Consider the following 57,671-nt stretch of genomic DNA (forward strand, 5'->3'; position numbering starts at 1 on the left):
GAAAGCGCCCGCGCCGACGATGATCGCCGGACGCTCGGCGCCCTTGAAGGCCTTGACGAAGTCGGACTTCGACTTGGCCAGACCCGACAGGCTCGAAACGCCCGCGCCCAGGTAGTCGTAGCTGTAGGTCAGGTCGACCTGCTGGCCGATCAGGCCGATGCGGGTCTTGCCGGCCACCCACTGCTTGCGCAGGCGGGTGTTGAACACGGCGGCCTCGGTGCGCGGATTGGCCCCGATGATCAGCACCACGTCGGCGTTTTCCACGCCGGCCAGGGTCGAGTTGAACAGCCAGCTTTCGCGCGGACCGGTCCCGAGCGCCGACCCATCCTGGCGGCAGTCGAGGTTCCTCACCCCCAACGAGGTGAAGAGGTCCAGCGCCGCCTTCATCGATTCGGCGTCCTGCAGATCGCCGGCGATGACCCCGACCTTTTCGGGCGCGGTGGTCGACAGCTTGCCGGCGATGGCCGCGAAGGCTTCGGGCCAGGTCGCGGGAGCCAGCTTGCCGCCGGTCCTTACATACGGCCGGTCGAGGCGCTGACGGCCGAGGCCGTCGACGGCGTAGCGGCTCTTGTCGCTCAGCCACTCCTCGTTGATGTCCTCGTTCACCCGCGGCAGCACGCGCAGCACGGCGGCGCCGCGGCTGTCGACGCGGATGGCGCTGCCCAAGGCGTCCATGACGTCGATGCTCTGGGTCTTCTTCAGTTCCCAGGGCCGGTAGTTGAAGGCCCAGGGCCGGTGCGTCAGGGCGCCGACCGGGCACAGGTCGTTGACGTTGCCCGACAGCTCGCTGGTCACCGCGGCGCCCAGATAGGTCGTGATTTCAACGTCTTCGCCGCGCGAGATCAGGCCGATCTCCGGCACGCCGGCGACTTCGGTGATGAACCGCACGCAGCGGGTGCACTGGATGCAGCGCGTCATCACCGTCTTGATCAGCGGGCCCATCTCTTTTTCTTCGACGGCACGCTTGTTCTCTTCGTAGCGGGTCTCGTCCCGCCCGTAGCCCATCGCCTGGTCCTGCAGGTCGCACTCGCCGCCCTGGTCGCAGATCGGGCAGTCCAGCGGGTGGTTGATGAGCAGGAACTCCATCACCCCTTCGCGGGCCTTCTTGACCATCGGAGTCTTGGTGAAGATCTCCTGGCCCTCGGCGGCCGGCAGGGCGCAGCTCGCCTGCGGCTTGGGCGGCCCCGGCTTCACCTCAACGAGGCACATGCGGCAGTTGCCGGCGATGCTGAGGCGCTCGTGGTAGCAGAACCGGGGGATTTCCTCCCCCGCGATCTCGGCCACCTGGAGCACCGTCATGCCGGGCTCGAATTCGACCTCGACGCCGTTGACCTTGGCTTTGGGCATAGTTCGTCCGGGACTAACAATTGGGCGGCTGAGTGCACCGGTTTCCCCGCAGGTTCAAGGGGTCCGGACGCATTGAGAAACGCTCGCAACTGGCCGCCCCGGAGCACACGCCTCGGAGCGTCTATCGCCGCCTAGAACCAGCTCTTGTCGCCCACGACATAGTCCTCGTGGAACTGCTGGTCCGACTTCACGAGGTAGATGATGAACTCGACGAAGGCGATGATGCTGACGATCAGCGGCGGGATGGCCAGCAGGATCCAGCCGATGGTGCCGCACAGCAGCATGATGATCCCGGCGTTGGTCTTGCCGAGGTAGAACTTGTGGATGCCCAGCCAGCCCAGGAAGAAGGCCAGCAGGGCGGCGACGATCTTGTTCTTGTCGCCCGACAGCCCGCCATAGGCCGGGGTGGTGACATAGATGTTGCGGGCCGCGCCCTCTTCCGGCTCGAAGTCGACCTCGGTGCCGGGCACCACGCTGCGCGTGCCGCCGCCCAGGTCGCCGCGCGTGAACGGATAGCGCTGACCATCGTCGCCGCTGATCAGGCCCGTGCCGTCCAGGTCGCTGTAGGAAAGTACCTTGCCGCGCATGAATTTCGCCCTCTTGCGACCGCCGCAACGGCGTCGCCCCGGAGGGGATATTCGATGCGGCGGCGGCGGGCCGCAACCCTATCTTCGCCCGATGTTCGCCGACGGCGGCAGGATTGGCCCGGCAATGACCAGGGCGATCAGGAATATGGTCGTGGCAAGCCAGGCCGAGATGAGCAGGATCATCAGCAGGTTCACTGTGACATCGTTTCCAGGACCGAAGTCCCCCATGCTGTAGAGCAGCTGTGCGCCCAGCGCCGCCAGGCCCAGAAGCAGCAGCCAGGGCGCGGCCACCCACCACCGCCCCCGACGGTACCTGTGGGCGACCACGCAGGCGGCGAAGAGGGGAATCACCGCCACAAGGGCGAAGATGCTGAAGGCGATGATCTCGTCGTCCGACATGATCAGAACACTTCACTGACATTGAGGGTCGGCCATTTGGGTCCGGCGATGGCCAGGGTCGCCAGGGCCAGACCCAACGCCACCCAACCGCTGAGGAAAATGGTCGCCGCGATCCCGAAGGCCGGGCCATCGGAACTATCCATGCCACCGGTCCCCCAGACCACCAGCCCGATCAGCGGCAGCGCCAGTAGAAACAGGCCGCCGGGCAAGACGGGCCACCAGCGCCGGCGAAAACCGCGCCAGAACAGCGCCGTCGCCGCGATGATCGGAATGAGGCTGATGACCAGGGTGAAGATCAGCCCGAGGGTCTCACCCAACGTGAACGCCAGCCCGAACATTGCCCCATCCCCAAAACCGGCGGCCATCCTCGCGTGCGCCGCGCCGGCTCGCAACCCTCAGGGTCAGTCCTTTGGAAGATGCGGCGGCGGGGCCAGGCCGATGACGGCGAACAGCACCACGCAGATGCCGACCGAGATGCCGGCCCCGCTGGCCCAGCTGGAGATACAGCCGTTGATGAAGCCGTACTGGTAGTAGCCCTGGCCCTGCGCCAGCCAGAACAGCATGGCGTAGACCGGGCCGCACAACATCGCCAGGACCCAGGGAAAGCTCGGCCAGATGCCGCGCCGGCCGGCTCTGTGCAGGATCACCGACATGGCGCCGAGCGGCAGGGAATAGATCAGCGCCTGCGGGGCGAAGGTGAGCAGGTTCGGGAGGAAGACGGGGTCTTCGATCTCCGCAACCAGGCGCCAGGTGCTCAAAACACGTCTGCTTCAGACGCCGGCGCCGCCCGCATGATCACAAGCGCCACCAGCAGGGACAGGCAGGCTACGTAGCCGCCAGCCAGAATTGGGAAGAATGCCACTGCGCCGCCTGTGGAGACCAATGAGCCTGCGCCCGTAGCCAGGCTGAACAAGACACCGACAACCGACGGCCAGACCTTCCAAAGGCCTCGCCGCCCCATTCGGTGGGCAAGAATGGTGGCTGCCACCAGAGGCGCCGCCGCGAGGGCGAGTGCAAACAGGACGATGGCGACTCCCACGCCGCCCTGCCCTACTCGGCCGCGACCAGGGTCGCGCCCTGCACGTGCGGCTTGCCGGCGCGGTAGCTCGAGATGCGGTCCTCGACCTCATGGCGGAAGTGGCGGAACAGGCCCTGGATCGGCCAGGCCGCCGCGTCGCCAAGGGCGCAAATGGTGTGGCCTTCGACCTGCGTGGTGACATCCAGCAGGGTGTCGATTTCCTTCATGTCGGCCTCGCCGGTCGCCATGCGCTCCATCACCCGCCACATCCAGCCGGTGCCTTCGCGGCACGGCGTGCACTGGCCGCAGCTCTCATGCTTGTAGAAGTAGCTCAGCCGGGCGATGGCGCGGACGAGATCGGTGTCCTTGTCCATGACCATGACCGCCGCCGTGCCCAGGCCCGACTTCAGTTCGCGCAGGGCGTCGAAGTCCATGAACAGGTCTTCGCACTGCTCGGCCGGAATCATCGGCACCGAGGCGCCGCCCGGGATGACGGCCTTCAGGTTGCCCCAGCCGCCCCGGATGCCGCCGCAATGGTCCTCGATCAAGGTCCGGAACTTGATGCTCATCGCCTCTTCGACGTTGCACGGCAGGTTCACGTGGCCGGAGATGCAGAACAGCTTGGTGCCGGTGTTGTTCGGCCGCCCGAAACCGGCGAACCACTCGGCGCCCCGGCGCAGGATGGTGCCGACCACGGCGATGGACTCGACGTTGTTCACCGTCGTCGGGCAGCCATAGAGGCCGGCCCCGGCCGGGAACGGGGGCTTCAGACGGGGTTGGCCCTTCTTGCCTTCCAGGCTTTCCAGCAGCGCGGTCTCTTCCCCACAGATGTAGGCCCCGCCGCCGTGGTGCATGTAGAGGTCGAAATCCCAGCCGTGGACGTTGTCCTTGCCGATCAATTTGGCCTCGTAGGCCTGCTTGATGGCGGCTTCCATGATCTCGCGCTCACGCACGTATTCGCCGCGGATGTAGATGTAACAGGCGTGGGCCTGCATCGCGAACGACGCGATCAGGCACCCTTCGATCAGCAGGTGGGGATCATGGCGCATGATCTCCCGGTCCTTGCAGGTGCCCGGCTCGGACTCGTCGGCGTTGACCACCAGGTAGTGGGGACGGCCGTCCTTCACTTCCTTGGGCATGAAGGACCACTTCAGGCCCGTGCCGAAGCCGGCGCCGCCCCGCCCGCGCAGGCCGCTGTTCTTGATGTTGTCGATGATCCAGGGCGCGCCGGCGTCCAGCATGTCCTTGGTGGCGTTCCAGCAGCCGCGCTTCTTCGCCCCTTCCAGACCCCAGTCGTGGAGGCCGTAGAGGTTGGTGAAGATGCGGTCCTTGTCTTCCAGGATGCCGACCATCGGTAGTCTCGTCTCTTTCTCGCGGGAACGCCCCGCCCTATCAGCTATTGGCCTTTCGGGGAAACGCCCCCGTCAGGGATTCCAGGTTTCGAAGGGGTTGGCCCGTCGCCAGGCCGTCCGCTTCCAGATCACGTAGAAGAACACCACCCAACCGGCCGCCAGCAGGGCATAGCCGAACAGCACGGCCAGCTTGGGCAGGGCGGTATAGGTCGAGGCGACCACGATGCCGACCCCGATCAGGATGATGACCAGCCCGACCAGCCGCTCGAAGCGATGGAGGCCGCGCAGGGTGTCGATGTAGGCGATGCGCCGCTTGAGGATCTCGGCTTCCTCGAGGTGTTCGTCGCTCATTCCACGATGCTCCCCGGTCGGGAGGCCGGCTCACCGCGCTTTCGGGCCTGCATGAACATCAGGAACACGACCGTGAAGGGGATGATGCCGGCGAAGACCAGGCCGAAGAAGGCCGGAATGCTGTCGTACACCGCGATCGCCGCGAAAGCGCCCAGCGTGCAGGCGAGCTCCCAGACCCAGGCAATGACCAAGGGCCGGTAGGCGATCATCTCGCGCAGGGTCGGCTTGTCAGCCATGGATCAGGCGGGCGCCTTGGCGGCCTTGGCCTTCTTGGCCTTTTCCGGGGCGTTGGGCAGTTTGATCTTCTTGGCGTAGCTGCCGTCGTACAGCTTGGGATCGGTCAGGGTGTGGATCGCGCCCTTGGGCTCCGAAGCGCCCCGGCCGTCGTAGGAGCCGGGCTTGGGCTTCTTGCCGGCCGCGAAGTCGTCGAGGATCTGCGACAGGCTCTCGGGCGTCAGGTCTTCGTAGTAGTAGTCGTTGATCGCCGCCATCGGGGCGTTGCAGCAGGCGCCGAGGCACTCGACCTCTTCCCAGCTGAACTTGCCGTCGGCTGAGACGTGGTTCTTCGGGCCGATCTTCTTCTTCAAGACATCGATCAGCGAACCGGCCCCACGGATCATGCAGGGGGTGGTGCCGCACAGCTGCACGAAGGCGACCTTACCGACCGGCTCCAGCTGGAACATGGTGTAGAAGGTGGCTACCTCGAGCACGCGGATGACCGGCATCTCCAGCATCTGGGCGATCAGCTCGATGGCCGGCTTGCTGACCCAGCCTTCCTGCTTCTGGGCGATCCACAGCAGCGGGATGGAGCCCGACTGCTTGCGGGCGGCCGGGTATTTGGCCAGCCAGAAATTGACGTCCTTCATCGACTCTTTCGAGAAGGCGAAGCTGTCGGGCTGGTCTTTGGCAAGGCGGCGGACGGACATGAAACGGTCTTCCAGCGAAACGGCCACGGCCCGGAGACTCGCGAAAGACTCCCTGGCCGGGTCAGGCAATTCGCGCCGATGTAGCCTGACCGCCGCAGCGCGACAATGGCCGTCAGGCCACTGGCGGCTTTTCCGCCTGGGGCGCCGGTTCCGCGGGCGGGGGCGGGTCGGCGAACAGGTCGCGCCGCATCAGGGCCGAGACCTGCTGGCGGGCGTCGGCGGGGCTGTCGCGGGCCACATGCACCCGCTGGCGGCGGACCGGCTGGGCCACCGGCCCGTCACTCGCTGCGTCGGCTGCCGAAGGGGCCGGGTCGACGAACATCTGGCCGCGCGCCTTGGCCTGCTTGTAAGCCTCCTGCCTGGCCTTGGCCTCCGCACGGGAGGCGTCGACCGCCGCCCGCGCCCGTTTGTCGATCGGGGCCAGCGGGCTGTATTTCAGCACCCCCTGATAGGCCAGATTCGACAGGGTCAGCACCACCCCCACCCACAGGCCGGAGACGATGACATCGTCGGTCACCCGGTGCACGGCGTTGCCGAGCGCGATGATTGATCCCCACAGGAACAGCCCGTTCAGGACCCGCACGGCCGTCAGGATGTCGATGTCCCGCCCGGTAAGGCCGGCCGCCTTGTGGATCGACCGCAACCACAGGAACAGCAGCACCACATAAAGCGGCCAGACCCACAGGTCGCTGGCCACGAACCGGGGCGTGATCAGGAAAGCCTCTAGCGGCGGAAAGGCAAACTCTTCGTGCGGTACGATAGTCATGGTCAGTCCCCCCAGACCGGTAACACTTACAATACGCCGTGGCCTCGACCGCGAGCCTCGCGCCGCAACAGGGCGCCGACCCACGGCCCGACCCCGTTGTCGGCAAATTGGCCCGAACCGGGGAACCTGTGAAGGGTCAGCGGGGCGCGTTCGCCGCCGCGGCGGCTGCCTGCGCCAGGTCGCCGCCCCACCCCTGAACCGCCCGCAGGCGCATGTAGGTCGCGACCAGCTTGCGGCTGAGCACGGTGGCCAGCACCACGGCGGCGGACAGCAGTCCGGTCGCCGCGATCGCCCAGCCCTCGACCGGCCGCGCTTCGGTCAGCTGCGTCACCATCTTGCCGATCGGCAGCGACAGCGACGCGATCATGAACCACGGCATGGTGGCCATCAGGATGGCCAGGAACAGCCGACCCTCTCCCCCCGGAAACACGGCGCGCATCTGTCTGGAATTGCGCCAGCCCAGCCAGCTGAAGCCCACCCAGGGGAGGATGGCCATAAGGACCGTGAGAAGGGCGTAGGTCATGGCGTCGAGGATGGCCGAAACGGACCGGCCCGGGAAGGCGGCGCGGCCGGATGGCGCTGCTTCCGCGACCTAGTGGCCGAGGTACATGCCCGTTATGCAGCCGCCGGACACCCAGTAGGTCGTCAGTCTTGTGCCTTCCAGGTCCGAACCCGGATAGCTTTGCGTCTGGGCAACCGTTTCGCCGGCGAAAATCCGGTCATGAACCCGGATCCTGACCTCGGGATAGTTGGTGAACACGTTCGCGCCGACGGATTCAACGATGTCCGCCCCGGTTGCGTTTTCCGTCAGGCTGCGGCCTGAAACCACGGCGTCGGTCGCCATGAACTTCGCCATGCCCTTAAGGTCGTGGCGATTGTAGGCTTCGTTGTAGGCATCAACGACGGCCGTGGGCTCGGGAACCGGCCCGGTCGTCAGCGGAACGCAAAAAGCCAGAACGGCGCCGAGCGGCTCCACTAGCGGTCCCGGCGGGCCCGGACGCGAACCGGCTTGGCCTGCTGTTCACGGGCGCGCGCGACGGCGATGGCGGCTGCGAGAGCGGCCAGGGCGGCGGCGGTCAGGCCAATGATCATGCGGCGAAACTCCGGATCGGTGAACTGTCAGGATACATAAGGGGTGGACCCCGGTCTATCCAGTTGGAGGGACCGATTGTCACGGCGAGCCCCCTTCCCCGTTTAACGGACGAAATCCACCCGGGCGATCAGGCCGTTCTCGAAGGTGTAGATGGCCACGACCTCGAAGGGATCGGCGTCCGGCGAACGGAACACCCGCTCGTGGTCCAGGACCCTGCCCGCCACACAGGTGCGCGACAGCAGCTCGGCGCGGTTCTGCGGAAACTGGGCCCACAGGCCCACATGCCGTTCGCGGTAGGCCTCGATGCCCGTCAGGTTCGGCGCCTCGCCGAGGTTCGCCACCACGACGCCGGACGTGAACCAGCGGCACATCGCCTCCAGGTCCTGGGCGTTGTAGGCGTCCAGCTGGGCGCCCACCACCTCTTCGGGTGTCACCGGTCGATCTCGCCGAACACGATGTCCAGGCTGCCGAGGATGGCCGACACATCGGCCAGCATATGGCCCCGGTTCATCCAGTCCATGGCCGCCAGATGCGGGAAGCCCGGCGCGCGGATCTTGCAGCGGTAGGGCTTGTTGGTGCCGTCGCTGACCAGATAGACGCCGAACTCGCCCTTGGGCGCTTCCACCTGGGCGTAGACCTCGCCCGGCGGCGTGCGGAAGCCTTCGGTGTAGAGCTTGAAGTGGTGGATGAGGGCTTCCATCGACCGCTTCATCTCGGCGCGGCGCGGCGGGGTGATCTTGTTGTCCTCGGTCATCACCGGGCCGCGCACGGTGCGCAGCTTTTCACAGGCCTGGCGGATGATCTTGGTCGACTCGCGCATCTCCTGCATGCGGCAGAGGTAACGGTCGTAGCAGTCGCCGTTCTTGCCCAGCGGGATCTGGAAATCGAAGTCGTTGTAGCACTCGTAGGGCTGGTTGCGGCGCAGGTCCCAGGCGATGCCCGAACCGCGCACCATCACGCCCGAGAAGCCCCAGGCCAGGGCCTCTTCCTTGGTCACCACGCCGATGTCGACGTTGCGCTGCTTGAAGATGCGGTTCTCGGTGATCAGGCCCTCGATGTCGTCGCAGACCTTCGGGAAGGCCTTGGCCCAGGCGTCGATGTCCTCGACCAACTGGTCGGGCAGGTCCTGGTGGACGCCGCCGGGACGGAAGTAGTTGCTGTGCAGACGAGCGCCGCAGGCGCGCTCGTAGAAGATCATCAGCTTTTCGCGCTCTTCGAATCCCCACAGCGGCGGGGTCAGGGCGCCGACGTCCATCGCCTGGGTGGTGACGTTGAGCAGGTGGTTCAGGATGCGGCCGATTTCCGAATACAGCACCCGGATGAGGCTGCCGCGGATCGGCACCTCGACGCCCAGCAGCTTCTCGATGGCCAGGCAGAAGGCGTGCTCCTGGTTCATCGGCGCCACGTAATCGAGGCGGTCGAAATAGGGCACGTTCTGCAGATAGGTCCGCGCTTCCATCAGCTTTTCGGTGCCGCGATGCAGCAGGCCGATGTGCGGGTCGACGCGTTCGACGACTTCGCCGTCCAGCTCCAGCACCAGGCGCAGCACGCCGTGAGCCGCCGGGTGCTGCGGGCCGAAGTTGAGGTTGAACTTGCGGACGGGGGTTTCCGGGACCGCCGGAATGATCGAAGCGTCGTCGGCCATCACTTGGTCTCCGCCTTCTCGTCGCCGGGCAGCGCGTATTGCGCGCCTTCCCAGGGGCTGAGGAAATCGAAGTTGCGGAATTCGGCGATCTTCACCGGCTCGTAGACCACCCGCTTCAGTTCGTCGTCATAGCGAACCTCGACATAGCCGGTCATCGGGAAGTCCTTGCGCAGCGGATGCCCATGGAACCCGTAGTCGGTCAGGATGCGGCGCAGGTCGGGGTGGTTGTCGAAGAAGATGCCGTACATGTCGAACGCCTCGCGCTCGAACCAGTCGGCGACCGGGTAGACGGCCGTGATCGACGGCACCGCGGTGTCCTCGTCGGTGGCGACCTTCACCCGGATGCGGTGGTTCTTCACCATCGACAGCAGGTGGTAGACGACGTCGAACCGCTGGGCCCGCTCGGGATAGTCGACGCCGGCGAGATCGATCAACTGGTGGAACCGGTAGTCCGGATGATCCCGCAGCTGGGTCAGGGCCTCGACGATGCGGGTCGTCTGGGCGCTGACGGTCAACTCCCCGAACTCGACCTTGTAGGCGACGATCGAACCGGCGCTGTTGGCAACGATGGACTGGCCGAGCGCTTCGAGGCTGGCGTCCAGTTCGGCATGGGTCAGGCTCATCGCTCGATGGTCCCCGTCCGGCGGATCTTCTTCTGCAGCTGCAGCACGCCGTAGACCAGCGCCTCGGCGGTCGGCGGGCAGCCCGGGACATAGATGTCCACCGGCACCACGCGGTCGCAACCGCGCACGACGCTGTAGCTGTAATAGTAGTAGCCGCCGCCGTTGGCGCAGCTGCCCATGGAGATGACGTAGCGGGGCTCCGGCATCTGGTCGTAGACCTTGCGCAGGGCGGGGGCCATCTTGTTGGTCAGGGTGCCGGCGACGATCATCACGTCCGACTGGCGCGGGCTGGCGCGCGGGGCGAAGCCGTAGCGCTCAAGGTCATAGCGCGGCATGGCCGAGTGCATCATCTCGACGGCGCAGCAGGCCAGGCCGAAGGTCATCCACATCAGTGAACCGGTGCGGGCCCAGGTGATCAGGTCGTCGGCCGCCGCGACCACGAAGCCCTTGTCGGCCAGGCGGTCGGAAATGGCGTCGAAATAGGGGTCGTGGACCTTGGGGTCGTAGGCCGGAACGGTGGAGCGGGCTGCCCCAAGAGCGGGGACTTGCGCCGGAACCGCAGCCGTGCTGCCCGGAACGATTACTCCCATTCCAGGGCTCCCTTCTTCCATTCGTAGATAAAGCCGACGGTGAGCACGCCCAGGAAAAGCATCATCGACCAGAAGGCGAAGATCGAGGCGTCCTTGGGCAGGTTCATCAGGCTGACCGCCCAGGGGAACAGGAAGGCCACTTCCAGGTCGAAGATGATGAACAGGATCGACACGAGGTAGAACCGCACGTCGAATTTCATCCGCGCGTCGTCGAAGGCGTTGAACCCGCACTCATAGGCGCTGACCTTTTCCGGGTCCGGCGCGGACGGCGCCAGGATGGCGGCGCCGAAGATGAAGACAAGGCCGATGACCAGCGCGATCCCGAGAAAGATCAGGATGGGCAGGTAGTTGAGCAGGAAGGCGTCCATGGTTTCCCCGGGGAGGAGTCGCGCGCGTTGTAGACCAAGGACTGCGGGGGTTCAAAGGGTTCTGCAAGCTTGCTGAATCTTCGGCGCCATGCCGATATCGCCGTTATGACTAAGCGCCCGCTGGCCCTCCGATTCCTCGACGGCGTTGAGCGCCTCGGCGACAAGCTCCCCGACCCGGTCTTTATCTTCGTCTGGCTGATCGGCGCGCTGGTTCTGGCCAGCGCGATCTGCGCCCAGATCGGCCTGTCGGTGGTCAATCCGGCGACCCAGGAGGTGATGACCGCCCAGAGCCTGCTGTCGGCCGAGAACCTGCGCAAACTGTTCGTCGAGATGCCCAGGACCCTGACCAGCTTCCCGCCGCTGGGCATGGTGCTGCTGGTCATGCTGGGCGCCGGGGTCGCCGAACGCGTGGGCCTGCTCAGCGCCGCCATCCGGGGCCTCGTCCGCCACACGCCCAGGCGGCTGCTGGCCCCGGTCATCATCCTGCTGGGACTGCTCAGCAACCAGGCCGTCGACAGCGGCTTTGTCGTGCTCATCCCGCTGGCGGGCGTCGCCTTCGCCGCCGCCGGCAGGCACCCCCTGGCCGGCATGGCCGCCGCCTTCTCCGCCTGCGTCGGGGCCTTCGCCGGCAATCCGACCCCCAGCCAGTTCGACGCCCTGATCCTCGGTTTCACCGAGCCGGCGGTGCATATCCTTGACGCCGGCTGGAAGGTGAACCTGGTCGGCAACTGGTGGTTCACCGCCGCCGCCGCCGCCTTCTTCGTGCCCATCGGCTGGTGGGTCACCGAGGCCATCGTCGAGCCGCGGCTCGGCCCCTGGATCCCGCCGGAGGATCACAAGCCCTCCGACATGCCCCTGGCCCCGGAAGAGCGCAAAGGCCTGATCCTGGCCGGCCTCGCGGTGCTCGGCGTCGTCGGCCTCTGGACGCTGATGGCCCTGCTGCCGACCGGCCCCCTGCTCGACCGCACCGTCGCCGGCATGGGCCAGTGGACGCCCTTCTTCCGATCTCTGGTCGCCGGCTTCTTCGTGCTGTTCCTGATGGCCGGCATCGCCTTCGGGGCCAGCGTCGGGGTCATCAAAAGCCACCGCGACGTCGTACGGCTGGCCGGCGAGTCAATGATCGCCATGGCGCCCTACATCGTCCTGGCCTTCGCCGCCGCCCACTTCATCGCCATGTTCACCTGGTCGAACCTGGGGGCCATCGTCGCCATCAACGGGGCCGAGGCGCTGAAGGCCACCGGCGTGCCGCTGGTCGTCATGCTGCTGGGCGTCGTCGTCCTGACCGCCTTCCTCGACCTCTTCATCGGCTCGGCCTCGGCCAAGTGGGCGGCGCTGGCCCCGGTGTTGGTGCCGATGTTCATGCTGCTGGGCGTCAGCCCGGAGATGACCACCGCCGCCTACCGCATGGGCGATTCGACCGTCAACATGGCCAGCCCCCTGATGCCCTACTTCCCCCTGGTGCTGGCCTTCGCCCAGCGCTGGATTCCCACCCTGGGGGTCGGCGGGTTGATGAGCTCGGTGCTGCCCTTCAGCATGGCCTTCATGGTCGTGGCCCTTGGCGTCACCGGCCTGTGGGGCGTGATGCAGTGGCCCACGGGACCCGCCGCTCCCTTCCATTACACGGCCCCGGCCGCAGCGGCGCCAGGGGCCCCCGTCATCCCCTACAAGCCGCCCGGACACTGAATTTCAGGACCGTCCTCAAAAAGCTTTCGGCCTTCGCTTGACACCGCTGGAGCATCCCCCTATTCCGCCCTCCTCGCGCTGCTGCGAAGCGATGCGGATGTAGCTCAGTTGGTTAGAGCGCCGGCCTGTCACGCCGGAGGTCGCGGGTTCGAGTCCCGTCATTCGCGCCACTCTCCCCCATATTTTAGGCATTCGCACCCAAACGGGCCCGGCTAGTCTGCGCGCTCAGTCTGGAGTCTGCCCATGTCCGCTTTCCTTGCCCTGGCCCTTGCCGCCGCCCTTAACGAGCCGCCCGGTCCCGAGGACTTTGCCGCCACCGGCTACGTGCGCGCGCCGATCGTCGCCGCCGACAAGAAGGCCGAGAACCTTCCCGCCATGGCCGCCACCTGGAACGGCGCGGCCTGGTGGCAGGCGCTGATGTGGTGCGCCGACATGCACGGGATCCAGAAGCTGCGGATCGAACACCAGGGCGCGACACCAGCCCAGATCGCCGAGCAGGAGACGCTCAACAAGACCTATCAGAACCTGGCCATCGCCCGCCTGGTCGCCGACCGGGGCATCACCGCCAAGGCCGCCTGGGACGACATCCTCGAAGCCGAAGACGTCTACTGGTTCTTCTCCTTCGAGGGTCGCGACATCGACTATCGCGTCGACTCCATGACCTGCCGCCTGTTCCAGTCCCGGGTGAGCCGGCTCTAACCCTTCTCCGGCGGGTCCTTCTTCAACCGCCCACGCTTCGCCAACCCTTCACGGATCAGCACCTCGAGCTGCGCATTGACGCTGCGCAGCTCATCGGCCGCGAGGCGCTCGACCGCGTCGAGCACCTCGGGCTTCACCCTCAGCAGGTAGGAGCGTTTGCCGGGGCTGGCCATGGCCCTAGTAGAGCGAGCCGGTGTTGAGCACGGGCTGGGCCTCGCGGTCGGCGCAGAGCACCACCAGCAGGTTGGAGACCATGGCCGCCTTGCGCTCCTCGTCCAGGTCGACGACGCCGCGTTCGGACAGCTGCTGCAGGGCGCTCTCCACCATCGACACGGCGCCGGCCACGATCAGCGCCCGGGCCGCCAGCACCGCATGGGCCTGCTGGCGCTTCAGCATTGCCCCGGCGATTTCCGGCGCATAGGCCAGGTGCATCAGGTGGCATTCGTCGACGACGATGCCGGCCACCGCCACCCGATCCTGCAGATCGGCCTTCAGCCGCTCCCCGACCACCTCGGCGTCGGCCCGCAGGGTCGGCTCGTCGTTCTCGGCGTGGTCATAGGCGTAATGACGGGCAGTCTCGCGCAGCGCCGTCTCGATCTGGATGTTGATGAAGGCCTGGTAGTCGTCGACGTCGAACAGGGCCTGGGCCGAGTCGGCCACCCGCCAGACGACGTTCGCCGCGATCTCGATCGGGTTGCCGCCCTTGTCGTTGACCTTCAGCATCTCGCTGGTGACGTTGCGCACCCGCATGCTGACCTTCTTGCGGCCGTACCAGGGCAGCACCCAGCGCAGGCCGGTGTTGCGGTCCGTGCCCTTGTAGTTGCCGAACAGGGTGATGGCCGAGGCCTCGTTCGGCTGCAGCATGTAGAAGCCGGTCGTCGCCAGGCCGCCCAGAACGATGGCGGCGATGCCCAGCAGGGCCCGCGGCGTGTTCTCATCTATGAAGGGAACCTGCGTGGCCCCGGCCGCGATCAGGATGATGGCCACCAGCAGCACCAGGATCCCGTTGATCCCGCCGCCAGGCCGCTCGTTGGTGCGATTGATCGCCTTGTGCTCGGTCATGTTCAGCCCTCCGAATTTGATATGAAAGTGATATCACTTTTCGCAGCGGCGTAAACTTAAATCGGAGTCATGTGAGGGGCGTAAGAAATAGGGGACACGCTGGAATCCAACGCGTCCCCCAATTCCGCATCCCGTGAGGCGGCGCTGACTAAAGCCCCAGAACCAGCTTCGCCATGATATTCCGCTGGATCTCGTTGGAGCCGGCGTAGATCGAGGCCTTGCGGTAGTTGAAATAGGCCCCCGCCGCCGGCGCCGCATAATCCGGCCCCGGGAAGTAGTCGTTGCCGCCCGCGAAGGCCGGCGCATAGGGCGCGGCGTAGTGGCCGACCGCCTCCAGCACCAGTTCGGTGATCGCCTGCTGCGCCTCCGATCCGGCGCACTTCAGCATCGAGGACGCCGGACCGACCGGCTCACCGCCCTCCATGGCCGAGAAGATGCGCAGTTCGGTGGCGTTCAGCGCCTCGACCTTGATCTCCAGTTCGGCGATCTTGCGGCGGAAATCGTGGTCGAGGATCAGCGGCTCACCATCGTCGCCCAGCTCCGCCGACGCGATCTTCCGCACCTTCTTGAGGCTGTTCATCAGCCCCGGCGCGTAGGCGTTGCCCCGCTCGAACTCGAGCAGATACTTGGCGTAGGTCCAGCCCTTGCCCTCCTCCCCGATGCGGTTCGAAACCGGCACCCGCACGTCGGTGAAGAAGACCTGGTTGATCTCCTGCTGCCCGTCGACCGGCTGGTCCAGCGTCGGCAGAGACTTGATCTCGATCCCCGGCGTATCCATCCGCAGCAGCAGGAAGCTGATCCCGTTCTGCGTCTTGGCCTCCTGGCTGGTCCGCACCAGGCAGAACATCCAGTCGGCCCACTGCGCATGCGTCGTCCAGATCTTCGAGCCGTTGAGGACGTAGTCGTCCCCGTCCCGCTCGGCCTTCATCTGCAGGCTGGCCAGGTCGGACCCCGACCCCGGCTCCGAATAGCCCTGGCACCACCAGATGTCGGAGTTCAGGATCGGCGGCAGATGCTGCGCCTTCTGCTCGTCCGAGCCGAAGGCCATGATCACCGGCGCCACCATCTTCAGCCCCATGGGCGAAGAGGTCGGCACGCCGGCCAGGCTCATCTCCATGTTGAAGATGTAGCGCTGCGAAGCGGTGAACCCCGGCCCGCCCAGCTCGACGGGCCAGTCGGGCGCCGCCCAGCCCCTGGCCGCCAGCTTCTTCTGCCAGGCGACCTGGCCGGCCTTGTCGAGATAGCCGTTCTTCGACTGGGCCAGCTGTGCTTTCAGCCCGTCGTCATAGTTGGCGGCGATCCAGTCGCGGACTTCCTTCTGGAAGGCCCGGTCGGCGTCGGAAAAGGCCAGGTCCATGGCGGACTACTCCACGCCGTCGAGGTATTCGATCTCCGGACGGCCAGCCATGGTCGGACCCATCGCCGCGCCGGCGGCCTTGAAGTAGTCGGTGCCGCCGTGGTGCTTCAGGGCGTCCTCGTTGGCGTAGAGCTCCAGCACCTTGTAGACGCCCGGCTCCGTGCGGCTCTTGGTCAGCTGATAGGCGATGCAGCCCGGCTCATTGGCCTTCACCTTGGCCGCCAGGTCCAGGAACACCTTTTCGAACTCCGCCGCCTTGGCTTCCTGCACGAACAGCTTGGCCACAACACCGATCATCGTCTCTCTCCCAAACAAGTGTTTGACCGACCATGGCGCGGCGCGCGGCCCTGAGCAAGCGTGACGTGGAGGGAAGCGCCGCCTACCCCTCCGCCCCCTTCGCCGCCATCGCCTCGGCGTACCGCCGCAACACCGTGCTGTACTGGTCCCCCGTCTCGACCATGACGATGTCCTCGAACGGATAGTCCAATGGCTCGGCCATCCAGGCCCCCGCCCCGTCCAGCAGTTGCAGCCGCACCCGGTCGTCGAACACGGCCAGCACCTTGCCGACCTCCATCTCGTCGCCGTCGTGCAGGCAGACCGTGGCGTCCACCGCCAGGGCCGAGGCGAACAGCGGCCGGAAGCCCGACAGGTTCAGCCAGTCGAAGGCCTCGGTCGGAACCGCCCCGTTCCAGGCCAGAATCGCCTGCCGGTCGCGGTGAATGGGATCGCGGGCGATGGCCTCGATGTGCTCCAGGGGGATGATCCGCACCCCGTCGCTGGTCCAGGCCTCGAACACCTCCAGCAGCACGAAGCCGCCGGTCAGGCCGACGACGAAGCCCTCATGCTCCTCGCCCCCGACCTCGTCCTTCAAGGTGATCTCGATGTAGTCGCCGGCCACCAGATGGGGCCGCAGCCGTGACGCGGTGGTCAGGGTCAGCGCCGCTCGTTCCAGCCGTAGGCCACCCAGTGGTGACCCCCGACCTTATGGGCCTCGATGACGCCGTCGTCAGCGGCGCGGGCGCGGGCCTTGCGGCCGGCGCGGTTGGCCAGGGCCACGAAGGCCAGGGTGGCGCTGGTCATGACGGCCAGGACAACCACGGTCGTGACGGCGAACACGGTGAGGACGGACCCGATCACAACGGCCGCCACGGTGGCCAACAGGCCGCCGATCCAGGCCAGGGCCTTCATTCCCCCGTTCGCAGTCTGGGTCATCGCTACTCCTCCAGCCGCCAAACCGGCGACCTTGGCCTTATAGTTTGGCCGTCCGGCCTGAACGTCAACCAAATGCGCGGTTCACACGGCAATTTTTAGACCGGCGCCAGAATGCGTGGCGGGCCCTAGGCCGCCCCCGCCATCCTCAGTTCGCGGCGCTCGGCCATGGCGGTGTCGAAGGCCGCGTTGATCGCCGCCGCCTTGGCCTCGGCCACGGCGATGAATTCCTCGGGCAGGCCCCGGCCCCGCGCCCGGTCCGGGTGGGCCGCCGACAGCTGCTTCTTCCACTCGGCCCTCAGTTCCTCGTCGCTGGCGTCGGGCAGGACGCCGAGGATGACATAGGGGTCGTCCTTGCCGGCCCCCAGATGCGTCGCCTTCAGCCGCCGCAGGGTCAAGCGCGACAGCCCGAACAGGTCCGACACCCGTTCCAGATAGTCGAGCTCGTCCTGCGTCACGTACCCGTCCGACCCGGCGATATGGAAAAGCCCGTCGAGCACGTCTTCCAGCAGTTGCGGGCAGCCGCGATACCGTTTGGCCAGCCGCCGGGCATAGCTCTCGAACCCCAGCGACGTCTGCCGCGCCAGCTCGTAGAGCCGCCGCACGTTGCGCTCGGACCCCTCGTCCGGCTGGAAGACGGTGGCGAAGGTCGCATATTCGGAATGGTCGGCCCGCCCGTCGGCCTTGGCCAGCTTGGCCCCAAGCGCCGTCACCGCCGTCGAGAACGCGGGGTCCTCACCGGGCAGCCCCGCCGGGCAGTCGGGACATTCGGCTTCGTCCACGCGGTTCGCGGCAAGCCTTGCAATGTTGCGCCAAAAGGTCATGGGAAGGAGACGACAGGATACGATGATGGCGGCGGCATGACAATGACGGCGGGGAAGCAGTCGGGTGAAGCTTTTGTCAGGAAGACTCGCGGGTCCCTGACCGTTGCCCTGAATCTGCCCGCCATCCTCGCCGTGCTCACCCAAACTCTCCCTTCCCCTCGAGGGGGAAGGGTCGGGGATGGGGTGTACGCGCCGGCTTGGAAGCGAAGGTCAAAGAGGGCGCCGGCGCCTTACGCACTCTTTCGGAACCCTCGAGCGCACACCCCTCCCAACCCTCCCCCTCGAGGGGAGGGCTATCGGAGTACTGACGGATGGAGCCCTGCATGACCCGCTGGTCTTTCTGGATCGACCGCGGCGGCACCTTCACCGACGTCGTTGCCCGCGACCCCGCAGGCGCCGAGCACACGCTCAAGCTCCTCTCCCAATCCCCCGCCTACCCGGACGCCGCCGTCGAGGCCATGCGCCGCCTCCTCCAGGCCGTCCCCGGCCAGCCCTTCCCGGCCGACCGCGTGGAAGCCATCAAGATGGGCACCACCGTCGCCACCAACGCTCTCCTGGAGCGCAAGGGCGCCAACACCCTGCTCGTCACCACGAAGGGATTCGCCGACTCGCTCGTCATCGGCGACCAGTCGCGCCCAGAACTCTTCGCGCTCGACCTCTTCCGCCCGGCTCCGCTCTACGCCGCCGTCCTCGAAGCCGACGAACGCCTGGCTAGCGACGGCGCTGTCGTCCGCCCGCTTGACGAAGCCGCCCTGACCGCCGCCCTCACAAAGGCCCGCGCCGACGGCGCCACATCCGTCGCCATCGCCTTCCTGCACAGCGACCTCAACCCCGCCCACGAGATCGCCGCCGGCAAACTCGCGCAGGCCGCCGGATTCACCTACGTCGCCCTCTCCAGCGAAGTCTCTCCCCTCCCCCGCTTCGTTCCCCGCGCCGAGACCGCCGTCGCCGACGCCTACCTGACCCCGGTCCTGCGCGCCTATGTCGACCAGGTCGCCGACGCCGTGAACGGCGCGCCCCTCTGGTTCATGACCAGCGCCGGCGCCCTGGTCCGCGCCGACGCCTTCCGGGGCAAGGACGCCGTCGTCTCCGGTCCCGCCGGCGGCGTGGTCGGCGTCGCCGAGACCGCCCGCCAGGCGAACGCCCCCGCCGTGCTCGGCTTCGACATGGGCGGCACCTCGACGGACGTCTGCCGCTTCGCCGGCGTCCTCGAACGGCGCGACAAGGCCAATGTCGCCGGCGCCAAGCTCCGCAGCCCCATGCTCGACGTCGAGACCGTCGCCGCCGGCGGCGGCTCGATCCTGGCCTTCGACGGCATGCGCGCCCGGGTCGGCCCCGACAGCGCCGGCGCCAATCCCGGTCCCGCCGCCTACGGTCGCGGCGGCCCGCCCGCCGTCACCGACGCCAACCTGGTCCTCGGCCGCCTCGACCCGGCGTACTTCCCCAGCATCTTCGGCCCCGCCGCCGACGCCCCCCTCGACGTCGCCGCCTCCCGCCGGGCCCTGGGCGACCTCGCCGCCGCCATGAGCCTGCCGTCGCCCGAGGCCGCCGCAGAAGGCTTCATCGCCGTCGCCGTCGAACACACCGCCCAGGCCATCCGCCGCATCTCCACCGAGCGCGGCTTCGACCCCAGGGATCATGCGCTCGTGGCGTTCGGTGGCGCGGCCGGCCAGATCGCCTGCGATGTGGCCGATGCGCTGGGGATGACGACGGTGCTGAGCCCGAGGCCCGCCTCCCTCCTGTCGGCCTGGGGCATCGGCCAGGCCCGCGTCCGCGCCCTGCGCCAGGCCGGCCTTGAAGCCCCCCTCTCCCTCGAAGGCCTCTCATCGGCCGCCGCGCTGGCCGACCGCCTCACCACCGAAGCCACCGAAGCCCTCGCCGCCCAGGGCTCCGCCCCCGGCGACCGCACCGTCCGACTGATGCTCCGCTACGACGGCGCGGACGCGGTCCTGCCTGTCCCGCCCGCCGACGAAGCGGCGGTGAAGACCGCCTTCGAACAGGCCCACCAAAGGCTGTTCGGCTTCATCGAACCGGCCCGCACCATTCTCATCGCCAGCGTCGAAGTCGAGGCGGAGGAGCTGGCGCACGCTCAGTTCCTCCCCCCTTGGGGGAGGGGGACCGCGCGCGAAGCGCGTGGTGGTGGGGGCAGCGCCGGCGGTAGCCCGCAGACCATGAACACCGGCGCCGAACCTGCTCAGAGCGAGCCCACAACAACCGGCGCTGCCCCCACCACCACCGCCTCCGGCGGCGGTCCCCCTCCCCCAGAGGGGGAGGAACTGGGGGCTGTCGTCCAGGCAGCGGACCTCAACCACCCCCTCCCCGGGCCCGCCCTCATCGTCCGCGGCGACACCCAGATCGCCGTCGCCGCCGGCTGGACCGCCGCCCGCGAGGACGACGGCCTCATCCGCCTCACCCGCACGGCCGCCAGATCCGTCGCCGAGTCCGACACCGACCGCCCCGACCCCGTCACCCTCGAACTCTTCAACCGCCGCTTCATGGGCGTCGCCGAAGCCATGGGCGCGGCCCTCGAACGCACCGCCCACTCGGTCAACATCAAGGAGCGGCTCGACTTCTCCTGCGCCCTGTTCGACACCGACGGCGGCCTGGTCGCCAACGCCCCCCACATGCCCGTCCACCTGGGCAGCATGGGCGCCTCCGTCCGCGCCGTTCAGGCCCGCCACGACAGCTTCGCTCCCGGCGACGCCTTCGTTCTCAACAACCCCTATTTCGGCGGCACCCACCTGCCCGACATCACCGTGGTGATGCCGGTCTTCATGGACCCCCCAGAAAAAGTAGGGGCCGACGCCCAGCCCAGCTTCTACGTCGCCGCCCGGGGCCACCACGCCGATGTCGGTGGCGTCCAGCCGGGGTCCATGCCGCCCTTCTCCAGAACCATCGACGAGGAAGGCGTCATGCTCGACGCCCTCCCCATGATGCGGGGTGGCGTGTTCCTGGAGGCCGAGACCCGCGCCGCCCTCGCCACCGGCCAGTGGCCAGCCCGCGCCCCCGACCGCAACATCGCCGACCTCAAGGCCCAGCTTGCCGCCTGCCAGGCCGGCGCCGCCGCCGTCGCCGGGATGATCGAGAGCCACGGCGCCCGCACGGTCGCCCGCTACATGGCCTTCGTCCAACAGAACGCCGAAGCCAGCGTCCGCCGCGCGATCGAGAAGCTCACCGACGGCGAGGCCCGCGTCCCCCTCGACGGGGCCGGCGAGATCGTCGTCAAGGTCACCGTCGACGCCGCCGCCCGCGAAGCGACCCTCGACTTCCGCGACTCCGCCGACCAGCTGGCCACCAATTTCAACGCCCCCAGCGCCATCGTCAGCGCCGCCGCCCTCTACGTCTTCCGCACCCTGGTCGATGACGAGATTCCGCTGAATGCCGGCTGTCTCGCACCCCTCAACATCCTCACCCGTGAAGGCTCAATGCTCGACCCGCATCCGCCGGCCGCCGTGGTCGCCGGCAATGTCGAGACCAGCCAGCATGTCGTCGACGCCCTCTATGCGGCGCTCGGGGTCATGGCCAACGGCCAGGGCACGATGAACAACTTCACCTTCGGCGACGAGGACAGGCAGTACTACGAGACCCTCTGCGGCGGCTCGGGCGCCACCGCCCGCGGCCCCGGCGCCTCGGCCATCCACACCCACATGACCAACAGCCGCCTCACCGACCCGGAGATTCTCGAACGCCGCTTCCCCGTCCGGGTCGAGCATTTCGGCGTCCGCCACGGCTCCGGCGGGGCCGGCCAACACCCCGGCGGCGACGGCGCCATCCGCCGCATGCGCTTCCTCGCCCCCATGGACGCGGCGTTGCTTTCAAGCCGCAGGCTGAATATTCCGCGCGGAATCGCCGGGGGCGGGGATGCTTTGCCGGGCGAGCAACGTTTGATTGCCACAAACGGCGAGGTAAGAGACCTGACCGGCTGCTTCTCCGTACGGGTGGCGGCCGGCGACGTCATCGAGATCAAGACCCCGGGGGGCGGTGGTTATGGTCCGGTGACAGCTTGAGTTCGCTTGTGTTTTGCCCCTGACCAGGACCTTTGAATGGCCCCGATCCTTCCCCTGCTCCTCTCCCTGATGATCGTTCAGGAAGCCGCGCCGGCCGCTGAAGCGCCCGCGCCCGCCGCCGAGACCGCCGAGGTGGAGTACCCGATCCCGCCCGGCGCCCCGGACGACGACTACGGCCTGGTCGCCTGGTGCTACGGCGCCCTCGACGGCCACATGAAGCTCTATGACAAGGTGCTGCCCGAGGTCACCCGCATCGAGACCGAGATCGCCAAGATCCCCGGGGCGCCGCCCGCCGACATGGGCGCCTACAAGGAGCAGCGCGACGCCGGCAGGGATACGCTCAAGCTGTTCCGCGGCTCGATGGAGGCCGCCGAAAAGGCGTCCGCCAAGCCGATCGCGACCTACGGCGCCGAGCAGCTGAAGCGTGGCGGCGGCGTCTGGTCCACCATCCGCGAAACCAAGGACAAGAAGTACCTGGCCCGCGAATGGATGAGCTGGGGTCTCCCGGGCCGCTGCCTGCCTACCGCCGAGAAGCTGGCCACCCGCTCCAAGCTGTTCGGCAGCGCCCTGACCTACAACGTCAAGCCGCCGGCCGCCCCGGCTGCCCCGGAACCGGCCCCGGAGCCGGCCGCGGACCCGATCGCCGACGCCGTCAGCGACGCCCAGGCCGACGCCCCGGCCGCCGCTCCCGAAGAGCCCGCCGCCACCGAAGCGGCCAAGCCGGAAGAAACCCCGGCCCCCGATCTGCGCGGCCCGCAATAGGTCTAGACATATTCATCTTCCGCCCGCCGGAAGCTGAAACGGGGACACATTGAATTGCCGCTGGCGTCATCGCCAGGACGCGCGCCGTCGGCGCCCGGCAATTCAATGGGTCCCCTCTTCTGGCCCCCGGTCGCGACAGGGTGGCTCAAGGGTGGTCCCCCGACGCTCCGCCGGTGGCCGAAACGACCTCTTCAGCAGGCTGATCCGGCCCCACCGGGTGGTCAAAACAGACTGAATTTACTCAACAATTTTTCGACGGTCCGTGCTACAATAGCTTCGCTTCGACAAGCTCAAGACCGAAGCTCCCAGGACCACCCCGCTACGCCGCCGCCTCCCGCGCCCGCGCCAATGGATCATAGGCCAGGATCGGCGCCAGCCAGCGCTCGGCGGTCGCCACGGTCCAACCCTTGCGCGCCGCATAGTCCTCGACCTGATCGCGGTCGATCTTTCCGACCCCGAAATAGTGGGCCTGCGGATGGGCGAAGTAGAGGCCCGACACCGAAGCCGGCGGGCTCATGGCATAGCTCTCGGTCAGGGCCATGCCGGTGTGGTTCTCGGCATCGAGCAGTTTGAACAGCGTCGCCTTCTCGGTGTGGTCCGGCTGAGCCGGGTAGCCCGGCGCCGGGCGGATGCCCTGGTACTTCTCGGCGATCAGCGCGTCGATGTCGAAGGGCTCGTCGGGGGCATAGCCCCACAGCTGGGTGCGCACCTGCCGGTGCAGCGACTCGGCAAAGGCCTCGGCCAGACGGTCGGCAAGGGCCGCCGACAGGATGGCGTTGTAGTCGTCGCCCGCCGCCTTGAACTTCGCGGCGATCTCCAGCTCGCCGTGCCCGGCGGTCACCGCGAAGGCGCCGATCCAGTCCTGGGCCTTGTCGGCCGGGGCGACGAAGTCGGACAGGGCCAGGTTGGCCTTGCCGCCGGTCTTGTCCATCTGCTGGCGCAGGGTGTGGAAGCGGGCCAGTTCCGCATCGCGCGTCTCGTCCGAGAACACCGCGATATCGTCGCCCACCGCCTGGGCCGGCCAGAAGCCGACAACCCCTTTGGCGGTGAACCACTTCTCCTCGACGATCCGCTTCAGCATCGCCTGGGCGTCGCGGAACAGGTCGCTGGCCGCCTCGCCGACGATGTCGTCCTCGAGGATGGCCGGATAACGCCCGACCAGCTCCCAGCTGGCGAAGAAGGGCGTCCAATCGATGTGGCGGGCGAGGTCGGCCAGGTCGCCCTCGACGGCGCGGACGCCGATAAAGCTCGGCTTCACCGTCGGCTGCTCGGTCCAGTTCACCGGGTGGGCGTTGGCCCGTGCCCGGGCGATCGGGGTGCGGTTCTTGGCTTCCTGGCCCCGGGCGAACTGCTCGCGGACCCGGATGTATTCATCGCGCGTCTCGGCCTCCAGCCGGGGCCGCTCTTCGGAAAGGAGGCCCGATACGACGCCGACCGCCCGGCTGGCGTCCAGCACATAGGTGGTCGAGCTGCGGCGGTAGGCCGGCTCGATCTTCACCGCCGTATGGGTTTTGCTGGTCGTAGCCCCGCCGATCAGAAGCGGGATGTCGAAGCCGCGCCGCTCCATCTCGGCGGCGACGAAGACCATCTCGTCCAGCGACGGGGTGATCAGGCCCGACAGCCCGATGATGTCGACCCCATGCGCCTTGGCCTCGTCGAGAATGCGGTCGGCCGGGACCATGACGCCGAGGTCGATGACCTCGTAGTTGTTACACTGCAGGACCACCCCGACGATGTTCTTGCCGATGTCGTGGACGTCACCCTTGACCGTGGCCATCAGGATCTTGCCCGCCGCCTTGCGCGGCTGGCCTTCCTTCTCGGCTTCCATGAAGGGCATCAGCCAGGCCACCGCCTGCTTCATCACCCGCGCCGACTTGACCACCTGCGGCAGGAACATCTTGCCCGAGCCGAACAGGTCCCCGACCACGTTCATGCCGTCCATCAGCGGGCCTTCGATGACGTGCAGCGGCCGCTCGGCCTGCAACCGCGCCTCTTCGGTATCAGCGTCGATGAACTCGGTGATGCCGTTGACCAGGGCGTGGGTCAGCCGCTCCTGCACCGTCCCGGCCCGCCAGGCCTGGTCGGCGACCTTGGCCACGGTCCCGTCGCCCTTGTACTTGGGCGCCAGATCGACCAGCCGCTCGGTCTGGCTGCCGCCTGCCTTGGGCTTGCGGTTGAGGATCACATCCTCGACCGCTTCGCGCAGCTCCGGGTCGATGTCGTCATAGACCGGCAGGTCGCCGGCGTTGACGATCCCCATGTCCATGCCGGCATTGATGGCGTGGTAGAGGAACACCGAGTGGATCGCCCGCCGGACCGGCTCGTTGCCGCGGAAGCTGAACGAGACGTTCGACACCCCGCCCGACACCCGCGCGTAAGGCAGCTGCTGTTTGATCGCCCGCGTCGCCTCGATGAAGTCGACCGCGTAGTTGTCATGCTCCTCGATCCCCGTCGCCACGGCGAAGATGTTGGGGTCGAAGATGATGTCCTCCGGCGGGAAACCCACCTCGTCCACCAGGATGCGGTAGGCGCGCGTACAGATCTCGATCTTCCGGGCGGCGGTGTCGGCCTGGCCCTGTTCGTCGAAGGCCATGACCACCACGGCGGCGCCGTAGCGCAGGCACAGGCGCGCATGGTGTCGGAAGGTATCCTCCCCTTCCTTCATGCTGATCGAGTTGACGATGGCCTTGCCCTGGACGCACTTCAGACCGGCTTCGATCACCTCCCATTTGGAGCTGTCGATCATCACCGGCACCTTGGCGATGTCCGGCTCGGCGGCCAGCAGGTTCAGGTAGGTGACCATGGCCTGCTTCGAATCCAACAGGCCCTCGTCCATGTTGACGTCGATGACCTGGGCGCCGGCCTCGACCTGCTGGCGCGCGACGGCGAGGGCCGCCGTATAGTCGCCATCGACCACCAGCTTGCGGAATTTGGCCGAGCCGGTGACGTTGGTCCGCTCACCGACGTTGACGAAGACAGGTCTCACTACAGCAGTCCGTTATCGAGTGCGGGCTCGCGCCCTCCGAGAGCAAGGCGACGACTGATCACCGCCTGAGGCAGACCGGCGGCGACAGCCTTCATCACCGGACCGGGCCCCTGCCCGTGCAATTGCTTCAGTCCAGCCACCGCCGACCGCAGCTGGGCCTTTGATGCCCCGGCCACCGCCAGCTTGAAGGCGTCAAAGTCTTTGGTTTCCAGCACCGGATCGCCCGGCGCGGGTCCGATATCGACGCGCGGCGCAGTCTGCACCAGCGCATTGACCAGCACCGCAGCGGCCTTGTCGTTGGTCGCACGGCCAAGCCGGCTGCGCAGGTCGCGCAGCAGTTCGGTCTCGGTTGTGGTGAGCGCGTCGGCCTTGTCGAGTTTCATCAGGCCAGCTCGAACGGCTCCAGGCCCGCCAGCCGCATGGCTTTCGGACGCTCGGGGATCGGCCGGGGCTTCTTGCCCTTCACCGCTTCCGCCACATGCCGGATGTGCTCCGGGGTCGTGCCGCAACAGCCGCCCAGGATGTTGACCAGGCCGCTTTGCGCCCACTCTTCCAGGTGACAGGCCGTCTGGTGCGGCTCCTCGTCATACTGGCCCATGGCGTTGGGCAGGCCGGCGTTGGGATAGGCCGCTACCAGGGTGTCGGCCACCCGGCTCATCTCGGCGATGTGCGGCCGCATCAGGTCGGCGCCGAGCGCGCAGTTGAAGCCCACCGCAAACGGCCGCGAATGCTTGACGCTGTTCCAGAAGGCCTCTGCCGTCTGGCCCGACAGGGTCCGACCCGAACGGTCGGTGATCGTCCCGCTGATCCAGATCGGCAGCGGCTCATAGCCCTCGTCCTCGAGGTCCATGATCGCCTTGATGCAGGCCTTGCAGTTGAGGGTATCGGTGATGGTCTCGATCAGGAACAGGTCCACCCCGCCGTCGTGCAGCGCCTGCACCTGCTCGCGATAGGCCTCATAGACCTGATCGAAGGTCACCAGCCGGGCGCCCGGATCGTTCACGTCCGAGCTCATCGACAGCATCTTGTTCAGCGGCCCGATCGACCCGGCCACGAACCTCGGCTTGTCCGGCTCGGCCGCCGTGAACTTGTCGGCCGCCGCCCGGGCCAGCCTGGCGCCCTCGAAGTTGATGTCGCGCACCGCCGACTGGCAGCCGTAGTCCTCCTGGGCGATCCAGGTGGCGCTGAAGGTGTTGGTCTCGCTGATGTCGGCGCCGGCCGCGAAATAGGCCTCGTGCAGCTTCTGCACCAGGTCAGGCCGGGTCAGGCAGAGGATGTCGTTGTTGCCCTTCAGGAGGACGTTGTGGTCCTTGAAGCGCTCGGCCCGGAAGTCCTCTTCCGACAACCCCTCACGCTGGAACATCACCCCCCAGCTGCCGTCGAGGATCAGGATGCGCTCCTTGGCGGCCTGATGGAGAAGGGCGATGCGGTCCTGTCGGGTCATGATCCACCCTGTTGTTTGGCGAGCTGCGCTTCGAAGTCCGCCTTCGATCTGGCGGTGACCTTGGACAGCTCGGTGGGATCGACGAAGGGATTGGGCTTGCCCGGCCCGAGCTTGGCCCGCTTGGCGGCCAGGTTCATCTGATCCGGGTGCGGGGCCAAGAAGACGTCGGCCTGCATGCCGGCCAGTTTGGCGAAGGTCTTCTGATAGTCGGCGACGATCCCCGGGTACTGCGGGTTCGGAGCCAGCCGGTTGGCGGCCACCGAGGTGCTGCACCAGAAGATCACCTTGTAGCTCTTGGCCCCCTCCTTCACCGAGGTGGTCCAGGAGGTGCAGCCCTTGCTGTGGCCGGGCGTGATGTTGGCCTTCAGGGTGTTGGAGCCGACCGACAGCGTCTCGCCGTCGGCGACGGTCTTGTCGACCTTCACCCCCGGGAAGTTCAGGACCGTCTGGTCCTCCGAGCCCGGATACTTGCCGTTCTCCAGGGCCCACTTATCGCCGGCGCTGGCGATGACCACGGCGCCGGTGTCCTTCTTCAACTGGGCCAGGGCGCCGGCGTGGTCGAAGTGGGCGTGGCTGTTGAGGATCAGGTCGACGTCCGACAGCTTGAAACCCAGAGCCTTGATGTTGGCTTCGACCAGGGCGGCGTTCTGCGGCATGCCGCCGTCGATCAGGATGTGGCCCTTGGAGCTGGTGATCAGCCAGGCCGACAGGCCTTCGGTCCCGACGTAGTAGATGTTGCCGATCACCTGGAAGCCGGTGGTCGGCCTGGTCCAGGCTGCGGGGACCTGGGCGGAAGCGCTGACCACGAACAAGCCGAGCGCGGCGGCGGCCGAAAGGACGAGTTTCTTCAAGGTCATGCGGCGGCCTCCTCCGGCGTCTTCGCCGGTTCGCGCACCCCAAGCACCCGGCAGATGGCATACACCAGGTCGGCCCGGTTGAGGGTGTAGAAGTGGAAGTCGGAGAAGCCCTCCTCCTCCAGCTTGGCGCACATCTCGGCGGCCACGCTGCAGGCGATGAGGCGGCGGGTATCGGGATCGACGTCAAGGCCGTCGAACAGGTTGCCCAGCCAGCCGGGAATGGTCGCCCCGCAGGCGCCCGACATCTTCACCAGGCCCTTGAAGTTCGACACCGGCATGATGCCCGGCGAGATCGGGATGGTGATCCCGGCGGCCCGCACCTTCTCCATGAAGCGCAGGAAGGGGTCGATCTCGAAGAAGAACTGGGTGATGCCGCGCGTCGCGCCCGCATCGACCTTGGCCTTGAGCACATCGATGTCGTGGTCGATGCCGGGGCTCTCCGGATGGCCCTCCGGATAGACCCCGACCAGCACCTCGAAGGGCTGGATCGCCCGGGCCGCCCGGGTCAGTTCGGTGGCGTTGGCATAGCCGTCGGCGCGCGGCACATAGGCCCCGCCGATCGAGCCGGGCGGGTCGCCCCGCAGGGCCACCAGATGGCGCACGCCGGCGTCCCAGTAGTCGCGGATCACCTGGTCGACGTCCGCGGCGGACGCCTCGACGCAGGTCAGGTGCGCCGCCGGCTTCAGGCTGGTTTCCTCGACGATCCGCTTGACCGTCCGGTGCGTGCGGTCGCGGGTCGAACCACCGGCGCCGTAGGTCACCGACACGAACTCGGGCTGCAGGGGCTCCAGCCGGCGGATGGCGTTCCACAGGTTCTCTTCGGCCTCGGGCGTCTTGGGCGGCGAGAACTCGAAGCTGATGCCGAGCTTGCGGTTGGGCCGTTCGGCCGAGCGGGCGACCGGTCCGATGACGCGGCGGTGCGGGCTCATGCGGCGCTCCTGTTGGCGTTGGCCGGGCGCGTCCCGGTCCAGATCTTGATGGTCAGGCCTTCGCCATTGGCGGTCGGCAGGGTCTCACTCACCTGGCCCTCGAGCCCGGCGGCCTCCAGCCAGCGCAGGATCTCGGCGTCGGAGAAGCCGAGCCGGCGGTGCTGGTGCTGGCTGCGCAGGAATTCCAGGCTATGGGGGGCGAAATCGATGATCAGCAGCCGCCCGCCCGGCGCCACCAGCCGCGCGGCCTCGGTGATCGCGGCGACGGGGTCGCCCAGGTAGTGGAGCACCTGATGCACCGTCACCAGATCGGCGCTGGCCGCCGGCAGCCCGGTGGCGAAGATGTCCCCGTGGCGCAGCTCGCAGGCGGCAAGACCGGCCTCGCTGACGTTGACCCGGGCGATGTTCAGCATCTGCTGCGACAGGTCCAGACCAATGGCCCGCTCGGCCCGCTCACCCAGCAGGGTCAGCATCCGGCCCGTGCCCGCGCCCAGATCGACCAGCCGGCCGATGGCGCCGTGGCCCGCCGCCTGATTGATCGCCGCCTCCACCTGGGTTTCCGAGGCGTAGAGGGAGCGAATTTCATCCCATCGCGCCGCGTTTCTGGCAAAATAGGCAGCCGCTTCGTTCGTGCGCTCCGCCTTGACCGCCGCCAGCTGGTCGCCATCGCGGCGCAACACCGGATCGGCTTCGTCGGTCAGGTCGAGAATGCCGTCAACCAGTTGCCGGGCGGTGCCGGCGGCGCTGAGACGGTAGAAGACCCAGGCGCCGTCGGGGAATCTCTGCACCAGCCCGGCCTCGGCCAGCAGCTTGAGGTGGCGCGAGACACGCGGCTGGCTCTGGTCCAGAATACGGCAGAGTTCGAGGACGCTGAGTTCCTCGGCAGCCAGCAGGGCGAGGATGCGCAGGCGGGTCGGCTCACCGGCCGCCCGGAGCATCTCGACAGTCTGGGTCGATCCCTGCGTCATCAGGGATATAAAGATATCTTTATGTGTTTAAGTCAAGCCTTGGCGAGCTTGATCACCTGGCCCACAGCGCCCTTGGCCCAACCCTCCAGAGCCTCGCGCGGCTCACCGGCCCGCGACCGCATGGCCAGGCCGTGCACCGCCGCGGACAACAGATAGCCAAGCGAGGCGGCGTCAGCGGTTGCCGGCAGTTCTCCCTCATCAATGGCGCGCTGGAGTCGCGCGGCCAGCAGACCGTCGAGCCCCAGGAAGGTGTCATGCAGCACGGCCTTGATCTCGTCATCCCCAACGGCCTCGGTCAGGGCGGTGCCGATGACGAAACAGCCGCGGGGGTCTCCTTCTCCCGCCATGTAGGCGTCGATGGCGCGGGCGAAATAGAAGTCCAGGCTGGTCTGCAGATCGCCCGGCAAGGCCAGCGCCGCCCTGGTGCCGGCCAGCAGGCCGTCGCGGGTGCGCTTGAGGGTCTCCAGGTAAAGCGCCCGCTTGTCGCCGAAGGCGGCGTAGAGGCTGGGCCGATTCATGCCGGTGGCCGCCGACAGGTCGTCCAGCGAGGTCGCCGAATAGCCCTGGGTCCAGAAGGCCTCGCGCGCCTTCGCCACCGCCTTGTCGGGGTCATAGGCCCGGGGCCTGCCGCGCGGACGCGTCTCTGATTTTTGTACCATTTCGCAAATAACTCTTGACCGGCCAATTATTGTGCAAGACGGTACATAAATAAACCCCTCCCGGAGACGCCGTCATGCAACTCTACTTTGCCCCCCTCGCCTGCTCCCTGGCCACCCGTATGTGGTTGTACGAGACGGGCGCCGAAGCCCAGTTCACCCAGGTCGACACCCGGGCCAAGACAGTCGGCGGCGAAAACTTCCTGGCCATCAACCCCAAGGGCCAGGTGCCGACCATCCGCACCCACGACGGCGAGATCCTGACCGAGAACGCCGCCATCCTGCAGTATGTCGCCGAGCGCTTCCCGGGCGCCCCGGTCAACAGCCACCGCCTGCGCGAATGGCTGAGCTTCATCGGCGCCGAGGTGCACCGCGGCGTCTTCGGCCCCCTGCTGAGCCCCGAGGCGCCGGCCGACGCCAAGGCCTATGCCAAGCATCTGGCCAAGGGCCGCTTCGGCTACCTCAACGACCACCTGGCCGGGCGTGAATTCCTGCTCGATGAGTTCAGCGTCGCCGACACCTACCTGGCCACGGTGCTGAACTGGACCCGCGTCGCCGGGCCGGACCTGGCCGACTATCCCAATCTGGCCGCCTACCACGGCCGCATCCTCAGCCGCCCGGCGGTGCTGAAGGCGGTGATGGAGGAGCAGAAACTCTACGCCAAGGCCGCCTGATCCAGGCCTTCCCTGTCCAGGGGTGACTTCACCCTCCGCTTTCGGGCGGAGGGTTTCTTTTTGTCGATTTCACTTGCTTCAAAGTGATATCACTTTGATAGTGTCCAAGGCTCAGAATCCAACGGGAGAGACGCCATGCTGGGACATATGATCCGCAACCGCCAACATCGCTTGGCGGCGGCCGTCATTTTCGGGGCGCTGCTCCTCGCCGGGCTCGGCGCCCTGCTGATCCGCTAGGCCGCCACCGGGGTCGCCAGCGGCTCGCCGTGGAAGAAGCGGCGCAGGTTCTCGAGCGTCATCCCCACCATCTGCGGAATGCTCTCCAGTGTCCCACCGGCCGTATGCGGCGTCAGGACCGTATGGGGCACATCGGCCCATCGGGCTGGCGGGGTCGGCTCCTCAGCGAAGACGTCCAGGCCCGCCATGCCCAGCCGCCCGTCCTTGAGGGCGGCAATCAGGGCGTCCTCGTCGATCACCCCGCCGCGCGAGATATTGACGATGCAGCCGCGCGGCCCGACCGCCTCGATGATCTCGGCGGTGATCAGGCCGTGGGCGTCGCCGCGGGTGCAGACCATCAGGGCGTCGCTGTCGCGGGCCAGCTGCAGCAGGCTGGCCGAGCGGGTCCAGCGGCTTTCCTTGTCGTTCGGACCCCACCAGAGGATCGGCATCCCGAAGGCCTCCAGCCGCTTGGCGACCGCCTCGCCGATATGGCCCAGGCCGACGATGCCGGCGGTCTTGCCGCGCAGGCCATGGCGCGGCCGCATGCGGTCGGTGTGGCTCCATTTGCCGGCCCGCAGCTTGTGGTCGCCCTCGACGATGCCGCGCCAGACGGCGATCAGCAGCCCGACCGCATGGTCGGCCACATCGTCGGCGTTGAGGCCTGCGGAGTTGGTGACGGCGATCCCCCGCGCCTTGCACCAGGGCACATCGACCCCGTCGTAGCCGACGCTGACACAGGCGATCAGGCCCAGGCGCGGCATTTCGGCGAGGAATTCCTGGTCCAGCTTGAACTCGCCGGCATGGACGATGGCGCGGATCGTCTGGCCCTCGCCGGCCAGGAAGCCTAGCCGGTCGGGGTGCTCCCAGAGCCGGTGAACGCGATAGCCGGCGCCGGTCAGCACCGCCTCCATCGGCCCGAGCATCTCATGGGACAGCAGGACATCGTGCGGAGCGGTCTGGGTCATTCCCAAACCTTCCTCCCCGCGCCAAACGCCGTCAACGGGTCCTAGAGGACGTAGTTCGTCCCCAGGGTTCCGACGACCTTGATCACCATGTCGGCCACGCTGTCGCCGTTGACGTCGAAGCTGAGCGTCGACGTGCCGCTGACCGTCGCGATCGTCATCTGTCCCGCCGCCCCGGAGAAGGCCCCGACAAGGGTGAAGGCCTGGTCGCCCGCCACGCCGGTGTCGGCGTCGACCAGGCTGACATCCAGCATGTCCCCGTCGACGGCATTGAAGTCGCGGATGACATCGACGGCCCCGGTCACGCTGTCGGCGATCTGGAAGTAGACAAACTGGTCAGCGTCGGTCCCGCCGTACAGGTTGTCGGCCCCGAGGCCGCCGTACAGGACATCTGCCCCGGCTTCCCCGAACAGCTTGTCGGAGCCCTCCCCGCCGCCGACCCAGTCGTCGCCGGCGCGGCCATAGAGGGTGTCATTGCCGGCCAGGCCCTGAACCGCGTCCGACCCGGTACCGCCGACCTTGGTTTCGTCGCCCGCCGTGCCGGTGACAGCCGTGTAGCCGACCGGCGGCGTCGGCTCGCCGCCCGGAGGGGGCGGCGGCGGCGGAGGTGGCGGTGGCGGTGGCGGTGGCGGGGGTGGCGGCGGGGGTGGCGGCGGAGACCCCGAGGTGATGAAGTTGGCCGCGCTGAGACTGCCGGCCAAGATCCCGGTCAGGGTCACGGCGCTGCCGTCGGAGAAGGTTACCTTGGCGCCGGCCGCCAGCTGGCTGATGCCGGCGTAGGCCCCGAAGGCGGTGATATCGATCAGGTCCACGCCCAGTTCGAAGTCGGCGATGGTGTTGGTCGTGCCGTCCCCGGTTCCGATCACGAAGGTGTCGGCGCCGGCCCCGCCGGTCAGGGTGTCCTGCCCCGCGGCCCCGATGAGGATGTCATCCCCGTCGCCGCCATTCAGCTTGTCGTTGCCCGTCCCGCCCTCGAGCTTGTCGGAACCGCCCAGCCCGTTGAGCGTGTCGTTGCCGTCCAGGCCCTGGATGATCTCGTTCTGACCGTCGCCGTTGATGGTGTTGGCGCCGGCCGTGCCCGTCAGGGTGCGGTCGTAGGTCCCGCCGGGAGGCGGCGGTGGGGGAGGCGGAGGAGGAGGAGGTGGCGGCGGAGGCGGAGGCGGAGGTGGCGGCGGAGGCGGCGGTGAGCCGCTGCCGACGAAGTTGGCGGCGGTGAGGCTGGCGGCGGTGATGCCGGTCAGGGTTACGGCGCTGCCGTCGGAAAACGTCACCTTGGCGCCGGCGGCCAACTGGGTGATGCCGGTGTAGGCTCCGAAGGCGCTGATATCGATCAGGTCCACGCCAAGCTGGAAGTCGGCGATGGTGTTGGTCGTGCCGTCGCCCGCGCCCATGACGAAGAGGTCGGCGCCGGCCCCGCCGGTCAGGGTGTCCTGGCCCGCGCCGCCGATGAGGACATCATCCCCGTCGCCGCCGTTGAGCTTGTCATTGCCGGTTCCGCCTTCGAGCCGGTCGGCGCCGCCGAGGCCATTGAGGGTGTCGTTGCCGTCGAGGCCCAGGAGGGTGTCGCGCCGGTCATCGCCGTTCAGCGTATTGGCCCCGATCGTGCCCGTCAGGGTGCGCTCGTCCCCGGCCACCGGGGGTGGCGGCGGGGGTGGCGGCGGCGGAGGCGGGGGAGGCGGCGGCAGGCCAAGGAAGCTGGCGTCGGTCACCGTGCCGGCGGTGACTCCCGTCAGGCGGAAGGTTCCGCCGCCGGTCACGGTGATCACCGTGTCGGCGCCGTCCTGGGCCTTTGAATAGGCGCCAAAGCCGGTGACATCGATCTTGTCGCTGCCGACCGCGAAGTCGCTGATGGTGTCGTCGCCGCCGCTGGCGGTGGCGACGAAGGTGTCGGCGCCCGCGCCGCCGGTCAGCAGGTCGGTCCCTGCCCCGCCGTTGATGACGTCGTCGCCGTCGCCGCCTTCGATCCAGTCATCGGCCTCGAGGCCGTTGACCGTGTCAGCGCCGCCGAGGGCCTGGATGTGGTCGCGGGCGATTGTGCCATTCAGAGTCTCGCCAACGCCGGAACCGCTGATCTCATTGAAGATAGGCGGCGGCGGAGGGGGTGGAGGCGGGGGAGGGGGTGGAGGCGGAGGCGGAGACGGGTTCGACAGGAAGCTGGCGCTGGTCACCGTGGCGGCGCTGACGCCGGTCAGGCGGACAGTTACGCCGGCCGTCAGGATGACCAGGGCGTCGGCCCCGTCCTGGACCACGCCGAAGTATTGCCCATAGGCGGTATCGTCGATCAGGTCGGTTCCGACCACGAAGTCGTTGATGAGGTCGTTGCCAGACCCCAGCCCGAAGATGAAAACGTCGGCGCCGGCCCCGCCGGTCAGGATGTCGAAACCACCGCCGCCGGTCAGGTGGTTGGCGGCCGCGTTGCCGTAGATGGTGTCCGAACCAGAGCCGCCGATGGCGTTCTCGATCACCGCTCCCTTGGCCACCGCGACGTTGCCGATCAGGTTCTCGCCGCTGGCGGTTCCGACGCTGGAGAAGTTGCCCTCTCGCAGGTCGATGACCTGGTCGTTGGAATAGCCGGAGAAGTCGAAGGTGTCGTTGCCGCCGGCGTCCCAGACGGCGAAGACCAGGATGCTGGAGGCGCTGGTTGCGCTGAACCAGGGCCGGTCGGCGTTGGAATTGAAGCCGTAGATGGTGTCGCCGGTGCGGGTCGTGGTGTTGACGCCGTAGGTGCGCTGGGCGGCGGCGATGTCGTCCAGCATCAGGGTGCCGGGATAGACCGGCCCGAAGTCGCCTCCCGTGTTGCCCTCGGTGAAGTAGCTCATCACCGTGTACTGGTGGCTGTCCTCGTAATACTCGGCGTCGACGGCGTAGGTGATCGGGCCATCGCCGTCACCGGCGTTGTAGTTTCCCGGGTGCGAGAAGCCGATGGCGTGGCCGATCTCGTGCACGAGGACCAGCTGACCGTAGTTGCCGATCTGGGGGTTGGTGTTGGTGCCCGAGTTCCTCACCCACACATCGCCGCCGCTGGCGCTGAGGCTCGGGTAGTAGGCGAAGGCCGCCGCGCCGTCGGCGCCGCCGGTGAAGGCGCCGAACAGCATCTTGGTACTGGCGTTGATCACCTCGTCGTGGATGAAGACGACGTTGGCCACGTCCGACCAGGACTGCAGCGCCAGCAAGGCGCCGGCGATCTGGGCGGCGTTGAACGCCTGGAATCCGGTGGTGTCATCCGGCATGTTGCTGGGCGCCGAGGTGCGGAAGCCAAAGGTCACATAGCTCGGCGCGCCGCCCCAGTAGGGGTCATCCCAGTGGTTGTCGACGTCCGCGACGCCGGGCTGAAAATAGAAATCGTTCCAGGAGGCGTAGGTGCGGTTCAGGTGATAGGCCGCCTCGTCGATGGACTTTGAGACCTTGCCGTTCGGTCCCGTCCCGCCCCGCGCGTCGGCGTTGAGGAAACCGGACGGATCTGCGTCGGCGGGGTCGCCGCCGTTCGGAACCGCGGTGGGCTTTTCATCTTGCGGGCCGTTGCCGGCGCAGGCCGGGCAGCCGCAACGCAGTTGCGGCCCCTCGTCGCTCATGGCGATGTCAAGGTCGCCGAGCGCCTCCAGGTGGCCGACGCCGGTATAGACGACGCCTTCGGTCAGCCAGGCCCGGGTCAGCAGGGCCGTGTCGGTCGCTTCGCGGGCCGGCGGGGTCGCGTCATCGCCGATGTCGCCAAAGCCGGTCAGCGGGTCGGCTTCACCCAGGCCGTCAACGCCAAGTCGATATGCCATTCAAGCCTCGTCAACGCCCCGGCGCCGCGCCGGTGTGGCCCCGAACGCCTGACATCCAATGTGGATCGCCATGGCGCGGGGGCAAGTTGAGCCCAGGCGGACTCACGCGAGGCCGCTTCCCTAGCGTCGGTATACCGCCTGTGAGGTGAAGCGGCCATGAAAACTGACGCTTAACGGGCGACCCGCGCTGACGGGTCGCGGCTCGCCCCGAAGCGGGCTCAGCCGTGGAAGAACCAATCGCCATGGCTGGAGGTCGTTTCCACCGCCTTGGGTTCCATCACAAGGGCCTTTGGCGGCAAGGCCGGCATGGGTGGCGCGGGGGGTGACAGGCCGATGAAGTCGGCGTTGGTGATGTTGGACGCCTGCACCCCTGTCAGGATCACATAGGCGCCGTCGGCGAAGATGATCTTGGCCCCGGCCGCCAGCTGGCTCTTGCTGGTGTAGCCGCCGTAAGCGCTGACATCAATTTTGTCCGTGCCAATGACGAAGTCGGTGATGGTGTTGGCCCCGTCGCCGGTGGCCAGCAGGAAGACATCGGCCCCTGCCCCGCCGGTAAGGGTGTCCTGGCCGGCCCCGCCGATCAGGATGTCGGCGCCATCGCCGCCGTCCAGCTTGTCGGCCCCCAGGCCGCCTTCCAGCCGGTCGCTGCCGCCCAGACCGTTCAGCGTGTCGTTGCCGTCCAGGCCCTGGATGATCTCGTTGCGGCCGTCGCCGCTGATCGTGTTGGCGCTGGCCGTGCCGGTCAGGGTACGGTCATAGACCGGCGGAGGTGGTGGCGGAGGCGGCCCGACGATGCCGATGAAGCTGGCGTTGGTGAGACTGGCGGCCGAGACGTTGTTGAGCCGCACGGTAACGCCGGCGGCAACCGTCACCAGGGTGACGCCGCCGCCTTCCTGGGTGATGGACTGATATCCGCCATAGGCCGTGACATCGAGCCGGTCCGAACCCAGCTGGAAGTCGAGGATGGTATCCGACCCGGCCGAGTCGAATAGGAAGATGTCGGCCCCGGCCCCGCCGCTCATCTGGTCATTGCCGGCCCCGCCGATCAGCAGGTCGTCACCGCCGCCGCCCGAGAGAGTGTCGGCGCCGGCCTTGCCTTCGAGCCGGTCCGCGCCGTCGGAGCCGGCGAAGCCGTCGTCGTGGGCGCCGCCGATGACGAAGAACCGCTCGATGTTGGTCAGGGTGGCGCCGTCTTCCGTACCGGTTTCCTCCGCCGCCGCCTGGCCAGCGAAGGCCGCGCCGCTGGTCGCTGACTCGAAGGATACCCGTGCGATGTCGATGCCATCGCCGCCATCGGCATAGAGGCCATCCTGGTCAAGCAGCACCAGGATGTCATTGCCGGACCCGCCATCGATGTAGTCGTGGGCCTCACCGCTGACGGTGTCGTCGCCGTTGCCGCCCCACAGCAAGTCGTCGCCGGCCCCCGAGTAGAGAAGGTCGTTGCCGAGCCCGCCGTCGATGAAGTCGCCATAGGCGCCAGCGTGGATCTGGTCGGCGCCGCTGCCGGCGAGCAGCTCGAATCTCTCGACCCCGAAGGTCGTCGGCCCCGCCCCGAACGCAACCGAGCCCGCGCCGAGGGTGATGTTGAGGGCCCCGGTCAGCGGCGTCAGGTCGATGAAGGCGTGATCGAACCCGTCACCGCCGTCGATGAAGTCGCTGCCGCCATCCACGGCCGCCCCGGTGCTGGAGGCGTAGTAGGCGACATAGTCGGCGCCGGCCCCGCCGTAGAGGAAGTCGCCGCCGGCCCCGCCGTCGAGGAAATCGTCCCCGCCGCCGCCGGTCAGCTGATCGGCGCCGCCTTCACCGTAGAGGACATCATCCGCTCCGCCCCCGCCCAGCGTGTCGACGCCCTCGCCGCCGAAGGCGTCAGTCCGGCCGCTGAGCGTGCTGAGCGTGTCGTTGCCGTCGCTGCCCTCGAACCGCGCGAGGTCACCGGAATTGTTGGTGAAACTGTCGGCGCCGGCTTCCCCGTAGAAGTATCCGGCGGCGAGGGCGGTGAGCACGTCGTCGCCGCCGCCAGCATATATCGCGCTCAAACCGTTCCCGTATGCGGGCGTGACGCCGAGCGTGACGGTGTCGACGCCGGAGCCGCCGATGTAGGAGGTCAGTTCCTCGATGTTGATGAAGGAGCCGCCGCCGCCGGAGATCGTCACGCTCTGTCCGGCCGTCGTGAAGGACAGGGTGTGGGCCAGGCTGCTGAAGCTGAGGTCCAGTCTCAGGCTGTCGAAGCCCCCGCCGCCATCGATGGTGTCCGTGCCCTCGCCGCCCCAGATCACTTCATTGGCCTGGCCGCCATTGATGACGTCATTGCCGAGACCGCCGATCAGGACTTGAGACACCTCGCCGCCATTGAGAATGTCATCGCCGGCCCCGCCGTCGATCGTCGCCGATCCCCCCATGCTGACAAATGTGAAGAGGACGATGTCGTCACCGTCGCCGCCGTGAATGTCGCCGCCGTTCCCATAGTGGATGGTGTCGTTCCCGGCCCCGCCATCGACCGAGATTTCGGCGATGTCGAGATTGCCGAGCGTTATGTCGTCGTTCCCGTCGCCCCCCAGCATCGTGCCTTCGCCGTGCAGGATGAGGGTGTCGTTTCCCGCACCCCCGTCGAGGTCGCCCTTCACGGCATGCAGGATGTCCTGTCCATCGCCACCCGACAGGGTGATCGGGACAATGAACTGGAAGGCCTGATTATACAGCAGGTCGTCGTAATCCGCCGTCAGAACGTCGTCGCCGCCCCCACCCCGCAGGACGCCGCCGAGTCTGCCTGCGGTCAGGATGTCGTTGCAGGCCCCGCCGGTCAGGTCGACGACGTGACCGTTGACCTCGTAGACGACCAGCCGTTCGATGCCGGTGGTGCTGAGGCCCAGCAGCGAGGTGGTCATCGCTGTCGAATCGCCGACCGACAGGGTCAAGGTCCCCGGCTGGACCTCAGGCTCATAGTAGAACCGCAGCCGAACCTCGAGCGTGTCGACCCCCGCGCCGCCCTCTAGTGTGTCCAGACCGTCGAACGGGATCGTCTGGATCAGCTGGTTGTACTCGTTGACCACCAGGTTCTTCAGCTCAAGCACATCGTCGCCGTCGCCGCCCCGCAGGATGTCGGCGCCCAGGCTCACGGCCAGCCGGTCATTGCCCGCTCCGCCATCGACGATGTCGTTTCCCTCCTGGCCATAGAGTTCATCGACGCCGGCCCCGCCCAGCAGGGTGTCATTGCCGAAGCCACCATCCAGAACGTCATCGCCGTCACCGCCTTCCAGGAGGTCGGCGCCGTAGCCCTCATCCCCAAGGTCGGCGTACAGGGTATCGGCGCCGGCGCCCCCGATAAGGTGATCGTCGCCATTGCCGCCGGCCAGAAGATCGTCGCCGTCGTCACCGGACAGTTGGTCGGCGCCGTTGTTGCCGGCGAGACTGTCCGCGCCGGCCCCGCCGGACACCACGTCGTCGCCGTCGCCGCCGGCTACAAAGTCGGCGCCGCCGGCCAGGGCGATGTGGTCGGCCAGGCTGCTGGCGATGATGTAGAAGGTCTCGATGCCGGACACGGTCGTGCCGTCGACCGCGGTGGACAGCGCTCCGCCAGCCAGCACCGTCAGGTCCAGGGCCGGGGCGAAGGTCCGGTCGAGTTGGAGGATGTCGATCCCGGCGCCGCCGTAGAACCTGCCGCGCGCGCCAAGCAGGATGTCGTCGCCCGCCCCCCCGTCGGCGATGGCGTTGACCTCGGAAGTCAGGAAACCGAGGTCGAGCTGGTCGTTGCCGGCTCCGCCGTACAGGCTGTCGCGGCCGCCATCGCCGTAGAGGTAGTCGTTGCCATCGCCGCCATCGAGGGTGTCGTTGCCGGCCCCGCCGTAGAGGAGGTCGTTGCCGGCCTCGCCATAGAGGAAGTCGTCGCCGTTGCCGCCGTAGATGGTGTCGTTGCCGCCCCGGCCGTAGAGGCTGTCACCGTCAGTCGCTGGCCCCTGGGTCGAACTGCCGGCCTGCCAGCCGTAGAGGATGTCGTCGGCGTTGGTTCCCGAGCGGATGTTGGGGACGTTCGAACCATACAGCGTGGCCATGCTCTGCCCTGCCTTCTGCGGCGCGCCGGCCATGGCCCTGAAGGGTCAGCTTGCAACAGGGGCCTGAACGCGTCTTGCAACCCTCATAGTGAGGACTGCACCTGACCCGCCCGCCGAACAATGCTCGACAGACCGGAAGGGGCATTAAGTCAAGAATCTGCAGGGGTTAGCGGGTTTCTGCCGAGGCCTGGGACTGTGCCAGAGCCATCTGCAGGCCGATCCGGACAGCCTGCATCAGATGGGAGCAGGAGGCGATGAAGGCGTCGGCCGCAGCCTGGGTGAAGCAGAGGGTGCGCGCCTCATCGTCGATGATCAGCAGCCCCTCCTGCCGCGCGTCCTCGAACAACTTCTTCACATGCGGTCGCGACACCCCGAACCGTTTGGCCAGGGCATGGATCGAGAGGGGCTTGGACTGCGGCGGGTCCTCGGTGAACAGATGCAGGAGGATCAGCAGGCCGGCGTTGCGCTCGATGAACATGTTGATCGGGGTATTGCGGAACAGGAAGACGTCGCGGTGCATCGCCTGCACGCCGCAGATCGACGCCTCGACCTTCAGATAGGCCTGGTCGTCGGACATCAAGGCCAGCCCTTGCTCGGAGACCTCCGGCCATAGATAGCCGATGGCGTCGACGAAGGCGGCGCGATGCCGGCGATACTGATCGATCAACTCCGGCGACGCCGTCAGGCTGCGGTCCAGTCGGCCGTCCGGCAACCGGGTCATGGTCAGGTAGCGTGAGGCCCGCAGGTCGGTCCAGAAGCGGTTGACGCGCCCCGGACTGGAGAACCCCATCGCCGCGCAGGCCGACTTCAGGGATTGCAGGGTCAGGGCGTCCATGCCGAGCAGGGCCATGGCGGCCAGGCCCGTCATGTAGCTGCCCCGGTCCTGGAACATCTTGCGCATCCCGGCCGACTGGTGGTCGTACAGGTCGACGGTCGCCTGGGCGGCTTTGACGATCGCGGGCAACAGGCCCGGGTGGTTCCGCAGTTCCTCGAGGGCCTGCTGCGAGAAGGGATCGGGCGTGGTGAGCAACGGCGGCGCCTCGAACTGATCCGCCAACTTTCACAGACCCGAGCCGCCGCGTCCAGCGCTCAGATACCGATGTTACGAAACAGCTTCAGCGCCTCCCCGCGGTTGCGGGAAGGCGCTGTCGCACGCTGATGTACGGGACCTAAAGGATCCAGCCGCCGGTCACGTTGCCGTTCAGTTCGATGACCATGTCGGCCACCGCGTCGCCGTTGGTGTCGAACGACAGGGTGGTCAGGTTGAGGCCGGCGTCATAGGCCCGCACCGCCTGGGCGGCGTGGCCGTCGAAGGCGGCGACGAAGACGAAAGCCTGGTCGCCGGCGAGGTTGATATCGGAGTCGACGCCCTTGACGTTCAGCTTGTCGCCTTGGGAGGCGTTGAAGTCGAGGATGCGGTCCGCCGCTCCGGCGGCCGATTCCGCCGTCAGGGTGTAGTTGAAGCTGTCCTTGCCGAGCCCCCCCGTGAGGGTGTCCTTGCCAAGGCCGCCGATCAGGATGTCGTCGCCGGCGTCACCGAACAGGGCGTCGTTGCCGTTGCCGCCGAGCAGCTGGTCGATGTCGTCGCCGCCATAGAGGCTGTCATCGCCATCGAGGCCGTACAGCTTGTCTTTGCCGCCGTCGCCCTGCAGTTCGTCGTTGCCGCCGTTGCCTTTGAGAGTGTCATCGCCGGTCAGGCCGAGGATGATGTCCGCACCGGACCCGCCGTTCAGCGTGTCATTGCCCGCCGTGCCGGTTATGCCGCTGGCGCCGCCGGTCAGGGCAAAGCCGAGGTTCTCGGCCGTCAGCTGGCCGGGCGAGACGCCCTTGAGCGTGGCGATGGTGGTCCAGCTGTTGCCGCCGCCGTTCAGGTCGACCTGAACGATGGAGCCGGTGGCGCTGGCCGTGACGCGGACGTGGCCGGTGCTGGTCGGGTTGGACGTCCCATCCCAGTTGGTGAACCTGGCCACCATGTAGCTGGACATATCCAGCCGGTCGCCGCCCGCCCCGGCCGTGAAATCCTCGACCGCCACCACCGCGCCGGCGGCGAAGTCGCCCTCGATGCGGATGGTGTCGACGCCAAGACCGCCGGTGACGGTGGCCGAGCCATGGGCCTCGAAGCGATCGAGGCCGTCGCCGCCGCGCGCCTGGGTCATGCCCGACAGGGCCCCCAGCACGAAGCGGTCGTCGCCCGCGCCACCGTCGAGCACGAAGCTGCCCGTGCCGCCGGCCGCCCGGGTGATGGTCAGGACGTCGTTGCCGTTCTGGCCGTACATCTGGTCGGCCGTGCCGCCGGTGTCGGTGAGCGAGTCAGCGCCATCGCCACCGATCAGGTTGTCGTTGCCGAGGCCGCCGTCGATCTGGTCATCGCCCGCGCCGCCTTCCAGACGGTCATTGCCGCCCCAGCCGGCGATGATGTCGTTGCCGGCGTTGCCCTTGAGGGTGTTGGCCACGTCGTTGCCGCGCAGCTGGTCGTTGCCCGACCCGGTCGTGCCGTTCTCGATGACAACGCCGTTGGCGATGGTGTAGCCGCCGTGGATGCCATAGGCGTAGTTCATCCAGCCGCCGCCGCCTTCCTCGTACTGCAGGCTGGCGGCCCGCAGATCGATGTTGGCGTCGCGGGCGCCGCTGTAGCGGATTTCGTCCGTGCCGCCGCCGTCCCAGATCGACTGATAGAAGGTGCCGGCGGCGTTGACGTCCTTCATCACATAGATGTTGGCGCCCGCGTTGTAGCTCTCGTTGACGCCGTACTTGTCCTGGATGACGGCGATGTCGAGGGCGCCAAGCGTGCCCATCCAGCCGAACGGATCAGCGGTCGTGCCGGTGATGCCCCCGGCGCTGGGCATGCCGTAGGGCGAGGACTGCCAGCCGTCATTGTAGGACATCATGGTGAAAACCTGCTGGCTCAGTTCGAAATCGCCCAGCTGGCCGCCGATGGCGCCCTCGGCCGGGTCGTCGCTAGGGCCGGCGCCGCGCATGACGCTGGAGCGACCGCCGTTGTCGTGCGGGTGGGCCATGCCATGGCCATGGCCGAACTCGTGCAACAGGGTCGTGAAGTAGAAGCCGCCCTGGCTGAGGCCAGCCTCGGTCCAACGGACATCGCCGCTATTGAACTCGGCCTGACCCTCGTTCGGCTCATTGGGGGGGCTCATCCGACCCAGCAGGCTGGCTCCGACACCCGGCGTGCCCTGATAGGTGACGAACTTCAGGTCGGCTTCGGCCCGGGTGGAGACTTCGAGGTAGACGATGTCGGCGACATGCTCGAACTGGTCAAGCGCCAGACGGAAGGCGTCCTTCTCCCATTGGGTCATGTTCTTGGCCTGGACCATGGTGGCCAGGCCGCCCGGCTCCTCATCGACGAACACGTCGCCCTGCTTGGCGAAGTAGTAGGTGATGACGTTCTTACCGGTGATGCCGTACTCGTTGTTGGTGATCGGCGAGCCGCCGTCCGGCGTGCGGTAGTTCGGGCGGCTGCCGTTGTCCCCGTCCGGGTTGCGGGAGCTGCGGTCGAAGACGCTGCCCCAATCGATCGAATGCAGCGGGCTGTCCGGCGAATAGAAAGGCACATAGGCCCCGGGCGCGTTGGGGTCGACCGAGGTCAGGAAGATCTCGTAGTCGCCCACGAACTCACCGTTCGTGCCATCGGCCGGCTCGTTGTCGAACGAGCGGGCGTTGATGAAGTAGTCGCCGGTCGCCGTGGCCGTGTAGGTCAGGATGGCGTCGAGACCGGACGGGGTGTTGGGCCCGCCGCCGTCGGCGCTGAGGATGAAGGTCCCGTTGGCGTCGTAGAGCTCGATAAAGGCGTCGGCCAGCGGCACCAGGTTGGGCCCGCCGACCTTCAGGAACATCGAGACGTCATAGGTCTGGCCGGCTTCGAAATGGACCTTGAACCAGTCCATGTCGCCGACCGTGTCGATGGCGGCGATCACATGGGGGCCGTCGACGGTCAGGGTGGCGGTGGTGCTGGCATCGCCCGGATGCAGGTCGGTGGTGATCAGCAGGGGGGCGATCGGCGCCACGTCCTTGCCGTCACCAACGCCGTCAAAGGCGAACCCCTCACCGTGGTTGTGCTTCAGGTGTGCCGCGTAGGCGACCCAGTCGAAGCTGCTGGCCTCGGTCGCCGGGCCGCTGCTGGTCACCAGGCTGGTGGTGGTCATCAGGTCGGCAAAGTTGTGCGAGGTGCGGACAATCTGGTCGTCGCCGAGCATGTCGCGGCGGAACAGGATGCGGTCATCGGCGTCCATCTGGACGGCCGCCTGGGTGCGGTAGGCCATTTCGATATTCCCTCCAACGGGCGAAACGGCCTCCTGCCGCCGCCCGTCCTGTCTAGGTCAACGAGCGGGGCGGCCGGGTTCTTCCGGCCGGGGTTCAAAAAGTTCTGGAGCACTGTGGGGAGACAGACAGAGGGCGCGCGCGGCCGTGACGGAAACCCATCCCCCGATGCCGCGATTGATGACCACGCGTTGACCCTCCAGCCAATCGGGAGGGTTAACAAAGTTTCAAATGAAACGGTTCCCAGGTCGCCGAACATTGTCCGCAACCGGATGACCCGTTCCGAGGAAGCCGCCTGTTGGCTGGGCGTGCCTGGCCAAAGACGCCGGCGACGGGGCTAACCCCATCGCCGGACGGCGAACCCTACAGCAGCCAGCCATCCTTGGGCGGATCGGCCGGCATTGGAGCGGGCAGTCCGATGAAGTCGGCCGAGGACAGGCTTGAGGCCTGCACCCCGGTCAGGATGACGTAGCTGCCGTCGGAGAAGACCACTTTCGCGCCGGCGGCCAGCTGGCCGATCGACGTGTAGCCCCCGAAGGCGCTGACATCGATGCGGTCGATCCCGTCCTGGAAGTCGGCGATGGTGTTGGCGCCGTCGCCGAGCCCGACGACAAAGACGTCCGCGCCCGCGCCGCCGGTCAGGGTGTCCTGACCCGCGCCGCCGATCAGCACGTCGTCGCCGTCGCCGCCATTGAGCTTGTCGGCCCCTGCCCCGCCCTCCAGGCGGTCGGACCCGTTCAGACCGTTCAGGGTGTCATTGCCGTCGAGCCCCTGGATCGTCTCCCACAGGTCCGTGCCGCTGATCGTGTTGGCCGATGCATTGCCGCTCAGCAACGCCTGATCGCCCGGAACCACCTGCCCCGTCGGAGGCGGGGGCGGCGGAGGCGGAGGCGGCGGGGGCGGAGGCGGCGGAGGAGGAGGAGGAGGCGGAGGAGGAGGAGGCGGTGGCGGTGGCGGTGGCGGTGGCGGGCTGACGCCGGTGATGAAGCTCGCGGCGGTCAGTTGGCTCGAAAGAACACCGGTCAGGGTGACAGAACTACCGTCCGAGAAGGTCACCTTGGCGTTGCCGGAAAGCTGGCCGATCGCTGTGTAGCCGCCAAAGGCGCTGACATCGAGCCGGTCCACACCGACCTGGAAGTCGGCGATGGTGTTGGTCGTCCCGTCACCGATGCCGATGACGAAAATGTCCGAGCCGGCGCCGCCGGTCAGGGTGTCCTGACCCGCCCCACCGACAAGAATGTCGTCGCCGTCGCCGCCGAACAGCTTGTCCGCGCCGACGCCGCCTTCGAGGCGGTCCGAACCACCCAAGCCGTTCAGGGTGTCGTTGCCGTCGAGACCGAGGATGGTCTCCCACAGGTTTGTCCCGTTGATCGTGTTGGCGCCGGCCGTACCAGTCAGCGTCGCTTCATCGCCCGGGATCACTTGCCCCGTCGGTGGAGGAGGCGGTGGCGGCGGAGGCGGAGGAGGCAGGCCGAGGAAGCTGGCGTCCGTCAGGTTGGTAGCCGTCACACCGGTCAGCCGGAAGCTGATGCCCGTGCCGGTCCCGACCGTGACGACAGTATTGGCGCCGTCCTGGGCTGCGCTCCACGTGCCGAAGCCGGTGACATCGATCCTGTCGGTCCCGACCACGAAGTCCGTGACCGTGTCGGCCCCGCCGCCGCTGACAGCGACGAAGCGGTCGATGCCGTTTCCGCCGGTGAGGATGTCCGAACCCGCGCCGCCGGTCAGGGCGTCATCGCCCTCTCCGCCGGCCAGCAGGTCATCGGCGTCGCCGCCGATGAGCGTGTCCGCGCCGCCCAGACCCTGAAGTTCGTCGCGACCGGTCGTGCCGGTCAGCGTCTCACCGTTCGCTGTGCCCGTCTGCAGCGCGTAGGTCGGCGGCGGTGGCGGGGGTGGCGGCGGAGGAGGAGGTGGTGGCGGCGGAGGCGGAGGCGGGCTGACGCCCGTGATGAAGCTGGCGGCGGTCAGTTGGCTGGCCTGGACGCCGGTCAGAGTCACCGTGCTGCCGTCGGAGAAGGTCACCTTGGCCCCGGCCGCCAGCTGGCTGATTGCCGTGTAGCCGCCGAAGGCCGTCACATCGAGGCGATCCGCCCCGACCTGGAAGTCGGCGATGGTGTTGGTCGTCCCATCGCCGGCGCCAATGACGAAGATGTCGGCCCCGGCGCCGCCCGTCAGGGTGTCCTGGCCCGCGCCGCCGACGATCACGTCGTCACCGTCACCGCCGTTGAGTTTGTCGTTGCCGACGCCGCCCTCGAGCTTGTCCGACCCGCCCAGACCATTGAGCGTGTCATTGCCGTCCAGACCCTGCAGCGTCTCCCACAGGTCCGTGCCGTTGATAGTGTTGGCGCTGGCCGTGCCGGTCAGCGTCGCCTGGTCGCCGGGCGTCACCTGCCCGACAGGCGGAGGCGGCGGAGGCGGCGGTGGTGGGGGCAGAGGCGGTGGCGCGTTCAACCCGATGAAGCTGGCGTCGGTCAGGGCGGCGGCCTGTACGCCCTGAAGCAGCACGGTCGTGCCGTCGGCGAAGGTCACGCGGGTGTCCGAACCCACCTGGATCCGCGAGACCGTGGCCCCGAACGCTGTCGCGTCGATTTTGTCCGTGCCGACAACGAAGTCCCAGACGGTGTCGGCCCCGCCGCCGGCGGTGGCGACAAACACGTCGGCCCCGGCGCCGCCAGACAGCGTGTCGCCGCCCAGGCCGCCGGTCAGCCGGTCTGCGCCGTCGCCGCCATGAACGCTGTCGGCGCCCGAGCCGCCGCCCAACTGGTCATCGGCCTCATTCCCGTTCAGCAGGTCGTCGCCATCGCCGCCCTTCAGGATGTCGGCGCCCCGACCGCCGGCGATGTCGTCGGCATAGATCCAGCCCGTCACCTGGTCGGCGCCGTCGCCGGAGAGCAGCTTCAGCCGCTCGACGTTTACGACGCTGCCGCCGCCGGCCAGCGTCTGGACGGTCCCGACGGCCGCGGCCGCCAGGTCCAGCACCAGGGGCGTGGTGATGTTGAAGTCGAGACGCAGGTCGAGCAGGTCGACGCCGACGCCACCGTCTATGGCGTGGCGCCAGTTGACCTGGATCAGGTCGTCGCCATCGCCGCCTCTGGCGATCCCGCCATCGGCCCCGTCGAAGTCTTCGTACAGAGTGTCGGCCCCTGCCCCGCCCTCCAGAGTGTCGTATCCCTTGCCGCCAACGATATAGTCGCTTTCGTCGCCGCCGCGCAGGATGTCGTCTCCGCCACGGCCTTCCAGCCGGTCGGCCCCGGCCCCGCCCTCAAGCAGGTCGGCGCCGGGCTTTTCGTCCGGATTGACGTCGTCGTCCCCGTAGAGCTGGTCGGCCCCGGCGCCGCCGCGAAGAATGTCGGCGCCGTCGCCACCGACCAGATAGTCGTCGCCGTCGCGGCCCTCGAGGATGTCATCCCCGCCGCCGCCATCGAGGCCGTCAGCATTGACATGTCCGTAGATGCGGTCAGCGAGTTCGCTGCCGCCGATCGACAGGGTTTCCACATTGACGATGGAGCCCACCGCGCCCATGGCCTGAACCGTACCGGCCGCGGCGAGAGCAAGATCGAGGATGATCGCCGCGTCGCCCATCTGGCTGCCAACGTAGGCCCGATCGGTTCCGGTGCCGCCGTCGATGGTGTCGTCGGTCGTGGCGTATATGTCGTCGTTGCCTTCCAGCGCCTGGATGCTGTCCCGGCCGGAGGTTCCGAACAGGGAGTCCGAACCTGTTGTTCCGGTGACCGGAGTGGCGGTCATCGCCGCGACAGGCAGGACGGCCAGGCCGGTGAAATCGGACAGGGTCAGCTGGTTGGCCTGGATATTCCGCAGGCGCAGGAGCAGGCCGCCGCCGTAGACCAGGACAGCATCTGCCCCCGATTGGAATAGACGGAAGACGCCTCCGGCGCCGGTGAAGTCCAGCAGGTCCTGGCCCCGCGTGAAGTCCAGGATCAATGCGTTTCCGCCGCCGTCGAGCTTGAAGACATCGGCCCCGGCGCCGCCGGTCATGGTGTCGTTGCCGGCGCCGCCGATCAGGATGTCGTCGCCGTCGCCGCCGTTCAGCGTATCGTCGCCGTGCGACCCCTCCAGCCGGTCGGACCCGCCCATGCCGCTGAGCGTGTCTCCAAAGCTGTAGCCCAGGATGACCTCATTGCGGCCATCGCCGGTGATCACATCAGGCGCGGCGGTACCGGTCAGGTATCGGTCGTAGACCGGACCCGGGGGCGGTGGCGGCGGAGGCGGGGGTGGAGGCGGCGGAGGGGGCGGGGGCGGCGGAGGCGGGGGCGGCGGCGGACTCACCAGCCCATAGAAGTGGCTCGCCGTCAGCCCAGCCGCGGCGACGCCCTGAAGCGTCAGGGTCTCGCCGTTCTCGAAGGTCACCCGGGCCTGGCCGTTGACCGTCGAAACCGTGTAGCTGCTGTGGCCGCCGGCCTCGATAAAGTCGACCCCGAGCTCGAAGTCGGTGATGACATCGGCGACGTCGCCCACCTCATGGACGAAGACATCTTCGCCGGTTCCGCCCGTCAGAGTGTCGGCTCCAAGGCCGCCCTTGATCCGGTCAGCGCCCGCGCCGCCGGTCAGGGTGTCGCTGCCGGCCTCGCCGCTCAGGTCGTCCGAGCCCTCCGCGCCCAGCAGCTGGTCATCGCCATCGCCGCCGTACAGGAAGTCGTCACCGCCCGCGCCTTCCAGCCGGTTGGCGACGGTGTTGCCGGTCAGCGCGTCGGAATAGGCGCCCCCGATCAGGTTTTCGATGCTGTCGAAGGTGTCGAGATCCGAGCCGATCTGCTGGCCGAAGGTGAGACTGAGGTTGACCTGGATGAACTCTTCAACGCCGGTGAAATCGGCCGTGTCGGCGCCGGCCCCGCCGTTGTAGGCGTCGTTGCCGAGGCCGCCGACGAGGACGTCGGCGCCATCGCCCCCGTTCAGGGTATCTTCGCCGTCGCCGCCCTCGAGCCGGTCGATGCCGCCCAGCCCGTTCAGCGTGTCGTTGCCATTGAGCCCGCGCAGGATTTCGTTGCGCCCGTCTCCGGTCAGGGTGTCGGCGGCGCCGGTTCCCACCAGTTCGCGCTGATAGGGCGGTGGCAGCGGCAGGCCGATGAAGGAGGCGTTGCTGATGCTCGAGGCGGTCACGCCCGCCAGCAGCAGATGGCTTCCGTCGTTCAAGGCGACGACCGCGCCGTCGCCCTGTTGGGCCCAGCCCTTGATGCCGCCGTAGGCGCTGACGTCGATCAGGTCGACGCCGGCCTCGAAGTCGACAATCGTGTCCGACCCGCCGCTGGGCGCGACAACGAATTTGTCCGACCCCCCGCCGCCGTAAAGGATGTCGTCGCCGCCCCCCCCGGTCAGTTCGTCCTCGCCGGCGCCGCCGGAAAGCCAGTCCCACCCGTCGCCGCCGGACAGGCGGTCCGCGCCGTCGCCGCCGGCCAGAATGTCATCGTCGGCCCCGCCGCTGAGGATGTCGTCTCCGGCACCACCCGACAGGTCGTCGACGTAGGCTCCGCCCGTGATCCGGTCAGCGCCCGAGCCACCGATGGCGATCAGCTGTTCGACATTGACGATCGAGCCGCCGTTGGCCTGGGCCTGAGCGACCCCGGCAGCGGCGGCGGCGATATCGAGGACAATTCCTGTCGTGACCAGCGCGCCGGCCGTCAGCCGCACCCGGTCGAACCCGGCGCTGCCGTCGATCACGTTGGCGAAGGACGCCGTAATGACGTCGTCCCCGGCCCCGCCCCGCAGGATATTGAAGCCCAACTCGTAAGGCCCCTCGGTCAGGATGTCGGCGCCGTCCCCGCCTTCCAGCGTGTCGCCGCCGGCCCCACCGATCAGCTCGTCGGCGCCAATCCCACCGCGCAGGATGTCGTTGCCTTCCCGCCCCATCAGCAGGTCATCGCCGTCCTCGCCTTCAAGCAGGTCGTTGCCCGGACGCTGGCCCAGCGCGAGAACGCCCTCATGGTCGCCGTACAGCTTGTCGGCGCCCGTTCCGCCGCGGAGCGTGTCGTCGCCGTCCTCGCCCACAATGAGGTCGGCCCCGTCCCGGCCCTCGAGCGTGTCGCGGCCCCCGCCGCCCCGAAGTTCATCCGCGTACAGATGACCGAACACACGGTCGTCGCCGATGCCGCCTTCGAACCGGATCTGTTCGACGTTGACGATGGAGCCCCGCCCGTTGACCTGGGCGACGCCGGCCGCAGCCTGGGCAACATCGATGACCATCGCCGGTCCGCGGTCGGACCGGGAGAGGTAGAGCAAGTCCTTGCCGGCGCCACCGTCGATCCGGTCGACCGAGTAGGTGTAGATCGTGTCGTCACCCTCGAGGCCGCGGATGTCATTCAGCGCGCCGGACATCCAGTACAGGTTGTCGGCCGAGGCCGTACCGCTGTTAACGCGGAAGGGGAGTTCCGGCAGGCTCGTCAGCCCTATGAAATGGGTGAGCTTGAGGTCGAAGGGGTGGGCCAGCTTCAGCAGGATCGACGAGCCGCCCGCCAGGTTAATCTGCAGGTCGAGACCCACATAGGAGAAGGAGGCGATGGAACCGTAGGCCGTGAGATCGATGCGGTCTTCGTCGTAGAGGCCCATGATGGTATCGGCGCCACTTCCCGGCGCGAAGACGAAGACGTCGATGCCTTCATCGCCATAGAGCCGGTCGTTGCCGAGGCCGCCGATGACGATGTCGTCGCCCGGTCCGCCGGTGACAGTGTCATCGCCGGCCCCACCGTCGAGCCGATCCTGGCCGAAGCTGCCGCTCACGTGATCGTTGCCGCCGGCGCCGTTGATCTGCTCGTTGCGCTCGTCACCGTACAGCATGTCGATCGCAGGCCCGCCGCTGAGCAGGCGGTCGTAGGCGGCGGGCTGGGCCGGCGCAGGCGGAATGTAGGGCGCCACATTGCCGAACTTGAAGTCGACGGCCGTCAGGTTCTCGGCCTTGAAGTCCTTCAACAGCAGGGTCTGCCCCGGCGCGAAGGTGACCAGGGTGTCGAGGTTCTGCTGCACGATGGAGCGGACCTCGGCGTAGTCCAGCGCCTCGATGAGGTCGAGACCATCATCGAAGTCGAGGATGATGTCCTGGCCGCCCCCCGCCTTGAAGACGAAGATGTCCCCGCCCGAGCCGCCCATCAGGGTGTCGACCTCAGCCCCACCATCCAGGCGGTCGTCGCCGGCGCCACCGTTCAGCAGGTCCTTGCCCGCCGCGCCATTCAGGGTGTCGTTCCCCGCGAGGCCGTAGAGCTTGTCGATGCCAGCCGTACCGTTGACGGTCTCCGAGCCGGAGGTTCCCGAGATCGCCGCCAGGCCGATGTTCACCGCCTGGTCGGTGAAGCGCACGGTCTCGACATCGCGCAGGATCAGCGTGCCGCCCGCGGCCGTGCCGGCCGTGACGGTCCAGCTGCCGTCCGCATTCTGGGCCATGGTTGCCGAGGCGCGGGTCTGGTTCAGCACCACCGTGCTGACGCCCTCGCCGCCGTTGATCACCGTGACCAGGTTCGAACCGCCGGCAGAGACCCGGAACTCGCTGTTGCCGGATCCCGCGAAGATCAGCTGGCGCACATCCTGGCCGCTGAAAATCGTCGGGTTGATGATGAAGTTGCCGCTGTGCTCGCCCTGGCGCAGGTCGATGATGTTCGTCCCGCCCTGCATCAGGAAATCGCCGACCACCCGGCCGAGATTGACGAACTGCGTCATCCCCCACTTCAGATCGACGTCGCCCAGCATGACGCCTGTGTTCGCCACCTGCAGGTTCGGCGACGAGGTCCCGTAGGAATCAATCAGGAAGGCGGTCTTCGCGGCCAGGATGCCGCTGTTCTCGAAGAACCTCTGGAACCGGACGTCGTTGATCCCGCCGATCTCAAGGGCGATGGCTGTGTCGCCCTGCGCGCGGATCAGGCCATGGTTGGCGAAGTAGCCGCTCTCGTAGCGCTGAACACTGGCCCCGATCGCCAATCCCGTGTTGGCATATTGCGAGGTCCGGCCGTTGGCGTCGGAGAAGGCCTCGATCACTCCCCAGTTGGCGCCGTTGACGCCGTTGTGGAAGTTAGGCCCGAAGGCGAACCCGAGGTCCGCCCGCACTGAAATCACGCCGGTCGCGAGGTTGTTGAAGACGTACTGGCTGTTGTAGGTGTTGATTACAGAGGCCCAGCCCGTCCCGATGTAAAGGCCAAGGTATCCGGCATTGGTAATCGGCGCGAACGACCCTTCCTGGCTTTCGAACGCGTAGACGTAACCTTCGCCGTGATTTTCGACAATGAAGCTGGAACCTTCATGAAGGTCAATGCGCGAAGCGTCTCTTACGCCATAGTAGTTGAAGTGGCCGATGAATATGCCGTAGTCATCATATGACCCTCGCACATATCCGTAGTTCTCAAAATTCACGCTGCCAGTATCGCGATACGCGTTACTGGAAAAGAACATGTGATAGATGGGAATAAGGTTACTGAAGAAGTTATAAAACGGGTAGTCGACGATATAGACTTCATCTGCAGCAATAACGGTATCGGCGTTGAAGTGGCGCCCCTCGACCCCCAGGGGCGGGGGCGCCGCCGGCGCAGCCGGCCCCATGTACGAGCCCAGGGAGTAGACAATATCGCTCGCCGCCAGACTGGAGGCCGTGAAGTTCTTCAGCAGAATGGTCTCGCCCAGGGCGAGAGTAATCAGGGTGTCGGCGCCCTGCTGGACGATCGAGGCGGCGCTGGAGTAGCCGTAGATCAATAGTTTGTCGGCGCCACCGGTGCGGAAGTCGAGGATGACATCGCGCCCCTCGCCGATGACGTGAACGAAGGTGTCGGCCCCGCCGCCGCCCTGCAGCACGTCCTGGCCGACGCCCCCGACCAGAAGGTCCGCTGCGGCCCCGCCCGTCAGAACGTCGTCGCCGTAGCCGCCGAAGAACTCGACCGCCTGGGGGGCCGCGGTTATCGAGTCACTGAAGTCCGTGCCGATCACGCGTTCGATACGCGCTACGGTGCTGGACCCGCCGACCGAAAACTTGCCCGTCGCCATGTTCAGGACAAGGCTGGCCGAGGCCGAGCGGAAGGATAGGGTGTCAAAGCCCGCGCCGCCGTCGATGACGTTGTCGCCACGACCGATCTCGAACCAGTCAGAGCCGGTGTTGCCGATCAGGGTGTCCGCGCCGCCGCCGCCGTAGACAAGGCCGTTGTCGGTCCCCAGGACGATCCGGTTGATGCCGCGGCCCAGATAGAACGGGCCGGTGATATGGCCGGTGGCGCCCTCGTAGACCAGCTCGCCGTCGCGCATGAAGATCGCGCCGTCGATCAGGTTGGTATTGGTGATCGAATGGACGCCCATGCCGAGCCAGAAATGGCCCTTGATGATGCCGCTGTTCTGGACCGTCAGCTTGGAGATCGGCGGGATGAACGCACTCGAGCCATAGGGCGCGTTGTCATCCACGTAGAAGGCAAAATCGGCCTCGATCGTCCCGGAATTGACGAAGGGGTGGTGGCCGAACTCCACCAGGACGCCGACGCTGATGTCCGTCTCGCTGGCGGTGATCGCCCGGATGGTCCCGCTGTTGTAGAACTTGCCGGCTGAGTGCCGGACGCCAATCGCCGAGATGCCGTCGTCGGCCCTGGCGTCGAGACCGGTCACCTCGATCAGGCCGGCATTGTCGAAGGTGACGGAGTCGATGTTGCCGTAGAGCAGCCGGGTGCTGACACCCTCCCCGTACGTCTCGCCCCAGATCCGCAGGACGCCGCCGGCGGTCTGGGTGAAGCTCTCGACCCAAAGGGCGCCCATGGCGCTGCCGTTCAGGGAGACGGCCTGCACCAGGCCGTCGTTGCGGAAGTTGAAGGTGTCGTAGGTCGACGAGCCGAGCACGGCGATAACGCTGGCGTTCGCCCCCGCCGCGAGCGCGTAGATCTTGCCGGTGGCGGTGTTGTGGAAGAGCGTCCGGCTGGACAGGTGCGACCAGCTGCTCCCGATGACCGCATTGGAGTACCCGGAGCCGTCGGCCAGGTTCATCACGATCGTGCCGTTGTTGGTCAGTGCCGGCGGCGGGGTCGCGTTGGTGAACAGGATGGCGGTCAGACCGCCCGTATTCTGGGCGAAGTACAGCGTCTGGCCCGCCGCCACGGTCAGGCTGGCATTGGTCTCGATCGGCGTGCTCGGCGTGACGGTCGGGATCGGTGTCGTCGGCGGCGAATTCGGAACCACGGCCAGCTTGGTATCGACGGGCGCAACGATGCGCAGCGCGCCGTCCTCGCCAAGACGCGACGCCTTCAGCATCTCGGCAATCAGCCGATCCTGCCGCACAGTCCTGAACATGGAACGCCCCCCGCACGTCCCCGCTACTTCGGGAACGTCGCGGGCCCAGAATAACGATCCGGGGCGGTCGTTTCAATTGTATCCGGCGCGCTTGGCGGGCGCCGGATCGATCACTCTACCGCGCGAACTTCTGGAACTTGATCCGGTGCGGGATCAGGCTGTCGACGCCGAGGCGGCGCTTCTTGTCCTCCTCGTACATCTCGAAGTTCCCCTCGAACCACTCCACATGGCTGTCGCCTTCGAAGGCGAGGATGTGGGTGGCCAGGCGGTCGAGGAACCAGCGGTCGTGGCTGATGACCACGGCACAGCCGGCGAACTCTTCGAGCGCCTCTTCCAGGTTCTGCAGGGTTTCGATATCGAGGTCGTTGGTCGGTTCGTCGAGCAGGATCAGGTTGCCCCCGGTGGCCAGGGTCTTTGCCAGATGGACGCGGTTGCGCTCACCGCCGGAAAGCAGGCCGACCTTCTTCTGCTGGTCGCCGCCCTTGAAGTTGAAGCTGCCGACGTAGGCGCGGGAATTGATCTCGCGCTTGCCGACCATCATCACGTCGGTGCCGCCGCTGATCGCCTGCCAGACGGTGTGGTTGGGGTCGAGGTCGTCGCGGCTTTGATCGACGTAGGCCAGCTTGACCGTCTCGCCGACCTTGATGCTGCCGGCGTCGGGAACTTCCTGGCCGGTGATCAGGCGGAACAGGGTCGACTTGCCGGCCCCGTTCGGGCCGATGACGCCGACGATGCCGTTAGGCGGCAGGCGGAAGGTCAGGCCCTTGAACAGCACCTTGTCGCCGTACTCCTTCTCCAGGTCGTTGACCTCGAGCACGACGTTGCCCAGGCGCGGGCCGGGCGGGATCTGGATGACGGCGTAGGATTGCGCCTGCCGGCTGTTTTCCTGTTCGCGGACCATGTCCTCATACGCGGCCAGACGGGCCTTGGACTTGGCCTGGCGGGCCTTGGCGCCCGAGCGCACCCATTCCAGTTCGCGGGTCAGGGCGCGCTGGCGTGCTTCGCTCTCGGACTGCTCCTGGACGACGCGCTTCTGCTTCTGCTCCAGCCAGCCCGAGTAGTTGCCCTCGAAAGGCAGGCCCTTGCCGCGGTCCAGTTCCAGGGTCCACTTGGTCACCTGGTCGAGGAAGTAGCGGTCGTGGGTCACCAGGATGACGCAGCCCGGGAAGGCCTCCAGGTGATGCTGCAGCCAGGCCACGGACTCGGCGTCCAGGTGGTTGGTCGGCTCGTCGAGCAGGAGCATGTCGGGCTTGCTGAGCAGCAGGCGGGCGAGCGCCACGCGGCGCTTTTCACCGCCCGACAGTTTGGTCACGCCGGCATCATTGGGCGGGCAGCGCAGGGCGTCCATCGCCATCTCGATGCGGCTGTCGATGTCCCACAGGTTCTCGGCGTCGATGCGCTCCTGGAGGGCGGTCATCTCCTCCATCAGCTCGTCGGTGTAGTTCTCGGCCATTTCCATGGCGATGGCGTTGTAGCGGTCGAAGACCGTCTTCTCATCGCACCAGGCGATGACGTTTTCCCAGACGGTCTTGCTGTCGTCGAGGTGGGGCTCCTGCTCCAGGTAGCCGCGCTTGACGCCGTCGGCGGCCTTGGCCTCGCCATTAAATTCCTTGTCGATGCCGGCCATGATCTTCAGCAGGGTCGACTTGCCCGAGCCGTTGACCCCGACCACGCCGATCTTGGCGTCCGGATAGAAGGACAGCCAGATGTTCTCGAAAACCTTCTTGCCGCCTGGATAGGCCTTGGTCAGGCCCTGCATCTGGAAAATGTATTGAGCAGCCATGGGGGCGCGCGATCTCGATCGAAAAGGATGGGGAGTTGGGCGCGGGATGTAGCGACCGCGAGGGGCGAAGGCAATGGCGCCGCCCCCTTGTGGCCGTCATCTTGGTTACGAATTTGGCCGAGTTACAAAGAATAAACTGGGCGGCGGGGGCGGCTTCGTGGAATCCATCCGCCTGCGCCCGATGAGGATGAGACGACGATGCACCGCCCTGCCCTTTTGACCCTGGCGCTGGCCCTGACCGCCGGCGCGGCCCTGGCCGCCACGCCGGTCGACCGTCTGGCGCCTCTGCAGGGTGACTGGCCCAGCGGCGGCAGCGTGGTGACCATCAAGGGCAGCTCGGCCAAGGTCACTCGCGCCTCGGCCGAGGACCGCAAGGCCGGCTACGCCGACGGCGAAGTCCTCGTCCAGGGCCTCGCCTACCAGCGCACCGACACCCTCAACAACGGCGACAAACGCCAGACCTTCGCGGGGACCTGCCGCACGCCGACGCCTGGGCGGAAGGGCATCACCTGGGTGATCAGCGACTGCACCCTGCAACTGACCCAGCCCAAGGACGGCAGCGGCGCGCGGCTGGTCGCCGTCAACGGCAGCGATCTGATCGGCGGACGCCGCGAGGCGGCGAAGGCCAAGCAGACGGCTCAGGCGAAACAGACGGCCCAGGGCGGCCCCGTCTTCGGCGCCGACCGCTACGAGGGCGATGGCGGGATCAAGGGGTTCGGCGCCCAGGCCGCGCCTGCCGCCCCGGTGGCCAAGCCGGTCGATCCCAATGAAACCTGGGCCCGTCGCAGCATGAGCCCCGAGGAGCTCGCCGCGCAGGACGACGGCACCCGCCGCCTGAATGCCGACATCAACGCCCGCAACGCCGAGACCGAAGCCCGCAACCGGAAGGCCGAGGCCGACTACAAGGCCGCCCTGGCGGCGCGCGAAGCCTCCATCGCGGCCCAGAAGCAGGCCTCAAAGGCGGCCTACGACAAGGAAATGGCCGACTACCAGGCCCGTGTCGCGGCCCAGGACGCCGCCAACGCCAAGGCCCGCGCCGACTGGGAAGCGGCGGTCAAAGCCTGCAAGGCCGGCGACCGGAGCAAGTGCGCCAAGCCGAAGGCGAAGTAGGCTGGATTTTCCGTGGTCGCGCGTTTGATCCGATAACCGGTTCCGCGTAACGGAACGCCCTCTAGAGCAGCGG

Annotated in this window: 45 protein-coding genes and 1 tRNA gene (2 of these 46 running past the window's edge); 7 read left to right on the top strand and 39 right to left on the bottom strand. The window is 67.5% G+C overall.

Going from position 1 to position 57,671, the window contains the following annotated elements; translation table 11 throughout:
* The 17 genes from nuoG to AC2YG9_RS13360 form a co-directional block, all read right to left on the bottom strand.
* Positions 1 to 1,347, bottom strand: partial view of an NADH-quinone oxidoreductase subunit NuoG gene (nuoG, locus tag AC2YG9_RS13280; RefSeq protein WP_487298448.1) — the 5' portion only. 714 nt of this gene lie to the left of the window's left edge; 1,347 of the gene's 2,061 nt are visible here — the first part of the coding sequence; it begins with the start codon at positions 1,345 to 1,347; its stop codon lies beyond the left edge, outside the window.
* 131 nt (positions 1,348 to 1,478) lie between these two features.
* Positions 1,479 to 1,934 (bottom strand): TM2 domain-containing protein, encoded by a 456-nt coding sequence (locus AC2YG9_RS13285; protein ID WP_487298449.1) that lies wholly within the window; start codon positions 1,932 to 1,934, stop codon positions 1,479 to 1,481.
* A gap of 78 nt (positions 1,935 to 2,012) precedes the next feature.
* Positions 2,013 to 2,333 carry a hypothetical protein gene (locus tag AC2YG9_RS13290; RefSeq protein WP_487298450.1) on the bottom strand — a complete coding sequence of 107 codons (321 nt, stop codon included), beginning with the start codon at positions 2,331 to 2,333 and terminating at the stop codon, positions 2,013 to 2,015.
* 2 nt (positions 2,334 to 2,335) lie between these two features.
* Positions 2,336 to 2,671 (bottom strand): hypothetical protein, encoded by a 336-nt coding sequence (locus AC2YG9_RS13295; RefSeq protein ID WP_487298451.1) that lies wholly within the window; start codon positions 2,669 to 2,671, stop codon positions 2,336 to 2,338.
* Between the two features lie 63 nt (positions 2,672 to 2,734).
* Complete coding sequence (locus AC2YG9_RS13300; protein WP_487298452.1) at positions 2,735 to 3,091, bottom strand: hypothetical protein; 357 nt, start codon at positions 3,089 to 3,091, stop codon at positions 2,735 to 2,737.
* Positions 3,092 to 3,383: 292 nt separating this feature from the next.
* Positions 3,384 to 4,703, bottom strand: coding sequence for an NADH-quinone oxidoreductase subunit NuoF (nuoF, locus tag AC2YG9_RS13305; RefSeq protein ID WP_487298453.1), 1,320 nt, complete (start codon positions 4,701 to 4,703; stop codon positions 3,384 to 3,386).
* Between the two features lie 72 nt (positions 4,704 to 4,775).
* Positions 4,776 to 5,054, bottom strand: a complete 279-nt coding sequence (locus AC2YG9_RS13310) for a hypothetical protein (protein ID WP_487298454.1) — start codon at positions 5,052 to 5,054, stop codon at positions 4,776 to 4,778.
* The gene (locus AC2YG9_RS13315) at positions 5,051 to 5,290 is read right to left on the bottom strand and encodes a hypothetical protein (protein ID WP_487298455.1); all 240 of its coding nucleotides are present in this window, start codon (positions 5,288 to 5,290) and stop codon (positions 5,051 to 5,053) included. Before AC2YG9_RS13315 ends, AC2YG9_RS13310 begins: the two co-directional genes overlap by 4 nt.
* A 3-nt stretch (positions 5,291 to 5,293) precedes the next feature.
* A complete protein-coding gene (nuoE, locus tag AC2YG9_RS13320) occupies positions 5,294 to 5,980 on the bottom strand; it encodes an NADH-quinone oxidoreductase subunit NuoE (protein ID WP_487298456.1) in 687 nt (228 codons plus the stop codon).
* A gap of 112 nt (positions 5,981 to 6,092) precedes the next feature.
* Positions 6,093 to 6,746, bottom strand: a complete 654-nt coding sequence (locus AC2YG9_RS13325; RefSeq protein WP_487298457.1) for a hypothetical protein — start codon at positions 6,744 to 6,746, stop codon at positions 6,093 to 6,095.
* A 136-nt stretch (positions 6,747 to 6,882) separates the two neighbouring features.
* Positions 6,883 to 7,269, bottom strand: coding sequence for a hypothetical protein (locus tag AC2YG9_RS13330; RefSeq protein WP_487298458.1), 387 nt, complete (start codon positions 7,267 to 7,269; stop codon positions 6,883 to 6,885).
* A gap of 69 nt (positions 7,270 to 7,338) precedes the next feature.
* Entirely contained in the window at positions 7,339 to 7,722 is a 384-nt protein-coding gene (locus AC2YG9_RS13335) for a nuclear transport factor 2 family protein (RefSeq protein WP_487298459.1), read from the bottom strand.
* 218 nt (positions 7,723 to 7,940) lie between these two features.
* Positions 7,941 to 8,273: a nuclear transport factor 2 family protein gene (locus AC2YG9_RS13340; protein WP_487298460.1), complete on the bottom strand. Its 333-nt coding sequence runs from the start codon at positions 8,271 to 8,273 to the stop codon at positions 7,941 to 7,943.
* Positions 8,270 to 9,484 (bottom strand): NADH-quinone oxidoreductase subunit D, encoded by a 1,215-nt coding sequence (locus AC2YG9_RS13345; protein WP_487298461.1) that lies wholly within the window; start codon positions 9,482 to 9,484, stop codon positions 8,270 to 8,272. The genes AC2YG9_RS13340 and AC2YG9_RS13345 overlap by 4 nt, the downstream gene beginning before the upstream one ends.
* Entirely contained in the window at positions 9,484 to 10,107 is a 624-nt protein-coding gene (locus AC2YG9_RS13350; RefSeq protein ID WP_487298462.1) for an NADH-quinone oxidoreductase subunit C, read from the bottom strand. The genes AC2YG9_RS13345 and AC2YG9_RS13350 overlap by 1 nt, the downstream gene beginning before the upstream one ends.
* Positions 10,104 to 10,718, bottom strand: coding sequence for a NuoB/complex I 20 kDa subunit family protein (locus AC2YG9_RS13355; RefSeq protein WP_487298463.1), 615 nt, complete (start codon positions 10,716 to 10,718; stop codon positions 10,104 to 10,106). Before AC2YG9_RS13355 ends, AC2YG9_RS13350 begins: the two co-directional genes overlap by 4 nt.
* Positions 10,688 to 11,065, bottom strand: a complete 378-nt coding sequence (locus AC2YG9_RS13360) for an NADH-quinone oxidoreductase subunit A (RefSeq protein ID WP_487298464.1) — start codon at positions 11,063 to 11,065, stop codon at positions 10,688 to 10,690. Before AC2YG9_RS13360 ends, AC2YG9_RS13355 begins: the two co-directional genes overlap by 31 nt.
* 105 nt (positions 11,066 to 11,170) lie before the next feature.
* Between AC2YG9_RS13360 and AC2YG9_RS13365 the strand changes: the two genes are divergently transcribed.
* The 3 genes from AC2YG9_RS13365 to AC2YG9_RS13375 all read left to right on the top strand — a co-directional run bounded on the left by AC2YG9_RS13365 (position 11,171) and on the right by AC2YG9_RS13375 (position 13,447).
* Positions 11,171 to 12,748: an AbgT family transporter gene (locus AC2YG9_RS13365; RefSeq protein WP_487298465.1), complete on the top strand. Its 1,578-nt coding sequence runs from the start codon at positions 11,171 to 11,173 to the stop codon at positions 12,746 to 12,748.
* 93 nt (positions 12,749 to 12,841) lie between these two features.
* Positions 12,842 to 12,918: transfer RNA gene (locus AC2YG9_RS13370), tRNA-Asp, on the top strand.
* Between the two features lie 73 nt (positions 12,919 to 12,991).
* On the top strand, positions 12,992 to 13,447 hold the full coding sequence (locus AC2YG9_RS13375; protein ID WP_487298466.1) for a hypothetical protein: 456 nt from the start codon (positions 12,992 to 12,994) through the stop codon (positions 13,445 to 13,447).
* Here the strand turns inward: AC2YG9_RS13375 and AC2YG9_RS13380 are convergent.
* The 7 genes from AC2YG9_RS13380 to AC2YG9_RS13410 form a co-directional block, all read right to left on the bottom strand.
* A complete protein-coding gene (locus AC2YG9_RS13380) occupies positions 13,444 to 13,620 on the bottom strand; it encodes a type II toxin-antitoxin system antitoxin (protein WP_487298467.1) in 177 nt (58 codons plus the stop codon). The genes AC2YG9_RS13375 and AC2YG9_RS13380 overlap by 4 nt on opposite strands.
* 4 nt (positions 13,621 to 13,624) lie before the next feature.
* The gene (locus AC2YG9_RS13385; protein WP_487298468.1) at positions 13,625 to 14,509 is read right to left on the bottom strand and encodes an SPFH domain-containing protein; all 885 of its coding nucleotides are present in this window, start codon (positions 14,507 to 14,509) and stop codon (positions 13,625 to 13,627) included.
* 148 nt (positions 14,510 to 14,657) lie between these two features.
* On the bottom strand, positions 14,658 to 15,866 hold the full coding sequence (locus tag AC2YG9_RS13390; RefSeq protein WP_487298469.1) for an acyl-CoA dehydrogenase family protein: 1,209 nt from the start codon (positions 15,864 to 15,866) through the stop codon (positions 14,658 to 14,660).
* Positions 15,867 to 15,872: 6 nt separating this feature from the next.
* Complete coding sequence (locus AC2YG9_RS13395; protein ID WP_271068448.1) at positions 15,873 to 16,163, bottom strand: putative quinol monooxygenase; 291 nt, start codon at positions 16,161 to 16,163, stop codon at positions 15,873 to 15,875.
* Between the two features lie 82 nt (positions 16,164 to 16,245).
* The gene (locus AC2YG9_RS13400; protein WP_487298470.1) at positions 16,246 to 16,764 is read right to left on the bottom strand and encodes a hypothetical protein; all 519 of its coding nucleotides are present in this window, start codon (positions 16,762 to 16,764) and stop codon (positions 16,246 to 16,248) included.
* A gap of 35 nt (positions 16,765 to 16,799) precedes the next feature.
* Positions 16,800 to 17,078, bottom strand: a complete 279-nt coding sequence (locus tag AC2YG9_RS13405) for a hypothetical protein (RefSeq protein ID WP_487298471.1) — start codon at positions 17,076 to 17,078, stop codon at positions 16,800 to 16,802.
* 125 nt (positions 17,079 to 17,203) lie between these two features.
* Positions 17,204 to 17,899, bottom strand: coding sequence for a TerB family tellurite resistance protein (locus tag AC2YG9_RS13410; protein WP_487298472.1), 696 nt, complete (start codon positions 17,897 to 17,899; stop codon positions 17,204 to 17,206).
* Positions 17,900 to 18,222: 323 nt separating this feature from the next.
* On the opposite strand from AC2YG9_RS13410, the gene AC2YG9_RS13415 reads away from it, so the two are divergent.
* Together AC2YG9_RS13415 and AC2YG9_RS13420 are read left to right on the top strand one after the other, a co-directional pair.
* On the top strand, positions 18,223 to 21,906 hold the full coding sequence (locus AC2YG9_RS13415; RefSeq protein ID WP_487298473.1) for a hydantoinase B/oxoprolinase family protein: 3,684 nt from the start codon (positions 18,223 to 18,225) through the stop codon (positions 21,904 to 21,906).
* Positions 21,907 to 21,942: 36 nt separating this feature from the next.
* Positions 21,943 to 22,668 carry a hypothetical protein gene (locus tag AC2YG9_RS13420; protein WP_487298474.1) on the top strand — a complete coding sequence of 242 codons (726 nt, stop codon included), beginning with the start codon at positions 21,943 to 21,945 and terminating at the stop codon, positions 22,666 to 22,668.
* Between the two features lie 319 nt (positions 22,669 to 22,987).
* Here the strand turns inward: AC2YG9_RS13420 and metH are convergent, their stop codons facing one another.
* From metH to AC2YG9_RS13455, 7 genes are read right to left on the bottom strand one after another with little or no spacing between them, the layout of a single operon-like run.
* Positions 22,988 to 25,654 carry a methionine synthase gene (gene metH / locus AC2YG9_RS13425; protein WP_487298475.1) on the bottom strand — a complete coding sequence of 889 codons (2,667 nt, stop codon included), beginning with the start codon at positions 25,652 to 25,654 and terminating at the stop codon, positions 22,988 to 22,990.
* Complete coding sequence (locus AC2YG9_RS13430) at positions 25,654 to 26,037, bottom strand: hypothetical protein (protein WP_487298476.1); 384 nt, start codon at positions 26,035 to 26,037, stop codon at positions 25,654 to 25,656. Before AC2YG9_RS13430 ends, metH begins: the two co-directional genes overlap by 1 nt.
* Positions 26,037 to 27,098 (bottom strand): homocysteine S-methyltransferase family protein, encoded by a 1,062-nt coding sequence (locus AC2YG9_RS13435; RefSeq protein WP_487298477.1) that lies wholly within the window; start codon positions 27,096 to 27,098, stop codon positions 26,037 to 26,039. Before AC2YG9_RS13435 ends, AC2YG9_RS13430 begins: the two co-directional genes overlap by 1 nt.
* Positions 27,095 to 27,955: a subclass B3 metallo-beta-lactamase gene (gene bla / locus AC2YG9_RS13440; RefSeq protein WP_487298478.1), complete on the bottom strand. Its 861-nt coding sequence runs from the start codon at positions 27,953 to 27,955 to the stop codon at positions 27,095 to 27,097. Before bla ends, AC2YG9_RS13435 begins: the two co-directional genes overlap by 4 nt.
* Positions 27,952 to 28,884, bottom strand: a complete 933-nt coding sequence (gene metF, locus AC2YG9_RS13445; RefSeq protein ID WP_487298479.1) for a methylenetetrahydrofolate reductase [NAD(P)H] — start codon at positions 28,882 to 28,884, stop codon at positions 27,952 to 27,954. Before metF ends, bla begins: the two co-directional genes overlap by 4 nt.
* Positions 28,881 to 29,852: an ArsR/SmtB family transcription factor gene (locus tag AC2YG9_RS13450; RefSeq protein ID WP_487298480.1), complete on the bottom strand. Its 972-nt coding sequence runs from the start codon at positions 29,850 to 29,852 to the stop codon at positions 28,881 to 28,883. The genes metF and AC2YG9_RS13450 overlap by 4 nt, the downstream gene beginning before the upstream one ends.
* 32 nt (positions 29,853 to 29,884) lie before the next feature.
* Entirely contained in the window at positions 29,885 to 30,511 is a 627-nt protein-coding gene (locus tag AC2YG9_RS13455; protein WP_487298481.1) for a TetR/AcrR family transcriptional regulator, read from the bottom strand.
* Positions 30,512 to 30,585: 74 nt separating this feature from the next.
* Between AC2YG9_RS13455 and AC2YG9_RS13460 the strand changes: the two genes are divergently transcribed.
* Positions 30,586 to 31,182, top strand: a complete 597-nt coding sequence (locus AC2YG9_RS13460; protein WP_487298482.1) for a glutathione S-transferase C-terminal domain-containing protein — start codon at positions 30,586 to 30,588, stop codon at positions 31,180 to 31,182.
* Between the two features lie 233 nt (positions 31,183 to 31,415).
* Here the strand turns inward: AC2YG9_RS13460 and AC2YG9_RS13465 are convergent, their stop codons facing one another.
* The 7 genes from AC2YG9_RS13465 to ettA form a co-directional block, all read right to left on the bottom strand.
* A complete protein-coding gene (locus tag AC2YG9_RS13465) occupies positions 31,416 to 32,366 on the bottom strand; it encodes a 2-hydroxyacid dehydrogenase (RefSeq protein ID WP_487298483.1) in 951 nt (316 codons plus the stop codon).
* Between the two features lie 41 nt (positions 32,367 to 32,407).
* Entirely contained in the window at positions 32,408 to 36,130 is a 3,723-nt protein-coding gene (locus AC2YG9_RS13470; RefSeq protein ID WP_487298484.1) for a M10 family metallopeptidase C-terminal domain-containing protein, read from the bottom strand.
* Between the two features lie 218 nt (positions 36,131 to 36,348).
* A complete protein-coding gene (locus tag AC2YG9_RS13475; protein WP_487298485.1) occupies positions 36,349 to 40,179 on the bottom strand; it encodes a hypothetical protein in 3,831 nt (1,276 codons plus the stop codon).
* Positions 40,180 to 40,345: 166 nt separating this feature from the next.
* Positions 40,346 to 41,236: a hypothetical protein gene (locus tag AC2YG9_RS13480; RefSeq protein WP_487298486.1), complete on the bottom strand. Its 891-nt coding sequence runs from the start codon at positions 41,234 to 41,236 to the stop codon at positions 40,346 to 40,348.
* 112 nt (positions 41,237 to 41,348) lie between these two features.
* The gene (locus tag AC2YG9_RS13485) at positions 41,349 to 44,453 is read right to left on the bottom strand and encodes a M10 family metallopeptidase C-terminal domain-containing protein (RefSeq protein ID WP_487298487.1); all 3,105 of its coding nucleotides are present in this window, start codon (positions 44,451 to 44,453) and stop codon (positions 41,349 to 41,351) included.
* A 361-nt stretch (positions 44,454 to 44,814) separates the two neighbouring features.
* On the bottom strand, positions 44,815 to 54,705 hold the full coding sequence (locus AC2YG9_RS13490) for a hypothetical protein (protein WP_487298488.1): 9,891 nt from the start codon (positions 54,703 to 54,705) through the stop codon (positions 44,815 to 44,817).
* A gap of 115 nt (positions 54,706 to 54,820) precedes the next feature.
* The gene (gene ettA, locus AC2YG9_RS13495; RefSeq protein WP_487298489.1) at positions 54,821 to 56,488 is read right to left on the bottom strand and encodes an energy-dependent translational throttle protein EttA; all 1,668 of its coding nucleotides are present in this window, start codon (positions 56,486 to 56,488) and stop codon (positions 54,821 to 54,823) included.
* 198 nt (positions 56,489 to 56,686) lie between these two features.
* Here ettA and AC2YG9_RS13500 point away from each other — a divergent pair, with 198 nt between their 5' ends.
* Complete coding sequence (locus tag AC2YG9_RS13500; RefSeq protein WP_487298490.1) at positions 56,687 to 57,598, top strand: hypothetical protein; 912 nt, start codon at positions 56,687 to 56,689, stop codon at positions 57,596 to 57,598.
* 61 nt (positions 57,599 to 57,659) lie between these two features.
* On the opposite strand, the gene AC2YG9_RS13505 is transcribed toward AC2YG9_RS13500, so the two are convergent.
* Positions 57,660 to 57,671, bottom strand: the end of a protein-coding gene (locus AC2YG9_RS13505; protein ID WP_487298491.1) for a Crp/Fnr family transcriptional regulator. It continues 681 nt past the right edge of the window; 12 of the gene's 693 nt are visible here — the last part of the coding sequence; its start codon lies off the right edge, out of view; it ends in the stop codon at positions 57,660 to 57,662.

This window comes from Caulobacter sp. SRI_014, from assembly GCF_057586315.1.

Coding starts and splice junctions, on each gene's coding strand:
- AC2YG9_RS13285 (WP_487298449.1), bottom strand. CDS start 1,934: ATGCGCGGCAAGGTACTTTCCTACAGCGACCTGGACGGCACGGGCCTG.
- AC2YG9_RS13290 (WP_487298450.1), bottom strand. CDS start 2,333: ATGTCGGACGACGAGATCATCGCCTTCAGCATCTTCGCCCTTGTGGCG.
- AC2YG9_RS13295 (WP_487298451.1), bottom strand. CDS start 2,671: ATGTTCGGGCTGGCGTTCACGTTGGGTGAGACCCTCGGGCTGATCTTC.
- nuoF (WP_487298453.1), bottom strand. CDS start 4,703: ATGGTCGGCATCCTGGAAGACAAGGACCGCATCTTCACCAACCTCTAC.
- AC2YG9_RS13310 (WP_487298454.1), bottom strand. CDS start 5,054: ATGAGCGACGAACACCTCGAGGAAGCCGAGATCCTCAAGCGGCGCATC.
- AC2YG9_RS13315 (WP_487298455.1), bottom strand. CDS start 5,290: ATGGCTGACAAGCCGACCCTGCGCGAGATGATCGCCTACCGGCCCTTG.
- nuoE (WP_487298456.1), bottom strand. CDS start 5,980: ATGTCCGTCCGCCGCCTTGCCAAAGACCAGCCCGACAGCTTCGCCTTC.
- AC2YG9_RS13325 (WP_487298457.1), bottom strand. CDS start 6,746: ATGACTATCGTACCGCACGAAGAGTTTGCCTTTCCGCCGCTAGAGGCT.
- AC2YG9_RS13330 (WP_487298458.1), bottom strand. CDS start 7,269: ATGACCTACGCCCTTCTCACGGTCCTTATGGCCATCCTCCCCTGGGTG.
- AC2YG9_RS13345 (WP_487298461.1), bottom strand. CDS start 9,484: ATGGCCGACGACGCTTCGATCATTCCGGCGGTCCCGGAAACCCCCGTC.
- AC2YG9_RS13350 (WP_487298462.1), bottom strand. CDS start 10,107: ATGAGCCTGACCCATGCCGAACTGGACGCCAGCCTCGAAGCGCTCGGC.
- AC2YG9_RS13355 (WP_487298463.1), bottom strand. CDS start 10,718: ATGGAAGAAGGGAGCCCTGGAATGGGAGTAATCGTTCCGGGCAGCACG.
- AC2YG9_RS13360 (WP_487298464.1), bottom strand. CDS start 11,065: ATGGACGCCTTCCTGCTCAACTACCTGCCCATCCTGATCTTTCTCGGG.
- AC2YG9_RS13365 (WP_487298465.1), top strand. CDS start 11,171: ATGACTAAGCGCCCGCTGGCCCTCCGATTCCTCGACGGCGTTGAGCGC.
- AC2YG9_RS13375 (WP_487298466.1), top strand. CDS start 12,992: ATGTCCGCTTTCCTTGCCCTGGCCCTTGCCGCCGCCCTTAACGAGCCG.
- AC2YG9_RS13380 (WP_487298467.1), bottom strand. CDS start 13,620: ATGGCCAGCCCCGGCAAACGCTCCTACCTGCTGAGGGTGAAGCCCGAG.
- AC2YG9_RS13385 (WP_487298468.1), bottom strand. CDS start 14,509: ATGACCGAGCACAAGGCGATCAATCGCACCAACGAGCGGCCTGGCGGC.
- AC2YG9_RS13390 (WP_487298469.1), bottom strand. CDS start 15,866: ATGGACCTGGCCTTTTCCGACGCCGACCGGGCCTTCCAGAAGGAAGTC.
- AC2YG9_RS13395 (WP_271068448.1), bottom strand. CDS start 16,163: ATGATCGGTGTTGTGGCCAAGCTGTTCGTGCAGGAAGCCAAGGCGGCG.
- AC2YG9_RS13405 (WP_487298471.1), bottom strand. CDS start 17,078: ATGACCCAGACTGCGAACGGGGGAATGAAGGCCCTGGCCTGGATCGGC.
- AC2YG9_RS13410 (WP_487298472.1), bottom strand. CDS start 17,899: ATGACCTTTTGGCGCAACATTGCAAGGCTTGCCGCGAACCGCGTGGAC.
- AC2YG9_RS13415 (WP_487298473.1), top strand. CDS start 18,223: ATGACCCGCTGGTCTTTCTGGATCGACCGCGGCGGCACCTTCACCGAC.
- AC2YG9_RS13420 (WP_487298474.1), top strand. CDS start 21,943: ATGGCCCCGATCCTTCCCCTGCTCCTCTCCCTGATGATCGTTCAGGAA.
- AC2YG9_RS13430 (WP_487298476.1), bottom strand. CDS start 26,037: ATGAAACTCGACAAGGCCGACGCGCTCACCACAACCGAGACCGAACTG.
- AC2YG9_RS13435 (WP_487298477.1), bottom strand. CDS start 27,098: ATGACCCGACAGGACCGCATCGCCCTTCTCCATCAGGCCGCCAAGGAG.
- bla (WP_487298478.1), bottom strand. CDS start 27,955: ATGACCTTGAAGAAACTCGTCCTTTCGGCCGCCGCCGCGCTCGGCTTG.
- metF (WP_487298479.1), bottom strand. CDS start 28,884: ATGAGCCCGCACCGCCGCGTCATCGGACCGGTCGCCCGCTCGGCCGAA.
- AC2YG9_RS13450 (WP_487298480.1), bottom strand. CDS start 29,852: ATGACGCAGGGATCGACCCAGACTGTCGAGATGCTCCGGGCGGCCGGT.
- AC2YG9_RS13455 (WP_487298481.1), bottom strand. CDS start 30,511: ATGGTACAAAAATCAGAGACGCGTCCGCGCGGCAGGCCCCGGGCCTAT.
- AC2YG9_RS13460 (WP_487298482.1), top strand. CDS start 30,586: ATGCAACTCTACTTTGCCCCCCTCGCCTGCTCCCTGGCCACCCGTATG.
- AC2YG9_RS13465 (WP_487298483.1), bottom strand. CDS start 32,366: ATGACCCAGACCGCTCCGCACGATGTCCTGCTGTCCCATGAGATGCTC.
- AC2YG9_RS13470 (WP_487298484.1), bottom strand. CDS start 36,130: ATGGCATATCGACTTGGCGTTGACGGCCTGGGTGAAGCCGACCCGCTG.
- AC2YG9_RS13475 (WP_487298485.1), bottom strand. CDS start 40,179: ATGGCCACGCTGTATGGTTCGAACGTCCCCAACATCCGCTCGGGAACC.
- AC2YG9_RS13485 (WP_487298487.1), bottom strand. CDS start 44,453: ATGGCCTACCGCACCCAGGCGGCCGTCCAGATGGACGCCGATGACCGC.
- AC2YG9_RS13490 (WP_487298488.1), bottom strand. CDS start 54,705: ATGTTCAGGACTGTGCGGCAGGATCGGCTGATTGCCGAGATGCTGAAG.
- ettA (WP_487298489.1), bottom strand. CDS start 56,488: ATGGCTGCTCAATACATTTTCCAGATGCAGGGCCTGACCAAGGCCTAT.
- AC2YG9_RS13500 (WP_487298490.1), top strand. CDS start 56,687: ATGCACCGCCCTGCCCTTTTGACCCTGGCGCTGGCCCTGACCGCCGGC.